Genomic DNA, 54925 nt, shown 5'->3' with positions numbered 1-54925 from the left:
TTCTGACCATTGTAGACGCCGAAGGTCAGGCCGACGAACTGCGGCAGGATGGTGGAGCGGCGGCTCCACATCTTGATCACTTCGTTGCGGCCGCTCTCGCGCACCTTATCCGCCTTCTTCAGCAAGTAGCCGTCGACGAAGGGGCCTTTCCAGATTGAACGGGTCATATCTATGCCCTTTCCTTAGCTCTTGCGCTGATGGCGCGAGCGCATGATGAACTTGTCGGTCGCCTTGTTGGACCGGGTGCGCTTGCCCTTGGTGGGCTTGCCCCACGGGGTCACCGGGTGACGGCCGCCGGAGGTGCGGCCTTCGCCGCCGCCGTGCGGGTGGTCGACCGGGTTCATGGCGACGCCGCGGTTGTGCGGGCGCTTGCCGCGCCAGCGCGTACGGCCGGCCTTGCCGTCGTTGATGTTGCCGTGCTCCGGGTTCGACACCGCGCCGACCGTCGCCATGCACGAGCCGTGAACGACGCGCTGCTCGCCCGAGTTGAGGCGCAGGATCGCATAGCCCTGGTCGCGGCCGACGAGCTGGACGTAGGCGCCGGCCGAACGGGCGATCTGGCCACCCTTGCCCGGCTTCAGCTCGACATTGTGGACGATCGTGCCGACCGGCATGGAGCCGAGCGGCATCGCGTTGCCCGGCTTCACGTCGGCGCTCTCGCCGGCGACGACCTTGTCGCCGACCGCGAGACGCTGCGGCGCCAGGATGTAGCTCAGCTCGCCGTCCTCGTACTTGATGAGCGCGATGAAGGCCGTGCGGTTCGGGTCGTACTCCAGGCGCTCCACCGTCGCCGACACGCCGAACTTGCGGCGCTTGAAGTCGATGATGCGGTAGGTGCGCTTGTGCCCGCCGCCGATGAAGCGGCTGGTGATGCGGCCGTAGTTGTTGCGGCCGCCGGACTTGGTCAGACCCTCGGTCAGGCCCTTGACGGGCTTGCCCTTGTAGAGACCGGAACGGTCCACGATCACGAGCTGGCGCGTGCCAGGCGTGATCGGATTGAATTTCTTGAGTGCCATCGTAGCCGTTCCTTAAAGTCCGGTGGCGACGTCGATCGAATGGCCTTCGGCCAGCGTCACGACAGCCTTCTTCACGTCGCTCTGGCGGCCAATGGTGCCGCGGAAACGCTTCACCTTGCCCTTGCGCAGCAGCGTGTTCACCGCCGTCACCTTCACGCCGAACAGCGCCTCGACGGCAGCCTTGATCTCCGGCTTCGTCGCCTTGCGGGCGACGTTGAAGACGATCTGGTTGTTCTCGGAAGCCATGGTCGACTTCTCGGTGATCGCCGGCGAGACGATCACGTCGTAGTGGCGAAGGTCAGTCATTTGAAGCGCTCCTCGAGAGCCTCGACCGCCGCCTTCGACAGGACAAGCGTGCCGCGACGCAGAATGTCGTACACGTTGATGCCCTGAACCGGCAGCACGTCGATGTTCGGAATGTTGGACGCCGCGCGGCGGAAGTTCTGGTCCACCTCGGCGCCGCCGATCAGCAGCGCGTTGGTCAGGCCGAGCTTGGCGAAATCCGCCACCAGGGCCTTGGTCTTGGCTTCCTTCATCGCCAGATCGTCGATGACGATCAGGCTGGCCGACTTCGCCTTGGCCGACAGCGCATGCTTCAGGCCGAGCGCGCGGACCTTCTTCGGCAGGTCGTGCTCATGGCTGCGCACGACCGGGCCGTGCGCCTTGCCGCCGCCGCGGAACTGCGGAGCGCGCGCCGAGGAGTGACGGGCGCGGCCCGTACCCTTCTGCTTGTACATCTTGGCGCCGGTGCGCGAGATCTCCGCGCGGCCTTTGGCCTTGTGCGTGCCCTGCTGCTTCTTGGCGAGCTGCCAGCGCACGACGCGCTGGAGGATATCCTCGCGCGGGTCGAGGCCGAAGATCTCGTCCGAGAGCTTGATCTCGCCGGCGGCCTTGCCGGCAATCGTGGTAATCTTGATCTCGACCATCACTCGGCCCCCTCGACAGCCGGAGCCTCAGCCTTCGCGGCGGCGCGGATGGCGGCCGGCTTCGGCGCATTTTCCGGAAGCGGCGCCTTGACGGCGTCACGCACATAAATCCACGAACCCTTCGAGCCGGGAACGGCGCCGCGAACCAGGATCAGCCCGCGGTCGGCATCCGTCGAGACCACTTCCAGGTTCTGGGTGGTGACGCGCACGTCGCCCATGTGGCCGGCCATCTTCTTGCCCTTGAACACCTTGCCCGGGTCCTGGCGCTGGCCGGTCGAACCGTGGATGCGGTGCGACAGCGAGTTACCGTGGGTCGCACGGCCGCCACGGAAGTTGTGGCGCTTCATGACACCCTGGAAGCCCTTGCCGATCGAGGTGCCCGTCACGTCGACCTTCTGGCCGGCGACGAAATGCTCGGCCGTGATCTCGGAGCCGACCTCGATGAGGTTGTCCGGCGACACGCGGAACTCCGCGACCTTGGCCTTCGGCTCGACGGAGGCGGCGGCGAAATGGCCGCGCAGCGCCTTCGACGTGTTCTTCACCTTGGCAGAGCCGACGCCGAGCTGGACGGCCGTGTAGCCGTTCTTGTCCTGGGTACGCTGGGCGACGACCTGGAGGTTCTCCACGAGGAGGACCGTCACCGGCACGTGCTCGCCTGCGTCGTTGTAGACGCGCGTCATCCCGACTTTCTGTGCGATAACACCTGAACGCATCAGTCTTGTTCCTTCAGAGGAGCCATTGGGAAATCCCGCCGGCTCATGGTTTCGCTCCCTAGAGCTTGATCTCGACGTCGACGCCGGCGGCCAGGTCGAGCTTCATCAGCGCATCGACGGTCTGCGGGGTCGGGTCGACGATGTCGAGAAGACGCTTGTGGGTGCGCATCTCGAACTGCTCGCGGCTCTTCTTGTCGATGTGCGGCGAGCGGTTGACGGTGAATTTCTCGATCCGCGTCGGCAGCGGGATGGGGCCGCGTACATTGGCCCCGGTGCGTTTCGCCGTCGACACGATCTCGCGCGTCGAAGCATCGAGCACCCGGTGGTCGAACGCCTTGAGGCGGATACGGATGTTCTGGCCGTTCATCTGGTCGGTTCCTTCAAGTCTTCGCGGGCGCGGGCTAGGCTCGCGCCCGCGACAGACCCTGTTGCTCTTTTTATTCCGTGATGGATGCGACGATGCCGGCGCCGACGGTACGTCCGCCTTCACGGATGGCGAAGCGGAGCTTCTCCTCCATGGCGATCGGCACGATCAGGGTGACGTCGACCGTCACGTTGTCGCCCGGCATCACCATCTCCGTGCCTTCCGGCAGCGTCACGATGCCCGTCACGTCCGTCGTGCGGAAGTAGAACTGCGGACGGTAGTTGGTGAAGAACGGCGTGTGACGGCCACCCTCCTCCTTCGTCAGGATGTAGGCCTCGGCCTTGAACTTGGTGTGCGGCTTGACCGAGCCGGGCTTGGCCAGAACCTGGCCGCGCTCCACGCCCTCGCGGTCGACGCCGCGCAGCAGCGCGCCGATGTTGTCGCCAGCCTGGCCCTGGTCGAGCAGCTTGCGGAACATCTCGACGCCCGTGCAGGTCGTCTTCGTCGTCGGGCGGATGCCGACGATCTCGACTTCCTCGCCGACCTTGACGATGCCGCGCTCGACGCGACCCGTCACCACCGTGCCGCGGCCCGAGATCGAGAACACGTCCTCGATCGGCATCAGGAACGGCTGGTCGATCGGACGCTCCGGCGTCGGGATGTAGCGGTCGACCTCGGCCATCAGCTTGCGAACCGCGTCCTCGCCGATCTCCTTGTTCGAATCCTCGAGCGCGGCCAGCGCCGAGCCCGCGACGATCGGAATGTCGTCGCCCGGGAACTCGTAGGCCGACAGAAGCTCGCGGACCTCGAGCTCGACCAGCTCCAGAAGCTCGGCGTCGTCGACCTGGTCCACCTTGTTCAGGAACACCACGATCGCCGGAACGCCGACCTGACGCGCCAGAAGAATGTGCTCGCGCGTCTGCGGCATCGGGCCGTCGGCCGCCGAAACCACAAGGATCGCGCCGTCCATCTGCGCCGCGCCCGTGATCATGTTCTTCACATAGTCCGCGTGGCCCGGGCAGTCGACATGCGCGTAGTGCCGCGCTTCCGTCTCGTACTCGACATGCGACGTCGAGATCGTGATGCCGCGCGCCTTCTCCTCAGGCGCGTTGTCGATCTGGTCATACGCACGGAAATCACCGAAATACTTCGTGATCGCCGCCGTCAGCGACGTCTTCCCATGGTCAACGTGACCAATCGTGCCAATGTTAACGTGCGGCTTGTTACGCTCAAACTTACCCTTGGCCATCTGAATTCTCCATTCCTTGCGCGCCCGTCCGGGCTGGTCTCGTCTACTCGCGGCCGGCGCGCGGCTACGCGTACTTCTTCTGGATTTCCTGAGCCACGGCGGTCGGCACCGGCTCGTAATGGTCGAACTGCATCGTGTACTGGGCGCGGCCCTGCGACATCGAGCGCAGCGTGTCGACATACTTGAACATGTTGGCCAGCGGCACCATCGCGTTGATCACGACGGCGATGCCGCGGGCTTCCTGGCCCTGGATCTGGCCGCGACGGCCGTTGAGATCGCCGATCACCGAGCCGACATAGTCTTCCGGCGTCACGACCTCGACCTTCATGATCGGCTCGAGCAGCTGGGCGCCGGCCTTCTGCGCACCCTCGCGGAACGCCGCGCGGGACGCGATCTCGAAGGCGAGCACCGAGGAGTCGACGTCGTGGTAGGCGCCGTCGATCAGGGTCGCCTTGACGCCGAGCATCGGGAAGCCGGCGAGCGGGCCGGACGACAGGACGCTCTGGATGCCCTTCTCGACGCCGGGGATGTATTCCTTCGGCACCGAGCCGCCGACGATCTTGGACTCGAACAGGAAGTCCTCGCCCTCCGGGTTCGGCTCGAACACGATCTTGACGCGCGCGAACTGGCCCGAACCGCCGGTCTGCTTCTTGTGGGTATAGTCGATCTCGGCGGCGCGGGTGATCGTCTCGCGATAGGCCACCTGCGGCGCGCCGACATTGGCCTCGACCTTGAACTCGCGACGCATGCGGTCGACGATGATGTCGAGGTGAAGCTCGCCCATGCCGGCGATGATCGTCTGGCCGCTTTCCTCGTCGGTCTTGACGCGGAAGGACGGGTCCTCAGCCGCGAGACGGTTGAGCGCCAGGCCCATCTTCTCCTGGTCGTTCTTGGTCTTCGGCTCGATGGCGATCTGGATCACCGGATCCGGGAACTCCATGCGCTCGAGGATCACCGGCTTCAGCGGGTCGCACAGCGTGTCGCCCGTGGTGGTGTCCTTGAGGCCGGCCAGCGCCACGATGTCGCCGGCATAGGCCTCCTCGATGTCCTCGCGGGAATTCGAGTGCATCTGCAGCATGCGGCCGATGCGCTCCTTCTTGCCCTTGACGGTGTTCTCGAGCGAGATGCCCTTCTTGAGAACGCCCGAATAGATGCGCGCGAAGGTCAGCGAGCCGACGAACGGGTCGTTCATGATCTTGAACGCCAGCATCGACAGCGGCTCTTCGTCCGACGACTTGCGGGTGATCTCAGCCTCGGTCTTCGGATCGATGCCCTTGATGGCCGGCACTTCGTTCGGCGCCGGCAGGAAGTCGACCACCGCATCAAGAAGCGGCTGCACGCCCTTGTTCTTGAACGCCGTACCGCAGAACATCGGGTGGAACTTCACGTCGATGGTGCCGATGCGGATCAGGCGGCGCAGCTCGTCGTTCGACGGGATGTTGCCTTCGAGATAGGCTTCCATCGCGGCTTCGTCGATCTCGACGACGGTCTCGATGAGCTTCTCGCGGTATTCCTCGGCCTTGGCCTTCATGTCTTCCGGGATCTCGACGACGTCCCACTGGGCGCCGAGCGATTCGTCGCGCCAGACGAGAGCGTTCATCTCGACGAGGTCGATGACGCCCTTGAAGTCGCTTTCAGCTCCGATCGGCAGCTGCATGACGACTGCGGTCGCACCGAGACGCGACTTGATCATGGACACCGAGCGGTAGAAGTCCGCGCCGGTCTTGTCCATCTTGTTGCAGAAGATCATGCGCGGAACGTTGTACTTCTCAGCCTGACGCCAGACGGTTTCCGTCTGCGGCTCTACGCCGGCGTTGGCATCGAGAAGGGCGATCGCACCGTCGAGTACGCGCAGCGAACGCTCGACTTCGATGGTGAAGTCGACGTGGCCGGGGGTGTCGATGATGTTGAAGCGGCGGGTCTTGCCGTCACGGCCCTTCCAGAAGGTCGTGGTGGCAGCCGACGTGATCGTGATGCCGCGTTCCTGTTCCTGCTCCATCCAGTCCATCGTGGCGGCGCCGTCATGGACTTCGCCGATCTTGTGGGACTTGCCGGTGTAGTAGAGGATGCGTTCGGTCGTCGTCGTCTTGCCGGCGTCGATATGCGCCATGATACCGAAATTACGGTAGTCTTCGATTTTGTATTCGCGAGCCATTTCGGACTCCTTTCGAGACGTTAGTTTCGGTTACCAGCGGTAGTGCGAGAATGCACGGTTGGCGTCAGCCATCTTGTGCGTGTCTTCGCGCTTCTTCACTGCACTGCCGCGATTGTTCGCTGCGTCCATGAGTTCGCCGGAAAGGCGCTCGACCATGGTCGTTTCGTTACGCTTGCGGGCAGCTGCGATCAGCCAACGGATTGCGAGAGCCTGACGGCGCTCCGGGCGAACGTCGACCGGAACCTGGTAGGTCGCACCACCGACGCGACGCGAACGCACTTCGACGTGCGGGGCGACGTTGTCGAGCGCCTGATGGAACAGAGCCACCGGCTCCTGCTTCGCCTTCGACTGCACCTGATCCAGCGCGCCATAGACGATCGACTCGGCCGTGGACTTCTTGCCGTGGAGCATCACGGCATTCATGAACTTGGTGATGATGAGATCGCCGAACTTGGGGTCCGGGTTGATCTCGCGCTTTTCTGCTCTGTGGCGTCGGGACATACTTTTTGTCTCTCACGATCGTCGGCAGCGGCACAGTTGAAAAAAGCGCCGAAGCCGGGAAAACCCTTACTTCGGACGCTTCGCGCCGTACTTGGAGCGGCGCTGCTTGCGGTTCTTCACGCCCTGCGTGTCGAGCACGCCGCGGATGATATGGTAGCGCACACCCGGAAGGTCCTTCACGCGGCCGCCGCGGATCATGACCACGGAGTGCTCCTGAAGGTTGTGGCCTTCGCCCGGAATGTAGCCGATCACCTCGAAGCCGTTGACGAGGCGGATCTTCGCAACCTTGCGCAGAGCCGAGTTGGGCTTCTTCGGCGTCGTCGTGTAGACGCGCGTGCAAACGCCCCGCTTCTGCGGGTTGGCCTGCATGGCCGGAACCTTGTTGCGCTTCACCGGCGCGGTGCGCGGCTTGCGGATCAGCTGGTTGACGGTAGGCATCAAACCTTCCTTCTATCTCAAAACCCGTGTCTCAAACCCTGTTCAGGGCCGTTTCGGCGATATTTCCATACGGCAATTCGGGCACCAAACCACCTCCGGCGGTCCTGCCCGAACAAAACGCAGAGGAAACGGATGCCCGTTTCATGCAAGCCGGCAATGTCTAGTCGCTCGTAAAACGAACCCTGTTTGAGGCGAACTCCGGGACGCGGCGTCCCGAACGAACAAGCCTCACATCGGCTCAGACGAGGCGGCTTCTACTCGCAACGCCCGCGACCGTCAAGCCCCGGCGCCTCAAGAAACGCGCGGCTTCGGCCATATTTCGCGCCGGCGCGGGCCTGTATAATATAATTGCGCGGCCGCCCTTCGCAAACGGCCTTCCGCTTCGGCTTCGCCTGTCGCGGCGGCGGGAATCGTGCGAAACAGGGGCGTCAGTGGAGAGAGAATCCCGTGAACGACAACGATCAGAAGCCTGTCACCATCATCATCGGGCGCGTCTGGCGCGACAAGGGCGCAGAATCGCAGGGCGTTCATGTGATGCTGACGGCCCCCGACGACGATTCCGCCGTGCGCAAGGCGCTGGAGGCGCTGGCGGCTGAAGGCTATGCCGAAGCCGAGCTCGACCAGATTGGCGACATGGAAGGCGCGCCCGACGAGGAGCCGCATCTTTCGGCCTGGCAGGGCGCCCTCGAGGGCGAAGTGTCGATCATCACCTTCGACGAGCCGCTCTGATTCCGTCCGCCAAGTGGCGGGGCTCCGCCGGATGATTCCGTCCGCCTGCGAAAGCCCTATTTCGCCTTCCCGCGCAGCCGCGCCCACATCCCTGCCCGCGGCCGCCATTCGCTGACGATCACCGCGGCGACGATCAGCGCGCCGCCGAGGAGCGCGAGCGGCGGCAGCCGGTCGCCGGCGATGCGGCCGAAGATGCCGCCCCACACCGGCTCGCCGGCATAGATCAGCGTCGCCCGCGTCGGCGGAACGACCTTCTGCGCCCAGTTCATCGTCAGCTGGATCAGCGCGCTCGCCAGCCCGAGGCCGACGGCGCAGGAAAACCACACCCAATGGAAGGCGGGAACCGCCTCGCCGACGAGCGGCATGGCCGCGAGCGACATCGTCCCGCCGGCGAGCAGCTGGACGGCGGTGACGCGCCGGCTGTCGACGCCGGACGCGAAGCCGCCGATCATGATGATCTCGGCGGCGATGGCGAGCGCGCCGACGAGCGTGACGACCTCGCCGGCCGAGAGCGTGAGATGGCCGGCATCCGGCCCGGCGAGCAAAGCGAGGCCGACAAAGGCGAGGCCGATGCCGATCCAGCTCATCAGCGACGGGCGGCGGCGCAGGACGAGCCATTGCAGCAGCGGCACCATCGGCACGTAGAGCGCGGTGATGAACGCCGACTGGCTGCTGGTGATGGTCTTCAGGCCGTGGCTCTGAAGCGCGTAGCCGAGGAACAGCGCGGTGCCGATCGCCGTCCCCGCCTTGACCTCGCGCCATGTCAGGCCGCGCATCGCCTTGCGGAAGACCAGCGCGGCCATCGCACCGGCGATCAGGAACCGCACGCCGACGAAGAACAGCGCGCCGCTGTGCTGCATCGCCCATTGCACGATGAGGAAGGTCGCCCCCCAGACCATCGTGATCGAGACCAGCGCGAGCTCGTGCCGGGATATGGAAATCGGGAAGGACGTCATCGGAAGCCGAGGGGCGGGACGGGGAAACGGAAGGGATGGGTATGCCAAGCTGCGGCCGGGCCGGCGGCCGGCCTAGTGCTCCGCCACCCGGGCGGCGACCCGCCTGTCGGCCTCGCTGTCGCTTGCCCCGAGCCCGGACGCCACGCCCTCGCGGTCGGCCTGCGGCCGGTTCTGGCTCATCTTGCGCTTGCCCTCGATGCGGGTGATCGGCATGCGCAGGCCGACGATGCCGCGAAGCTGGGCGTCGATATAGCTGCCCGGCGCGTCGCTCACGGCCCAGGGATCGGCGCGCGGCCGCTCGTAAAGCTCGGTCAGCCGGGTGACGGCGTCGCGCAGCCTTTCCCTGTCGTCGAAGAACTCCACCGGCCCGTAGGCGTGGACGGCCTCGTAGTTCCATGTCGGCACGACCTTGCCGTGCTCGCGCTTCGACGGATACCAGGTCGGCGTGACATAGGCGTCGGGGCCGGCGAAGATCGCCATCGCCTCGCAGGACGGCTCCAGCTTCCATTGCGGGTTGGCCCGCGCCAGATGCCCGTAGAGCGTGCCGGCCTCGCCTTCCGTCTCGACTAGGAACAGCGGCAGCGGCGTCGCGACGAGGCCCTCGGCCGTCGCCGTCACCAGCGTCGCCAGCCGCGCCCCGCGCATGATGGCACGCAGCGTGTAGGGGTCGTCCTCACGAAAGGCGGGCGGCGTGTACATGGCTCCAACCTATCATCGCGAATGCGCGCCGTCCGGGAAAACCGATGGGCCAGCAATGGCGCGCGCTCAATGTCCCTCGAAGGAAACCAGCGTCCGGACGGAAATGCCGAGCGCCTCGAGCTTGGCCCGGCCGCCGAGGTCGGGAAGGTCGATGACGAAGCAGGCCGAGACGATCTCGGCTCCCATCTGCCGGATCAGCTTGACCGCGCCCTCGGCCGTGCCACCGGTCGCGATCAGGTCGTCGACGAGGATCACCTTCTCGCCCGGCGCGACCGCGTCGCGGTGCATCTCCATCTCGTCCAGCCCGTATTCGAGGCTGTAGGCGACGCGCACCGTCTCGTGCGGCAGCTTGCCCTTCTTGCGGATCGGCACGAAGCCGGCGGAAAGCTGGTGGGCGACGGCGCCGCCGAGGATGAAGCCCCGCGCCTCCATGCCGGTGATCTTGTCGATCTTGGAGCCGGCCCACGGATGAACCAGCTCGTCGACGGCGCGGCGGAAGGCGCGCGCATTGCCGAGCAGCGTGGTGATGTCGCGGAACAGGATGCCGGGCCGCGGATAGTCGGGAATGGTGCGGATCGCGGCGCGCAGCGTGTCTTCAAGCGACGATGTCATGGACGATCCCGCGGTTCTGGGTCGATGTGGACCCGATTGCCCTGCCACAGTGATGGCCGGAACGCGGGCGAAAGAAAAGGGGCGGCTAGCCGCCGCCCCCGAACTTTCGCATCCGCATGCGGCTGCGATCAATGGTCGATCTGCGACCAGACCTTGCGCTTGGTGAGGTAGACCAGCGCGCCGAACAACGCCAGGAACACCATCACGTTGAAGCCGGTGCGCTTGCGCGCCTCGAGGTGCGGCTCGGCCGCCCACATCAGGAACGCGGTGATGTCGCGCGCATGCTGGTCGAGCGTCGCGGGCGTGCCGTCCGCGTAGGTGAACTGCTCGTCGAACAGCGGCGGCGCCATCGACAGCACCGCGCCCGAAAGGAAGTGCGGGTTGTAGTAGGTGCCGGGCTGGACGTCGACATGCTCGGGAACGTCCTCCTCGTAGCCGGTCAGCAGGTTGTAGATATAGTCCGGCCCGCTTTCGGCATACTGGGTGAAGATGTCGAAGACGAAAGTCGGGAAGCCGCGCTCCACCGCCCTCGCCTTGGCGATCAGCGAGAAGTCGGGCGGCACCGCGCCGTTGTTCGAGACCGCCGCCGTCTCCGGGTTCGGATAGGGCGAAGGGAAGCGGTCGGAGGGAATGCCGGGCCGCATGAACATCTCGCCGTCGGCGTTGGGGCCGTCCTCGACCTCGTACTCGGCGGCGAGCGCGCGCACCTGCTCGTCGCTGTAGCCGAGCGCCTCGAGATTGCGGAAGGCGACCAGCTCCATCGAATGGCAGGACGAGCAGGATTCGCGGTAGATCATCAGGCCCCGCTGGAGCTGGCCCTTGTCGTAGGTGCCGAACGGGCCGGAGAACGTCCACTCCTGCGGCACGGGCTTCTTCAGCGGGTACTCGGCCGCCTCGGCGGCGCTGATCGAGCCGAAGGCGATGCCGAATGCCGCCAGTCCCTTGAGAATTGTCTTCATGGTCAAGTCCTTGTCTCTTCCAGGGACGGCTCAGTTGGTGGACTGCGGCGCAGCCGCGGTCTTGTTCTTCTCCAGCACCGCCTCGGTGATCGAGTTCGGCAACCGGCGCGGTGTCTCGATCAGGCCGAGGACCGGCATGATGATGAGGAAGAACGCGAAGTAGTAGAACGTGCCGATCTGCGACATGATCACATACGCCCCTTCGGCCGGGCGCGAACCGAGCCAGCCCAGGAACACCGTGTCGATGACGAAGAGCCAGAAGAACAGCTTGTACCAGGGACGGTAGACCGCCGAGCGCACCTTCGAGGTGTCGAGCCACGGCACGAAGAACAGCACCGCGATCGCGCCGAACATGGCGAGCACGCCGCCGAGCTTGGAGTCGATCGGGCCGATGTTGAAGGTGATGGCGCGCAGGATCGCGTAGAACGGCAGGTAGTACCATTCGGGGACGATATGCGCCGGCGTCTTCAGCGGGTCGGCCGGGATGTAGTTGTCCGGATGGCCAAGATAGTTCGGCATGTAGAAGACGAAGTAGGCGAACACCGCCAGGAACACGACCATGGCGAACCCGTCCTTGATGGTCGCGTAGGGCGTGAACGGCACGGTGTCGGTCTTGTGCTTGATCTCGATGCCGGTCGGGTTGGTCTGGCCGGTGACATGGAACGCCCAGACGTGGAGCACCACGACGCCCGCGATCATGAAGGGCAGTAGGTAGTGCAGCGAGAAGAAGCGGTTCAGCGTCGGGTTGTCGACCGCGAAGCCGCCGAGCAGAAGCTGCTGGATCCACTCGCCGACCAGCGGAATGGCGGTGAAGAAGCCGGTGATGACGGTGGCGCCCCAGAAGCTCATCTGGCCCCACGGCAGCACGTAGCCCATGAAGCCGGTGGCCATCATCAGGAGGTAGAGGATCACGCCGAGGATCCACACCACCTCGCGCGGCGCCTTGTAGGAGCCGTAATAGAGGCCGCGGAAGATATGGATATAGACCGCGATGAAGAAGAACGACGCGCCGTTGGCATGGAGATAGCGCAGCAGCCAGCCGGAATTCACGTCGCGCATGATCTTCTCGACCGAGCCGAAGGCGAGCTCCGTCGACGCCGCATAGTGCATGGCCAGCACGATGCCGGTGACGATCTGCACCACCAGCATCATCGCGAGGATGCCACCGAAGGTGTAGGCGTAGTTCAGGTTGCGCGGCACCGGATAGGCGATGAAGGAATCGTAGACGAGACGCGGCACCGGCAGGCGCGAGTCCATCCAGCGGCCGAGGCCGGTCTTGGGCGTATAGGTCGAGTGTCCACCGCTCATGGTCTGATGCTCTCTCTGCCTCAACCGATCCGGATGACCGAGTCGGAAATGAATTGGAATGTCGGGACCGGGAGGTTGGTCGGCGCCGGGCCGGTGCGGATGCGCCCGGCGGTATCGTAGTGCGAGCCGTGGCAGGGGCAGAACCAGCCGCCGAAATCGCCCGCCTGGCCGAGCGGCACGCAGCCGAGATGGGTGCAGGAGCCGATCATGACGATCCAGTTCTCCTTGCCCTCGCCGGCGGAGCGCGAAAGGTCGTCGGCCGGGGCGTCGGCGGCGATGTTGTCGTTGCGCGCGACCGGGTCCTTGAGGTCGCCGAGCGGCACGGCCTTGGCGGCCTCGACCTCTTCGTCGGTGCGGTTGCGGATGAAGATCGGCTTGCCGCGCCACTTCGCGGTCACCGACATGCCGGGCTCGATCGAGGAAATGTCGACGTCGATGGTCGCCAGCGCCAGCGTCGAGGCGTCCGGCCGCATCTGGTCGATGAAGGGCCATACGGCCGCGCCTGCGCCGACGACGCCGGTCACGGCGGTAGCGATGTAGAGGAAATCGCGACGGTTATGTTCGGTGGCTTCGTTCGCGCTCACGGGGACCGGGTCCTTTCGCCTTATTTTCACCGGCAGGAACCCGCATAACCATAGCCCGACTCACAGTCACCTTTCCTTGCAGATGTGCTGGCGGCTGGCGACGGCTGGCGGATTCCCCCTGCATTTGGCGAAGGTTTCTATGCCCGAGCCGCGCGCTTGTCCAGTATCACAAGCCACTTACGGCACAATGTCGCGGATTAGCCTTGTGGATCACGCCGCGCCCAGCCTCACCAGCACCTCGGCGGGTATGGCGTAGTCGCGAATCGCGTCGTGATGGCGCCGCAAACCGCACAATTCGCGCTGGATGAAATAGGCGTAGACCGCCTGAACGGCGGCCTTCAGGCATTGCGGCCGCTCCGCCGACGAGGGGTCGCAATCGCGCAGGCGGGCGAGCGCTTTCTCGACCTTTTCGCCGGCCCGGCCGAGCGAGGAGGCCTTCTCTGCGGCGATCTCGTGGTCGAGCGGCGTGAACAGCCCCTCGCCCGTCCCGCCCGGGAGCGCGGACGCCGAATAGCGCAAGGGCGGGCGCAGGCTCAAGGCGCCCTACTCCGCAGCAAGGCTCGAGGCAAGGAAGCCGCCCGACTGGCGCTTCCACAACTGGGCGTAGAGGCCGTCGCGCGCGACGAGCTCGTCATGCGTGCCCTCCTCGACGATTCGGCCGTGATCGAGCACGACCAGCCGGTCGAGCGCGGCGATGGTCGAAAGCCGGTGCGCGACGGCGATGACGGTCTTGCCCTCCATCAGCCGGTAGAGATTGTCCTGGATCGCCGCCTCGATCTCCGAATCGAGCGCCGAGGTCGCCTCGTCGAGGATCAGGATCGGCGCGTCCTTGAGCATCATCCGCGCGATGGCGATGCGCTGGCGCTGGCCGCCGGAGAGCTTGACGCCGCGCTCGCCGACATGCGCGTCGTAGCCCTGCCTGCCCTTCGGGTCGGTGACGCCGAGGATGAAGTCGTGCGCCGCGGCGCGCTTCGCCGCCTCGACGATCTCCTCGTCGCTCGCGCCCGGCCGGCCATAGGCGATGTTGTCGCGGATCGAGCGATGCATCAGCAGCGGCTCCTGCGCGACGACGCCGTATTGGGCCCGGAGCGACGCCTGCGTCACGTCGCGGATGTCGGTGCCGTCGATCAGGATGCGCCCGCTCTCGACGTCGAACAGCCGGAGCGCCAGGTTGACCAGCGTGGTCTTGCCCGCGCCCGAGGGGCCGACCAGCGCCACCCGCTCGCCCGGCCTGACGTGAAGGTCGAGATGCTGGATGGTGCCCTCGCCCTTGCCGTAGGTGAAGGTGACGTCCTCGAATTTGAGGTCGCCCGTCACGCGCGGCAGCACGGCCGCGCCCGGCTTGTCGCGCAGCTCGGGCTGCACCGATATCGTGCCGGTCGCGTCCTGCACCGTGGCGAAGGAGCGGATCAGGCCGTTGATGTTGAACATCATGTAGCCGGACATCTGGTTGAGCCGGAAGACGAGGCCCATGGCGGCGGCGATCTCGCCGGTCGTTGCCGACCCCGCCATCCAGCCGCGGATGGCGAGCGCGAACACCGCCGCCATCATCAGGCCGTTGACGATGGCCACCGCCGAGCGCACGCGGGTGATCGCCCGCGACAGCGTCTTGACCGCGCCGAGGAACCGCTCCATCGCCTCGCGGACATAGTCGTTCTCGCGCATGCCGCTGTCGAACAGCTTCACCGCCATGATGTTGGTGAAGGCGTCGACCAGCCGCCCGTTCATGATCGAGCGTTCGTCGGCGCTCCGCCGCCCGGCGGCGCGCAGCGGCGGCAGGTAGCGCCACGCGACGAAGCCGTAGACGACGAGCCAGACCGCGAGCACGAGGCCCATGACCGGATCGAGCATGGTCAGGATCGTTCCTGCCAGGAGGAGGAAGGCGAAAAAGCTCCACATCGTCTGGAGCGAGGAGACGATGAAGTCGCCCGTCGCCTCGCCGCCCTGCAAGATCTTGGTGGCGATGCGGCCGGCGAAGTCGTTCTGGTAGAAGGTGTAGGGCTGCTCGATCACCCGGCGGAACGACTGCCAGCGCACGAGCTGGTAGAAGCTCGGCACGATCACCTGCTGCTCGACCACGGCGTTGGCGATCATGACGATGGCGCGGATGACCAGCACCAGCACGAGGAACGCGGCCAGCTCGGCCCAATGGTCAGTGAGAAGCCGCGTCGGCGAGGACTTCTCGAGCAGGTCGATCAGCCAGCCGAGCGACCAATAGAGCGCGGCGTCGACCGCGCCCGACAGGCCGCCGGCGATGAGCAGCAGCAGGAACGGCCCCTTCGCCTGACGGGCGAAATAGAGGATGAAGGCCCACGCGTCGCGCGGCAGCACCTCCCTTTCGGTGTCGGCGAAGGGCTCGATGACCTCTTCGGTCCTGCGCCAGATGCGCTCGGCGAAGCCGTCGTCCTTGCGGTCCTCGACCTCGCGTTCCTCGATCTTGCTCATTCGGCCGCGACTTCCTTTTCCCGTCCGCCCTCTTCCTCCTCGATGAGGAAGCCGCCGGACTGCCTCTGCCATAGCTGGGCATAAAGGCCGCCGCCGGCAATGAGCGCCTCGTGGGTTCCCTCCTCGATGACGCGCCCCTTGTCCATGACGACGAGGCGATCCATCGCGGCGATGGTCGAGAGGCGATGGGCGATGGCGATCACCGTCTTGCCCTCCATCAGCCGGTAGAGGTTCTCCTGGATCGCCGCCTCGACCTCCGAATCGAGCGCCGAGGTCGCCTCGTCGAGGATCAGGATCGGCGCATCCTTGAGCATCATGCGTGCGATCGCGATGCGCTGCCGCTGGCCGCCGGACAGCTTCACCCCGCGTTCGCCGACATGCGCCTGATAGCCTTTGCGGCCCTTCATGTCCTCGACTTCCATGATGAAGTCGTGCGCGGCCGCCTTCCTCGCCGCCTCGATCACCTCGGCCTCGGTCGCGCCGGGCCGGCCATAGGCGATGTTGTCGAAGATTGACCGATGCATCAGCATCGGCTCCTGGCTGACCACACCGAACTGTGCCCTGAGCGAGGCCTGCGTCACCGAACGGATGTCGCGGCCGTCCAGCAGGATGCGGCCGCCCTCGATGTCGAACAGCCGCAGTGCCAGGTTGACGATCGTCGTCTTGCCGGCGCCCGAGGGGCCGACCAGCGCCACCCGTTCCCCCGGACGGATGTGAAGGTCGAGCCCGTCGATGATGCCGCGGTCTCTGCCGTAGTGGAACGACACGTCGTCGAAACGCAGGTCGCCTTTGGCGCGCGGCATGATGTCTGCGTTGGCGGCATCTTTGATGGCAGGTTCGACCGAGATCGTACCCGTCGCGTCCTGGACTGTTGCAAAGGACCGGATGAGGCCGTTGATGTTGAACATCATGTAGCCGGACATCTGGTTGAGACGGAAAACCAGTCCCATTGCCGCTGCGATCTCGCCGGCCGTCGCCGCCCCGGTCATCCATTTCTGGATCGCCAGCAGGAAGACGGCGGCCATCATGAAGCCGTTGAGAATGGCCACGGCGGAGCGCACGCGGGTGATCGCCCGCGTCAGCGCGGTCACGGCGCCGAGAAAGCGTTCCATGCCGTCGCGCACGAAGGCATGCTCGCGCCGGCCGCTGTCGAACAGCTTCACCGCCATGATGTTGGTGAAGGCGTCGACCAGCCGCCCGTTGAGGATCGAGCGCTGGTCCGCGGTCCGCCGTCCCGCCGCCCGCAGCGGCGGCAGCAGGGTCCACGCGGCAAGCACGTAGCAGGCAAGCCACACCGCCAGGACCAGCCCCAGAACCGGATCGAGAACGATCAGGATCGTAGCGGCGAGCACCAGGAAGGTCAGGAAGCTCCACAGCGTCTGCAACGACGAGACGATAAAGTCGCCCGTCGCCTCGCCGCCCTGAAGGATCTTGGTGGCAATACGCCCGGCGAAGTCGTTCTGATAGAAGGTGTAAGGCTGTTCGATGACGCGCCGGAACGCCTGCCAGCGGACCATCTGGTAGAAATGCGGCACGATGACCTGCTGCTCGATCACGGCGTTGCCGATCATCACCGCCGCCCGCACCACCAGCACGAGCGCGAGAAACGCTGCAAGAGCCCACCAGTGCTCGGTGATCAGCGTTTCCGGCGATGCCGTGTCGAGAAGGTCGATCAGCCAGCCAAGGGACCAGTAGAGCGCGGCATCCACCGCGCCCGACAGTCCGCCGACGATCAGCAGCAGGATGAACGGACCCTTCGCCTGGCTCGCGAAGAACCAGATGAAGCGCCAGGCGTCACGCGGCAGCACGTCGCGGTCGACGTCGGCGAAGGGCTCGATCACACCCTCAGCCCGTCGCCAGAAGCGCTCCGCGATACCGGGGTCGTTGTCGCTCATTCCGCAGCCTGCTCCTCGGCAATGCCCATTGCGGGTTCCTGGCCGGCAATCTCGTCATGGATGAGGAAACCGCCGGACTGCCTCTGCCATAACTGGGCATACAGCCCACCCTTGGCAATGAGGGCGTCATGCGTCCCCTCCTCGATCACGCGGCCGCGATCCATCACGATCAGGCGATCCATCGCCGCGATCGTAGACAGCCGATGGGCGATCGCGATCACCGTCTTGCCCTCCATCAGCCTGTAGAGGTTCTCCTGAATCGCCGCCTCGACCTCGGAATCGAGCGCCGAGGTCGCCTCGTCGAGGATCAGGATCGGCGCGTCCTTGAGCATGACGCGGGCGATGGCGATGCGCTGGCGCTGGCCGCCCGACAGCTTGACGCCGCGCTCGCCGACATGCGCGTCGAGCCCCTTGCGGCCCTTGGCGTCGGAGAGGGTGGCGATGAAGTCGAGCGCCTCGGCCCGGCGCGCGGCCTCGACGATCATCTCCTCGGTGGCGTCGGGGCGGCCATAGGCGATGTTGTCGCGCACCGAGCGGTGAAGGAGCGAGGTGTCCTGCGTGACGACGCCGATCTGCGCGCGCAAGGAGTCCTGCGTGACGGTGGCGATGTCCTGCCCGTCGATCTCGACCCTGCCGCCCTCGACGTCGTAGAAGCGCAGCAGGATGTTGACCAGCGTCGACTTGCCCGCGCCCGAGCGGCCGACGACGCCGACTTTCTCGCCGGGGCGGATCGTCAGCGACAGGTCCTCGATCACGCTCTTCTTCTTGCCGTAGTGGAAGCGGACGCGGTCGAAGGCGATCTCACCGCGCTCCACCACGATCGCCTTCGCGTCGGGCCGGTCCTCGACCAACCGCGGCAGCGAGATCGAGCGGATGCCGTCCTGCACGGTGCCGATGTTCTCGAACAGGCCCGACACCTCCCACATGATCCATTGCGACATGCCCCACAGCCGCAGCACGAGGCCGAGCGCCACCGCGACCGCGCCGATCGACACCGTCTCGGTGAGCCACAGCCAGATCGAGATCGCTCCGACCGCCGCCAGGAGCAGCGAGTTCAGGAAATAGAGCGTGCCGTAAAGGCCCGTCACCAGCCGCATGGTGCGGTAGGCCGGGTCGAGGAAGCCCTCCATGCTCTCACGCGCAAAGGCGGCCTCGCGCTGGGCGTGGCTGAACAGCTTGACCGTCTGGATGTTGGTGTAGCTGTCGACGACGCGCCCGGTCATCACCGAGCGCGCGTCGGCCTGCTCCTCCGACACCTTGCCGAGGCGCGGGATGTAGGAGCGCAGGAGGACGAGATAGCAGACGAGCCAGACGCCGAGCGGCACGGCCAGCCGCCAGTCGGCCGAGCCGACGAGGATGAGCACGCCGAGGAAATAGACCACGACGTAGTTCAGCACGTCGATCAGCTTGATGACGCATTCGCGCACGGCCAGCGCCGTCTGCATCAGCTTGGTGGCGATGCGGCCGGCGAACTCGTCCTGATAGAACGTCATCGACTGCTTGAGCAGGTAGCGGTGCACCTGCCAGCGGATGCGCATCGGATAGTTGGCGAACAGCGTCTGGTGGTTGAGCAGCGAGTTGCCGAACACGATGCCCGGCAGGAAGACGAGCACGATGAACGCCATCCCCGCGAGCTTCCACCCTTCCGTCTGAAGGAAGGTCTCGCGAGACTGGGCCGAGAGCCAGTCGACGATGTTGCCGAGGAAGCCGAACATCCACACCTCGGTGATGGCGATCAGCGAGGTCGCGACGGCCGAGACGGCGATGAGCGGCCACGACCCGCGCGTATAGTGCATGCAGAACGCGACGAGGGTCTTCGGCGGCTCCACCGGCTCTTCCGGCGGGAACGGATTGAGGAAGGATTCGAACCAGCGATACATGACGGATGTCTTCTTTATGGCGGCGGCGCCCGGGTCAGGGGCGGATGGTCGGGTTTTCGCCCGTCACGGAGCGCGGAAAGGCGCGCATCCGGCGGGGCGGCATCAGTGAGGCTGCGACGGCGCGGGCAGCGGGGCAGCGCGCCTTGCGTGGCGAAATGGCGGCTTCGAAGCGGGCGGGAAGGCCCTTGATGGCGGCAGCGGTCACGGCGCGATTCCTCGAAAGGTCGGAAAGAAATCTCCGGCGGAATCGGAACCCGTGCTGTCGTGTCAGGAAAAAGGTCTAACCGAAACCGCCGTCAGGCGAAACGCCCGTCGCGCAGGCGCATGGTGGCAAAGCCGAGCCGGTGATCCATCGACGCCTCCTGAGATTCGGTTGACAAGGCGTCCTCCATAGACCGGCCGGCGACAAAACGCCATGCGTCCCGCGATCACGTTTTGTAGACGGACTTTTCCCGTTGCGTGGGCGCAACAGGATGAATATTGCGCGCTCAGTCGGCGCTCGAAAGCCGGCGCATGGTGAACTCGATCACGTCGTCGGGGCGCTCGCGCCAGCTCTCGATCTCGGTCCAGTAGGCCTGGCGCGGCCAGCGGTCGAACCATTCGCGCGCCTTGGCCCGCGCCGCCGGGCGCGGCAATGCGAAGGTCTCGCGCACGAAGCCGTCGCGATCCTTGCGGGCGCCCTCGGCGCGCGCCCTGTCGAGCGTGCGCTTCAGGCTGTCGAGCGGTGGCCTTGCGGGAACGCGCAACCGGACTCTCCGTCGTGCCTTCGGAAATCCCCCGAAACACCTTGACCCTTCCGGGCAACAGATTAGGGATCGCAGGCACGATTTGCGAGTCATTTTAGCCGCTTGCCGCCCGCCGGCGCGCGCGGCGATGGAGAAACATCGATGGAGCGTCCAGACATACCGGCCGGCCTGCCGGACGGGATCGAGGAGAAGAAGGCGACCGCGAAGGCGTGGTTCGAGGAGCTGCGCGACAGGATCTGCGACGCCTTCGAGAAGATCGAGGACGACCTGACCGGCCCGCAGTCGAGCTGGTCGCCCGGCCGCTTCGAGCGCACGCCCTGGCAGCGTGACGGGGGAGCGGGCGGCGGCGGCGTGATGTCGATGATGTATGGCCGCGTCTTCGAGAAGGTCGGCGTCCACGTCTCCACCGTCCACGGCGAGTTCTCGCCCGACTTCCGCAAGCAGATCCCCGGCGCCGAGGAGGACCCGCGCTTCTGGGCTTCCGGCATCTCGCTGATCGCCCATCCGGTGAACCCCAACGTCCCCGCCGTCCACATGAACACGCGCATGGTGGTGACGACGCGGCAGTGGTTCGGCGGCGGCGCCGACCTGACGCCGGTGCTTTCCCGCCGGCGCACGCAGGAGGACGGGGACACGCTCGCCTTCCACAAGTCGATGAAGTTCGTCTGCGACAAGCATGCGGCGATAGCCGACTACGACCGCTTCAAGGCCTGGTGCAACAACTATTTCTTCCTGCCGCACCGGGGCGAGCCGCGCGGCGTCGGCGGCATCTTCTACGACTGGCTGAAAAGCCCGCAGGAGCAGGGCGGCTGGGACGCCGATTTCCGCTTCACGCAGGATGTCGGCCGCACCTTCCTGATCGTCTACAATCACCTCGTGCGCAAGAATTTCAACGACAACTGGACCGAGGCCGACCGCGAGGAGCAGCTGATCCGGCGCGGCCGCTATGTCGAGTTCAACCTGCTCTACGACCGCGGCACGATCTTCGGGCTGAAGACCGGCGGCAACGTCGATTCGATCCTGTCCAGCATGCCGCCCGAGGTGAAATGGCCCTGATAGGGCCGGGAAACGGCAGGACTTTTCCCCCGCTTCGCCTTTTGTGACGGGCTTTTTGCAACCCGAGCGGCCGTTTCCGTGTTATGATTGACCCTCACAACAAGAAGACGCTGAAAGGAGGATCCCATGAAGGAATTCCATTGCGGTTCGCTGGTTCCCGGCTGCGCGTGGCATACGCGCCATCCCGAGGAAGCGGAAGTGATGCGCCGGGCGGTCGAGCACATGCGCGACACCCATGGCGAGACCATCATCCGCGAGACCATGGTCGAGGCCATCCGCTCGCGCATCGAGACGAAGCGCAACGCCGCCTGATCTCAGGCGTCCCCGCCAAGCGCCGCGGCGCGCGCCAGAAGCGCGTCGCGGCCGAGGCGGAAGCCACCCTCGGCCCATTCGGCTTCCAGCTTCGCCAGCAGGCTTCCCATCTTCGGGCCCTCCGGCAGGCCGAGCGCGGCGAGATCGCCACCCTTGACCGGAAACACCGGCCTTTCCCAGCCATCGAGAAAGCGCAGCAGCCGCAGATAGCCGCCGGCCTCGGCCAGCGCGCCGGAATCCTGCTCGGCCCGCTCGCGGGCTGAAGCGAGGCCGAGCCGCAGCCGGTCCTCCACCGCCTGCCGGTCGCCGGCATAGGCGATTTTCGCAAGCGCCGCCTCGCTGGTGGCGTGGGGAACCGGTGCGGTCATCGCCCAGGCCGAAAGGCGCGCGCCTTCCGCCTTCGACATTTTCAGCCGCGCGGCCATCGCCGCCATGCGCGCCGCGTCCGGCGGCACGATGGCCTCGAGCCTGAGCAGCGGATCGGGCGTCCAGCCGAGGTCACTGCCCGCCGCGACCAGCGCGTGAACCGCGTCGATGCCCCATTTTTCGCTTTCCGGCAGCACGGCGGTCAGCACGCCCGTCTGGCGCATCCATAGAAGCGCGCGCGACGGGTCGGGCGCGGCAAGCAGCTTCTTCAGCTCCGCCCACACCCGCTCGGCCGACAGGCGCGCCAGCCCCTCCTTCAGCCGCGCGCAGGCGCGCAGGCCGTCGGCGTCGGGCCGGCCCCTGCCGTACCAGGCGAAGAAGCGGAAGAAGCGCAGGATGCGCAGGTAGTCCTCGCGGATGCGCGCCTCCGGATCGCCGATGAAACGCAGCGTCGAGGTTTTCAGGTCGGCGAGGCCACCGACGAGATCGATCACCTCGCCCGCCGCCGTCGCGTAGAGCGCGTTGATGGTGAAGTCGCGCCTTGCCGAATCCGTCTCCCAGTCGCGGCCGAAGGCCACGCGGGCGCGGCGTCCGTCGGTCTCGACGTCAGTGCGCAGCGTCGTCACCTCATAGGCCGCGCCGCCGGCGATGACGGTGATCGTGCCGTGCTCCTTGCCGGTCGGCACCGTGCGGAAGCCGGCGGCCCGCGCCCGGCGCTCGGTCTCGTCGGGCAGCGTGGTGGTGGCGATGTCGATGTCGCTGACGTCAAGGCCCAGCAGCGCGTTGCGCACCGCGCCGCCGGCGATTCGTGCCTCCTCACCATTCTCGCCAAGAACATGAAGAAGATGCTGCAGATCGCTGTTATCCAGCCATTCCGCCCGCCCGACGAGGGAAACCGCGCTCACGCATAGAGCCTTTCGTAAAGCGTGCGGATGATGCCGGCCGTCACGCCCCATATGTGCCGCTCGCCGAACGGCATGGTGTAGAAATAGCGCTCCCGCTCCTGCCAGATGCGGCTGTCGCGCGTGTGGTTGCGCGGGTCCATCAGGAAGGCGAGCGGCACCTCGAAGGCGTCGTCCACCTCGTCCGGGTTGATCGACAGCCTGAAATCCGGCCGCACCACGGAAAGGATCGGCGCGATGCGGAAGCCGGAGCCGGAAACGTAGTCCGGCATGCGCCCGACCACCTCGATATAGCTCGGCGCGAGGCCGATCTCCTCCTCCGTCTCGCGCAGCGCGGCATATTCCGGCGTCGGGTCCGTGGGGTCGATCCGCCCGCCCGGAAAGGCGACCTGACCCGAATGCGAGCGCAGCTTCTCGGTGCGCTTGGTCAGGATGACGCTCGCGCCCTCGCGCCGGTCGACGACGGGGATCAGCACGGCTGCGTCGCGCAGCCCGTCGCGCACGATCAGGTCGCGCATGTCGGGGTTCAGCCGGTGGTCGCCATAGTCGGATTCGGCGAACGGTTCCCGCTCGGCTGCGGCGCGCCGGCGGAAATCCTCGGCGGTGAAGGATAGGGAGACGTCGTTCGGCATGTCAGGCACTCAATTCGCCCAGCCGGTCGGCGGGCATGATCGGGAACACGACCCCGTTGGAGCGCACCGCGAACATGCGCCGGCCTTCATGCTCGATCTCCTCGCCGAGTTCCACCAGCTCGTAGGTCACGGCGCGGTTGACCAGCGCCTCCAGCCGGCCCCGGACAAGGAGATAGGGCTTCAGCCCGCCGGTGTCGTCCTCGATGGCGAAGCGCAGCGGGTTCGACGGCCCGGCCTCGACCACGTCGCCGACATTGGTGCGGAAGGTCAGCACCCGCTCGCCGTCGCGCGCCGAGGCGTTGACCTCGACCGCGACGAAGGGCGCGTCCTCGACGCGGATGCCGACCTTCTCGACCGGGGTGACGAGATAGGTCCGGCCGTCCTCATCCTTGCGCAGCACGGTGGAGAACAGCTGCACCAGCGCCGGACGGCCGATCGGCGTGCCGAGATAGAACCAGGTGCCGTCCTGGCGGATCTCCATGTCGAGGTCGCCGCAGAACGGCGGATTCCACTTCTCGACCGGCGGCGCGCCCTTGCCGGCGCGGGCCGCGCGCGCCACCAGCGCCTCCAGCCCGGCCGCGTCCACCGCCTTCGTTGCCGCCTGTTTGCTTTTATCCGTGGTAATGTCCATCGTCACGAAATAGTCACTGTTGTTCGGCTTGTCAGCCATGCAGCGTGTTTTAAGCTCGACGCTCGCGCACCGCCAGATGCGATGCAGAGTCGCAACATGAATCCAAGGAGCGGGACGGTCATGAGCGCAATCATCCGGGAACCGGCAATCGACGAGCGGCAGATGATCGCCGAGGCGGAAAGCGCGCTCGCCGACATCGGCACCGTGCGCGAAGCGGTCGGCGAAGTCATCTTCGGCCAGGAAAGCGTAGTCGAGCGTACCCTCGTCGCCATCCTTTCCGGCGGCCACGCGCTGCTGGTCGGCGTTCCCGGCCTCGCCAAGACCAAGCTGGTCGAGACGCTGGGCGTGGTGCTCGGCCTCGACGGCCGGCGCATCCAGTTCACGCCCGACCTGATGCCCTCCGACATCATCGGCTCCGAGGTGATGGAGCAGGACGCCACCGGGCGGCGCTCCTTCCGCTTCATCCCCGGCCCGATCTTCGCCCAACTGCTGATGGCCGACGAGATCAACCGCGCCAGCCCGCGCACCCAGTCGGCGCTCCTGCAGTCGATGCAGGAATATCACGTCACCGTCGCCGGCCAGCGCCACGACCTGCCCGCGCCCTTCCACGTGCTGGCCACCCAGAACCCGCTGGAGCAGGAGGGCACCTACCCGCTGCCCGAGGCCCAGCTCGACCGCTTCTTGATGCAGATCGACGTGCTCTATCCCGAGATGGAGGCCGAGCGGCGCATCCTGCTCGAAACCACCGGCATCGGCGAGGCGAAGGCCCGCAACGTGCTCTCGGCCGAACGGCTGAAGCAGATCCAGCTTCTCGTGCGCCGCATGCCGGTGCCGGAGAGCGTGGTCGAGGCGATCCTCGCGCTGGTGCGCTCCGCCCGCCCCGGACAGGGCGGCAAGGAGGCCGAGCGCCACATCTCATGGGGGCCCGGCCCCCGCGCCGGCCAGTCGCTGATGCTGTGCGCCCGCGCCCGCGCGCTCTATGACGGGCGGCTCGCCCCTTCCGTCGACGACGTGCGCGCGCTGGCCGAGCCGGTGCTGCAGCACCGCATGGCGCTGACCTTCGCCGCCCGCGCCGAGGGCGTCAGCGTGCGCGACGTCATCGCCCAGCTCGTGAAAGCGGCCGGCTGATGGCGCGCTTCGGCGAGGCGACCGAAGCTGTCTCCCCGCGCAACGCCATTGCGCGGGCGCGGTTGCGCGCCTCGCTGATCCCCGACCTTCTGGTCGAGGCGCGGCGCATCACCAACACGGTCATCGCCGGCTGGCACGGCCGGCGCCGGCGCGGCGTCGGCGAGAATTTCTGGCAGTTCCGCCCCTATGTCGAGGGCGAGACCATGGCGCGGATCGACTGGCGGCGCTCGGCCCGCGACGACCAGACCTATGTCCGCGACCTCGAATGGGAGGCCGCCCACACCGTCTGGCTCTGGGCCGATCCCTCGCCGTCGATGCTCTACAAATCCGAGCTCGGCAACGTCTCCAAGGAATCGCGCGCGCTGGTGCTGGTGCTGGCGCTGGCCGAGCTCCTGTCGCGCAGCGGCGAGCGGATCGCCTGGCCGGGACTGACCGACCCGTTCAGCTCCCGCAACGGGGCCGAGCGGCTGGCGGCGCGGCTCGGCCACGAGGCGCGCTTCGACCCGCGCCCCGGCCTCGCCCCTGTCACGCGCTACAGCGACATCGTCATCGCCAGCGATTTCCTCGACCCGGTCGAGGAAACCATCGCCTGGCTCGACCCGCTGGCCGGGCGCGGCGTGCGCGCCCATCTGATCGAGGTGTCGGACCCGGCCGAGGAGACCTTTCCCTATTCCGGCCGCACAGAGTTCGAGGACCCCGAGACCGGCCAGAAGCTGACCGCCGGCCGCGCCGAGACGCTTTCCGAGGATTATCGCCGGCTCTACGGCGCGCGCCGCGATGAGCTCGCCGCGTGGTGCGGCCGCCTCGGCTGGAGCTATACGGTCAGCCGCACCGACCGCCTCGCCTCCGAAACGCTCATCAAGGTCCACATGACGATGACCGCCGATGTCGGAAGGGGGCGCGGACGATGATCCCCCTCTCCTTCGGCTTTCCGGCCATCCTGTTCGGGCTTCTGGCGCTGCCGGTCATCTGGTGGCTACTGCGCCTGACGCCGCCGCGGCCGCGCGAGGAGATCTTTCCGCCGCTGCGCATCCTCGCCCGCATCGTCCGGCAGGAAGAAACCCCGCGCAAGAGCCCGTGGTGGCTGACCCTGTTGCGGCTCGTGATGGCCGCGCTCGTCATCATGGCGCTGGCCGAGCCGGTGCTGAACCCGCGCGAGGCCACGCCGACCCAAGGCGCGGCGCTCGCGCTCGTCGTCGACAATGGCTGGGCAAGCGCGCCCGACTGGGACCGGCGCGTCGCCACCGCCGGCCGGCTGATCGCCGATGCCGCCGACAAGCCGATCCTCCTCGCCTTCACCGCCGAAATGCCTAATGCCGAGATCGGCCCGTTCGACGCCACCGAGGCGCAAAGGCGGCTCGCCGCCGCCGCGCCGCGCCCGGTGCCGCCCGACCGGCCGGCGATCTTCGCCCGCGTCAGCGAGGCGATGCGCTCGATGCCGGAAACCACGGTCGCCTTCCTGTCCGACGGGCTCGCCGCCGAGGGCGACGAGGACGCGTTCGCCGCGCTGCTTTCCGGCAATGCCGCCGGCCTCGTCTGGGCCGAGCCCGACAGGCTTTCCGCCATCGGCGTCCGCGACAGCCGCAACCTGACCGACGGCTTCTCCTTCACCGCGATCCGGCCGCAGACCGACACCGCCGTGCGACAGGTCGTCGCCGCCGCCTTCGACGATCGCGGCCGGCGCATCGCCGAGACCACGCTTGCCTTCGAGGCCGGCGAGAGCGAGACCGAAGGCGTCTTCGCCATACCGTTCGAGCTGCGCAACGATTTCGCCTGGCTCGACATCGCCGGCGAGGACCATGCCGCCGCCACGCGCCTGCTCGACGAGAACGCCCGCCGCCGCCGCGTCGGGCTGATCTCGCAGGCCGAGGCCGGCAGCGGCAGCGCCCAGCCGCTGCTGTCGCCGCTCTACTACATCCGCCGTGCGCTCGAGCCGTTCTCGGACCTGATCGAGCCGGCCAGCGCCGACCTTGCCGAGGCGATCCCGCAGATCCTCGAGCAGAAGCCGGCGATGCTCGTGCTGGCCGATGTCGGCACCTTGCCGCAGGGCGCGCGTGAAAAACTGATCGAATGGCTGGAGGACGGCGGCACGCTGGTGCGCTTCGCCGGCCCGCGCCTCGCCGCCGCCGGCAATGACGAGGAGCTGCTTCCCGTGCGCCTGCGCCTCGGCGAGCGGGCCATGGGCGGCGCGCTGTCGTGGACGGAGCCGCAGGCAGTCAGCGAGTTTCCGCCGGCCGGTCCCTTCGCCGACCTGCCGTCGCCGGCCGAGGTGACGGTGTCGCGGCAGGTGCTGGCCGAGCCGACCGCCGACATCGTCGAGCGCACCTGGGCGGCGCTCGCTGACGGCACGCCGCTGGTGACGGGCGCGCCGCGCGGCGACGGCACGCTGGTCCTGTTCCACATCGCGCCGGAAGCGACGTGGTCCAGCCTGCCGATCTCCGGCAGCTTCGTCGAGATGCTGCGCCGGCTGACCCAGCTTTCCAGCAACCAGGGCCGCATCGACGCGGCCAACGCCGGAAACGCCCCCGCCCTTCCGCCTTACCGCATGGTCGCCGCCGACGGCACGCTGACCGCCCCCGGCCCCGACGCGCGCCCGCTCGCCACCGGCACGCCCGCCCCGGTGACGCTGGAGAACCCGCCCGGCTTCTACGGCAGCGAGGAAGGCATGGTCGCCCACAACCTCCTTGCGCCCGACGCCGTGCTCGCGCCGCTTGCGCGGCCGCAGACCGGCCTTCCCGTCACCCGCGCGACCTACGCCTTCGACGAGGCCGTGGACATGAAGGGGCCGCTCCTCGCCGCCGCGCTTCTGCTGATGGCGCTCGACACGCTCGCCATGCTGTGGATGGGCGGCGCGTTCTCCCGCCGCCGGCGCCAGCCGGGCCAGCCCCGCGCGGCCGCTGGCGCGGCGGTCGTCCTCCTCGCCGGCGGTATCGCGCTCGCCGCCTTCGCCGCTCCGGCGCTGGCGCAGGACGATGCGGCGCAGGATACGGCAGTCGACGACGAGAAGGCCATCGCCGCGATCAGCACCACCCGCATCGCCTATGTGCTGACCGGCGACGCGGCCGTCGATTCGCTCAGCCGCTCCGGCCTGCAAGGCCTGTCGCGCTTCCTCGCCGACAAGACCGCGCTGGAGCCCGGCGCGCCGGCCGGCATCGACATCGAGCGCGACGAGCTCGCCTTCTACCCGCTGATCTACTGGCCGGTGGACGCCGAGGCGCCGATGCCGTCGGAAGCCGCCCTCGCCCGCGTCGACGCCTATATGCGCAACGGCGGCACGGTGCTGTTCGACACCCGCGACCGCTACGCACCCGGCCTCGACGGCGCGGCCAGCCCCTCGACCCAGCGCCTGCGCGACATGCTGGCCAACATCAACGTGCCGCCGCTGGAGCCGATCCCCGCCGACCACGTGCTGACCAAGACCTTCTTCATCATGCCGGAATTTCCCGGCCGCTATGCCGGCGGGCCGCTCTGGGTCGAGGCCTCGCTCGACGCCGAGAACGTCGAGAACCGCCCGGTGCGCACCGGAGACGGCGTGACGCCGATCATGATCACCGCCAACGACTTCGCCGGCGCCTGGGCGATCGATTCCTCGGGCAACCCGCTGCTGCCGACCGTCCCCGCCGACCCGATGCAGCGCGCCTACGCCTTCCGCGCCGGGGTCAACATCATGATGTACGTGCTGACCGGCAACTACAAATCCGATCAGGTGCATGTGCCGATCCTGCTCGAGCGGCTGGGGCAGTAGCATGAACTGGTCGCTCGCCTTCGAACCGCTGCTGTCCCCGCTGCTTCTCGCCGCCGTGCTGCTGCCCGTCGCCGCGCTCGCCGTCGCCGGCCTTGTCTTCCGCCGGCCGGGCGGGCTGATCCGGTTCGCCGCGCTCGTCGCGCTCGCGCTCGCGCTTTTCAACCCCGTCCTGATGGACGAGCAGCGCGAGGCGCTGAAAAGCGTCGTCGCCCTCGTGGTCGACCGCAGCCAGAGCCAGTCGATCGGCGAGCGGACGCAGCAGACCGACGCCGCGCTGGAGGAGGTCAAGGCGCGCCTCGCGCGGTTCCCGCAATTCGACGTGCGCGTGGTCGAGACCGGCCAGGCCGGCGCGGCCGACGAGCGGGTCGAGACCCGCCTGTTCGACGCCGCCGGACAGGCGTTGCGCGACGTGCCGCCCTCGCGCATCGCCGGCACGGTGATGATCACCGACGGGCAGGTGCATGACGCGCCGTCCGCGCCGGGCACGGCCGCCACCGGGCCGCTGCACGTCCTCGTCACCGGCGAGGAAGGCGAGTTCGACCGCCGCATCCGCTTCGAGCGCGCCCCGCGCTTCGGCATCGTCGGCCGCCCCATCGAGCTGACCTATCGCGTCCTCGACACCAGCATGGAGGATGCCGGCGGCCGGCGCGAGATGGTCACGGTGCGCATCCTCGTCAACGGCGAGCAGATCGGCACCGAGCAGGCGCTGGTCGGCGAGGAGACGACGCTGGAGCTGACCGTGCCCAATGCCGGCAAGAACATCGTCGAGCTGTCCATCGACACCGCCCCCGGCGAGCTGACCGACACCAACAACCGCACCATCGCGGTGCTCGACGGCATCCGCGAGAACCTGCGCGTCCTGCTCGTCTCGGGCGAGCCGCATGCCGGCGAGCGCACCTGGCGCAATCTCCTCAAGTCCGACACCTCGGTCGATCTCGTCCACTTCACCATCCTGCGCCCGCCGGAGAAGCAGGACGGCACGCCGATCAACGAATTGTCGCTGATCGCCTTTCCGACGCGCGAGCTGTTCGTGGAGAAGATCGACGATTTCGACCTGATCCTGTTCGACCGCTACCAGCACCGCGACGTGCTGCCGATCCTCTACTACGACTACATCGCCGAATATGTCGAAAAGGGCGGCGCGCTGCTCGTCGCCGCCGGTCCCGAATATGCCGGCGCGATGTCGATCGCCCGCACGCCGCTGATGCCCGCCCTGCCCGGCCTGCCGACGGGCGCGGTGGTCGAGCAGGCCTTCCATCCGCGCCTGACCGAGACGGGGAAACGCCATCCCGTCACCCGCGGGCTCGAAGGCTCCGACGCCGAGCCGCCGCACTGGAGCCGCTGGTTCCGGCTGATCGACGTCGGCGAGCCGTCCGGCGCCGTGGTGATGGAGGGGCCGGACGACAAGCCGCTCCTCATCCTCGACCGCAAGGGCGAGGGCCGCGTCGGCATGCTCTTGTCCGACCAGGGCTGGCTGTGGGCGCGCGGCTTCGAGGGCGGCGGACCGCATGCCGCGCTCTACCGGCGCATGGCCCACTGGCTGATGAAGGAGCCGGAGCTGGAGGAGGAGCGCCTGACCGCCTCCGGCCGCGGCATGACGCTCGACATCGCCCGCCAGACCATGAGCGACGACCCCGGCCGCGCCACCGTCATCACCCCGTCCGGCCGCTCCGTCGAGGTGACGCTGTCGCCCGCCTCGCCCGGTGTGTTCTCCGGCTCGCTGGAGACCGACGAGATCGGCCTCTATCAGGTCGGCAACGGCGATCTGGCAGCGCTCGCCCATGTCGGGCCGGTCAACGCGCCGGAGTTCCAGGATACGGTCTCGTCGACGTCGCTCTTGCAACCGGCCGCTGCCGCCAGCGGCGGCAGCGTGCGGCGGCTGAACGGCGGCTCGGGCGTCTCGGGCGTCTCGCTGCCCGGCATCGTCCCGGTGCGCGCCGCCGGCGACGCCTCGGGCCGCGACTGGATCGGCCTCAGGACCACCGGCGACAGCGTGCTGAAATCGGTCGACCGCACCCCGCTCTTCGCCGGCTTCCTCGGCCTCGCGGCGCTGCTGCTGGCGCTGGGGTCGATGTGGTATCGGGAAGGGAGATGAATGAGTAGTGAGTAGTGAGTAGTGAGTAGTGAGTAGTGAAAGATGGTTGCCATCGCAGGCATCTGTCACGCTCTATTTCTCTACTCACTACTCACTATTCCCTACTCGCTCTTTCCGCATGCACCACATCCCCCACGAACCCCTCCAACGCCCCCGGAACCAGCTCGCAGGCGAGCAGCCGCGCGGGGTCGACCGGGCGGGGCATGGCGAGCTGACCGTAGGGCACGACCTTCGAAAAGCCGAGCGGCGCGTAATAGGGCGCGTCGCCGACGAGGATGGAAAGGCTCCAGCCGTCCTTGCGCGCGGCATCCAACGCCAGCGCGACCAGCCGCCGGCCGATGCCGAGATTCTTGAACGCCGGCCGCACCGCCAGCGGCCCGAGGAGCAGCGCCCGCCCGCCGCCAGCCGCGATCGGCGTCATCCGCACCGAGGCGACCACCGCGCCGTCCACAAGCGCCACGAAGGAGAGGTCGCGCCGGTGCGGCCCGCCCTCGCGGATCGCATAGGCCGCGCGCGAGAACCGGCCGGGGCCGAAGGCCTCGGCGTTGATGTCTTCGATTTCAGGGTCGTGTTCGGCGGCTTCGAGGGCATAGGCCACGTCGGTGGCCATATCGGCAAGGCTCATTGTCGGTCATCCGGGTGCGAAAGCGTGGGAGGGGCCAGGCGGGCACGGGGCCGCGCCGCGCGCGCGAGGGCGCGCCTCAGACCATTCGTCGTCGCTCGAACCGGATTGCGATCAAGACCTGCCCTCCCGCCGGCCACCTTGCCGGCATGGGTTTGTCCGCTAGCATCAAATTCCTGCCGCTGCAATCGCCATTCGTGAACGCCGGTGACGAACTGTTCAGCGACAAGACTGTTTTCCCCTCGCCGCGTCCGACCTAGATCGACGCAAACGATGGAGCGAGAAGATGGGCCTTCTGGTTGACGGTGTCTGGAAGAACGAGTGGTACGACACGGAAAAGAGCGGCGGCCGCTTCGAGCGGTCCGTCTCGCAGTTCCGCGACTGGGTGACGAAGGACGGCGCGCCGGCCGAAGGACGTACGCGCGGCTTCAGGGCCGAGCCGGGCCGCTACCATCTCTACGTCTCGCTCGCCTGCCCGTGGGCGCACCGCACCCTGATCGTGCGCAAGCTGAAGAAGCTGGAGGAGATCATCTCCGTCGACGTCGTCCACCACTATATGGGCGACGACGGCTGGACGTTCCTGAAAGAGGACGGCGCGACCGGCGACAGCCTGTTCGGCAGCGATTTCTTCCACCAGATCTACACCCGCGCCGACCCGGCCTATTCGGGCCGCGTCACCGTGCCGGTCCTGTGGGACAAGCAGGAAGGCACCATCGTCTCCAACGAATCGTCGGAGATCATCCGCATGCTGAACACGGCCTTCGACGAAGGGGGCGACGCCTCCGTCGATCTCTATCCGGCCGGGTTCCACGAGGAGATCGACGCGATCAACGCGCGCATTTATCCCATGATCAACAACGGCGTCTACCGCGCCGGCTTCGCCACGCAGCAGGATGCCTACGAGGAAGCGTTCGACGCGCTGTTCGAGGCGCTGGACGAGGTCGAGGAGAAGCTGTCGAAGAGCCGCTATCTCGTCGGCAGCCGGCTGACGGAGGCGGATATCCGCCTGTTCACGACGCTGGTGCGCTTCGACGCCGTCTATTACGGCCATTTCAAGTGCAATCTGCGCGAGATACGCGACTATCCGAATTTGTGGGCCTATGTCCGCGACATCTACCAGATGCCGGGCGTCGCCGAGACAGTCGACATGCTGCACATCAAGGCGCACTACTATGGCAGCCACACGACGATAAACCCGACGCGGATCGTGCCGAAGGGTCCGGAGCTCGACTTCTCCGCGCCGCACGAGCGCGACAGGTTCGCCGGCTGAGCCCCTACCACTCGCCGGACGGCTCCAGGCCGTCGAATATCTCGGCAAGCCGCCGGCGCGTGCCCTCGGTCGTGCCCTCCGGCAGCGCGTCGAGCGGGAAGAACCCCGCCTCGGCGATCTCCCGGTCGGGCAGCTTGGGCGCGCTCTGCCGGAACCTCTCGACGAGATAGACCGCGACATGGTCGCGCCGGCTGGCGTGGCGGTTGAGATGAACGGATTTCGCGACCGGCGGCCCGGTTATCTCGATATTGCCCTCCTCGGCCAGCTCGCGGGCGAGCGCGACGAGCGCGGTCTCGCCGATCTCCACCCCGCCGCCGGGAAGCTGCCAGCCGGGCACGTAGGTGTGGCGGATGAGGAAGACCGTGCCTGCGGCGCGGTCGTGCACCACGCCGCGCACGCCGAAGGTGATCGGCCGCCGCGCCAGGAACCACAGGTGGAACAGCCGCACCCGCGCCCGCAGCAGCAGGGTCCCGGCGGCCGGCTTCGGGCGCACGCCGCTCATCGTCGCACCCCGCCGCTCTGACAAGGCGCCGCGCGCCGCATGCGGGCGGCCGACTCCCGAAAAAATCCGGGCTGCCCTATCTGCTTGTTTTTGCCGCACTTATGCGGCGCCGGACGATTTCGTCCGGCTGCAAAATGCTCTAAACAGGCTTTATGTTCAGGCTCGCCCATCTTTCCGACATCCATCTCGGCCCCCTGCCCGAGGTCGCCTATCGCGACCTCGTCTCCAAGCGCATCACAGGCTACATCAACTGGCGGCGCAACCGCAGCGCCGATCTCCACGAGGGCGTCATCGACCGCCTCGTCGCCGACCTGAAGGCGGCGCGGCCCGATCATATCGCCGTTACCGGCGACCTGATGAACCTCGCGCTCACCGGTGAGATCGAATTGTCGCGGCTGTGGCTGGAGGCGCTGGGCAGCGGAGAGGACGTCTCGGTCGTGCCGGGAAACCACGACGCCTATGTGCGCGGCGCGCTGGCCAAGGCCTGCAAGGCGTGGAGCGCCTGGATGACGGGCGACGGCGGCGAGCCGGCGCGGCCGGGCGCGTTCCCCTTTGTCAGGGTGCGCGGGCGGGTCGCGCTGATCGGCGTGTCCTCGGCGCGGGCGACCGCGCCGTTCATGGCCAGCGGCTTCTTCGGCGAGGAGCAGGCGCAGCGGCTTTCCCGGGTTCTCGACGAGACGCGCGCGAAGGGGCTTTGCCGCGTGGTGATGATCCATCACCCGCCGGTCCGCGGCGCGGCCGCCGCCCACAAGCGGCTGTTCGGCATCGGCCGGTTCCAGTCGGTGATGCGCCGCCACGGGGCCGAGCTCGTCCTTCACGGGCACACCCACCTGCCGACGACCTACCGCATCGACGGCCGCGACGGCGCGATCCCCGTCGTCGGCGTCGCCGCCGCCGGCCAGGCGCCGCGCGGCAAGCGGCCGGCCGGGCAATACAACCTGTTCGCGATTTCCGGCCAGCCCGGCGCATGGACTATCGAGCTTACCCGGCGCGGCATCTCCGACATCAACGCCGAGGTCCACGACATCGCCACGGAAACGCTCGCCGGCTGACATCGCGCGGCGGAAAAACATCAAAGCGACGTCAGAAGGTCAGGCCCAGCCGCTCCAGCCAGCCGCCGGTGAAGGCGAGCACCGCGGCGACGCCGACCAGCCCGCCGACCAAGATGACCAGCAGGCTGCGCAGGATGGCGGAGACGGAAGCGCCCGCCCCTGCCCGCTCCTCGGGCGCAGGCGGCGGCGCGGGCGCGCGTTCGAGCGCGATCGTGTCGCCCTCCATGGCGCGGCGCCGCTCGATCATGCGCTCGGCGATGTAGCGCGTCACCTGATCGGCCACCGGCTTCATGTCGCTCGATTCGGCCAGTACCACCCGGCCGAGCCGCGTGTCGCGCAGGAAGCGGTAGGTGCGCCGGTCGCGCGCCATGGTGACATGGGCGACCGCATCGATCCACAGGCGCGGCTGAGCACCGGAGGAGATGACGAGGTCGAACCAGTCGTCGTCGTGCGGCACCTCGGCAAAGACAGGCTTCAGCTCGTCGGCCAGCAGCTCGAGCCGCGTGAACTGCGCCTCGCGGATGTCGACCACGACGTCGTCACGGTCGGCTATCGCGTTCTTGACCTCGCGCAGGGTCGCGGCAAGGCGGCCCTCGCCCGTCTCGCTCCGGTTTTCGACAGGTTCGCTCATCGCATCGCCGCCTCTGGCTTCATGGTTAAGCCATTCTTAACATGGGCAGCGGGCAAAATCACGACCCCGGCCGCGCGTCACGCCTTTATCCAGCGATCAGCACTGTCCGGCCCGCCTGACAGTCTGGCGGATCGCCTGGGTCACGGTCCTGCGCGCCTCCTCGAGCAGCATGTGGCCCGCTCCCGGCACGCGCACCAGGGCGAATTGCGCGGGCAGGCCCCGCGACTGGCTGTAGGGCAGCACCGGGTCCTCGGTGCCCCAGAGCACCGTCACCGGCATTTCGAGCGCGGCCAGCGCGTCGCGCGGGATCTCGCCCTGGCGGTCGTCGGCCGATATCTTGGCGGCGATCTCGGCAAGCTTCGCCGCCTGGCCCGGCAGGGAGCGCATCGCCGCGGCGACCGCCACGTTCTTCGTCGGCATCTCGAAGCCGGGCGCGCCCATGTCGTTCAGGCCGGCGCGCAACGCGTCCGCGTCCGGCGCATCGGCGATCGCGCTCAGCCGCCGCCCGCTGATCTCCGGGCCGAAGCCGCCCGGCGCGATGAGCGTCAGCGACGCGACCCTGTCAGGGGCGCGCATCGCCATCAGCGCGGCGACCGCGCCACCCATGGAGAAGCCCGCGACATGCGCCTTGCCGAGGCCGCGGCCGTCGAGGTCGGCGAGGATCGCCTTGGCCGTGCCCGCCGCCGAGCCGGCGGCCGGATGGTGGAGCGACCTGCCGTGGCCCGGCAGGTCGTAGGCGAGCGCGAGCCCGTCACGCGCGAGGTCGGGCTGGATGTCGTTCCAGTCCATGTTGGAACCGCCGAACCCGTGCAGCAGCACGATCGTGCGCGGCCCCGCCCCCTTCGAGCGGGCGTAGAGCCCGTCCGTCATGTCCCGGCGTCGAGCACGCGGTTCGCCGCCGAGACCACGGCTTCGAGCGAGGCGGCGACGATGTTGGTGTTGACGCCGACGCCGAACAGCCGCCCGCCCGGATGCTCGATCTCCATGTAGGAGACGGCGGCCGCGTTCGACCCGCGCTGCAGCGAGTGCTCGGAATAGTCGAGCACCGACATCGGGATGCCGAGATGCCGCGACAGCGCGTCGACGAAGCCGTCGACCGGGCCGGTGCCGGTGCCGGTGATGGTGATCTCCTTGCCGTTGTCGACGATGACCGCCTCGAGGATGCGTCGTCCCTTCTGCTCGGTGTCCGGGAAGGTGTGGTGATCGACGAATTTCAGCCGCGCGCCGGGCTGCTCGACATAGACCTCCTGGAACCGCTCATGGATGCGCCTGGCCGGCACTTCCTTGCCCTCGGCGTCGGTGATGTGCTGGATGTCCTGGCTGAACTCGACCTGCAGGTTGCGCGGCAGGTTCAGCCCGTAATCGGCCTGGAGCACATAGGCGATGCCGCCCTTGCCCGACTGCGAGTTGATGCGGATGATCGCCTCGTAGCTGCGGCCGACGTCCTGCGGGTCGATCGGCAGGTAAGGCACCTCCCACAGCGGCTTGTTGGCGGTCTTGATCGCCTTCATGCCCTTGTTGATCGCATCCTGGTGCGAGCCGGAGAAGGCGGTGTAGACCAACTCGCCGACATAGGGGTGCCGCTCGCCGATCTTCATCTGGTTGGAATATTCGTACACGTCCTTCATGCGGTTGATGTCGGTGCAGTCGAGCATCGGGTCGATGCCCTGCGTGTACATGTTGAGCGCCAGCGTCACCACGTCGACATTGCCGGTGCGCTCGCCATTGCCGAACAGCGTGCCCTCGACGCGGTCGGCGCCGGCCATCAGGGCGAGCTCGGTCGCGGCGATGCCGGTGCCGCGGTCGTTATGCGGATGCAGCGAGATGATCAGGTTGTCGCGGTTATCGAGCTGGCGGCACATCCATTCGATCTGGTCGGCATAGATGTTGGGCGTCGCCATCTCCACCGTCGACGGCAGGTTGACGATCAGCTTGTTGTCAGGCGTCGGCTTGACGATCTCGGCGACGGCATTGCAGATCTCCAGCGCCACCTCGAGCTCGGTGCCGGTGAAGCTCTCCGGCGAATACTGGAAACGATAGCCGCCGCCTGCCTTGGCCGCCATGTCCATGATCATCTTGGCCGCGTCGGTGGCGATCCCCTTGATGCCGGCGACATCCTTGGCGAAGACGACGCGCCGCTGCAATTCGCTGGTCGAGTTGTAGAAATGGATGATCGGCGTCTTGGCGCCCTCCAACGCCTCGAAGGTGCGGGTGATCAGCTCCGGCCGGCACTGGACCAGCACCTGCAGGTCGACGTCGTCCGGCACGTTGCCTTCCTCGACGCACCAGCGCGCGAAGTCGAAATCGGTCTGCGAGGCGGACGGGAAACCGATCTCGATTTCCTTGAAGCCCATGTCGATGAGCAGCTGGAACATCCGCGCCTTGCGGTCGTGGCCCATCGGGTCGATCAGCGCCTGGTTGCCGTCGCGCAGGTCGACCGAGCACCAGATCGGCGCCTTCTCGATGCGCTTGGAAGGCCAGGTGCGGTCCTTGAGGTCGATCAGCGGATAGGGCTGGTACTTGACCGGCGCGTCGGGCATGCCCTTCACGCGCGTTGCGGACTGGATACGGCTCTGTTCGTTCATCGTCTTTTCTCCGGCGCCTGCCCTGGCTCAATGCCACGGAGCACGGCGCGCTTCCATCGTTTTTCCGGGATTTTCGGGCAAGGGGCGTAAAGCCGGCGTCGGCACCATCGACCGCCGGACGCCCCTTCAGCGAGCCCGGCGATCGCCGCTAAGGCCGAGAAGAAGAAGCGTGGAGAAGAGCGCGCGCACGGTCTCGCCCGCGAAAGCGGGGCGGGAGACGAAAGATCTGTCGCGGCGGATGACCATGGGCGCTTGATAAACGATGGCAGGCCGGCTGGCAAGCATCGGCGCGCAACTTCGCCCGGCACCGGCGGCCCTCCCCGCCGTCTGGCAGCCGCTAGACCGGGCGCTTCAGGGGCGCACGGCGTGTTCGCCAGCCCGACAGCTTCTCCATCTGCGCGGCGAGCGAAAGCAGCGTCTCCTCGTCGCCCGGCCGGCCCGCCGCCTGCACGCCGAGCGGCAGGCCGGCGGCGGTGACGTGGACCGGCAGCGCGATGGCCGGCTGGCCGGAGACATTCTGGATCGCCGGCCAGTGGGTGAACCACAGGCTCTTGTCGAGCAGTTCGTCGAAGAAGCGGTCGACGCGCAGCAGCCGGGTCAGGCGCAGCCTGTCCAGCGCCTCCTCGAGGAAGACGTCGATGCCCTTCGGGTCCATCGCCCCGCAGGGAAGCGGCGGATGGGCGATCAGCGGCATCAGCACCGCGTCGAACCGGGCCGTGGCGGCGAGCATGACGCGGCATGCGGCGCGAAGGCGCTCCAGCGTCGCATAGATCTCGCCCGCCGTGACGACGTCGCCGAGGCGGGCGATCAGCCGCGTCGCGCGTTCGAGGTCGCCGCGCATGCCGCGCCCGAGCCGTGTCGCCTCCTGCCGCGTCGAGCCGGCGACGGCGGAGGCGACGCAGCGGGCGAAACCGGCCATGAAGGCGCGGTCGATCATCGGTAGGTCGATCTCCTCGACCTGATGCCCGCCCTCCTTTGCCAGCGAAACGGCCGTGTCGAGCGCGGTGAGCGTCTCGGCCGAGATGTCCATGCCGAGCGGCGAGCCGCGATAGACGCCGATCCTGAGCTTTCCCGGATCGCGGGCCGCCGCCGCCGCGAAGCCTGCGCGGGGCGCCGGCGCGGCGTAGGGCGCGAACGGGTCGGGCCCGTGGGTCAGGTCGAGCAGCAGCGCCGAATCGCGCACGCTGCGGCTGACCGCGTGATCGACCACGAAGCCGTACCAGGATTCGCTTGTCAGCGGCGAAAGCGGCACCCGGCCGCGCGCGGTCTTCAGCCCGACGAGGCCGGTGCAGGCCGACGGCACCCGGATCGAGCCGCCGCCGTCCGAGGCATGCGCGAGCGGCACCACGCCGGCGGCGACCAGCGCCGAAGCGCCGCCCGACGATCCGCCCGAGGTGTGGCCGGTGTTCCACGGGTTGCGCGTGACGCCGAACCGGGCCGATTCCGTCATCAGCCGCAGTCCGTATTCGGGCGTGGTCGAGGTGGCGACCGCGATCAGCCCGGCGGCGCGATGGCGCTCCGTCAGCACGGAATCGAAATCCGGCGTGAAGGGCGGCACGCGGCTGCCGCCATGGGTCGGCACGCCGCTTGCCGCGATGCCGAGGTCCTTGATCGCGAACGGCACGCCGGCGAGCGGCGCGGCGCGGTCGACCGTCCCGGCCTGTCGCCGCGCTTCTTCGTAAAGCTTCTCGGCGACGGCGTTGATGTCGGGATTGACCGCCTCGAGCCGCGCGATCGCCGCCTCGACCAGCTCGCCCGGCGTCACGTCGCCGGCGCGCACCCGCGCGGCGAGCCCCGTCGCGTCCTCCTCCCACAGCAGCGTCTCGACCGACATGCTTCTCCCTCCCCCTCTGGTTCCCCGAGCGAGGCTATCTGCGCGACCCCGCGCCGGCAAGGCGCAGGCCGCCCCGCGACAAGATGCGGCTTGCCGCGGCGCCGAACCAATGCTTCGCTGGCTAAGACGCCAATGGAGGAAACGAGGTGTACGAGCATATTCTCCTGCCGACCGACGGATCGGACGTTGCCGAGAGCGGCATCGTCCATGGCCTTAACCTCGCCTGCAAGCACGGCAGCAAGGTCACGGTGGTGACGGTGACGGAACCGCTCGGCGGGCAGTTCGCCTTCGCCTCCGACCTGTGGTCGCCGAGCGAGGACGAGACCGCCGCGTTCGACGAGGCGCAGGCGCGGATCGCCGCGCGCATCCTTTCCCCGGTCAGGGAGAAGGCCGAGGCGCTCGGCCTTGCGGTGGAGACGCTGCATGTGCCGTGGCGGCGGGTGGCGGGCGCGCTGATCGACGCCGCCTGCGACAGGGGCTGCAGCCTGATCGTCATGTCCTCGCACGGCCGCAGCGGCATGAACCGCATCATGCTCGGCAGCCAGACGGCCGAGGTGCTGGCGACGTCGAGCGTGCCGGTCCTCGTCGTGAAATAGGGCGGAGCCGGCCTCCAGAGCATTTTGCAGTCAAGTGGAATCACTTGACGTCGCATAAATGCGGCTGAAACAAACAGATAGTGTGGCAGCCCGGATTTATCCGGGCGTCCGACGCGCTAGAGGAGGCTCCAGAAGAACCGCGCCGAGACCGACACGCAGAACAGGCCGAAGGCGATCTCGAGCTGGCGCTTGCCGAGCGCGTGCGCCATCCTGACGCCCCACGGCGTCACGACGAGCGCGATGGGGATGATGAGCGCGACCGCCATCCAGTTGACGTAGCCGGTCGAGCCGGCCGGCAGGCCCGGCGCGCCCCAGCCTGCCCAGATGTAGCCCAGCGTGCCGGGGATGGCGATCAGCACGCCGACGCCCGACGAGGTGGCCACCGCCTCGTGCATCGGCCGGCCGTAGAGCGTCATGAAGGTGTTGTTCATGACACCGCCGCCGATGCCCATCAGCGTCGAGAAATAGCCGATCGCCGCGCCGATGACCCCGCGCGCCGGGTTGCCGGGTATCGTGATGCCGATGCGCCAGCTCTCGCGGTTAAACAGGAGCCGCAGGGCGACGACCAGCGTGATGACGGCGAAGATGGTGCGCAGCCCCTCGCTGGTGAGATAGGCCGCGGTCAGCGAGGCGAGCACGACGCCGGCGGGAACCGGGATCAGGAAGCTGCGCAGCAGCTCCATGTCCACCACCCCTCGCGCCCTGTGGCTGGTGAAGGAGCGCAGCGAGGTCGGAATGATGATGGCGAGCGAGGTGCCGACGGCGAGATGCATCCGCACCGCCTCCTCGACCCCGAGCATACCGAGCGCCTGATAGAACACCGGCACCAGCACCGCGCCGCCGCCGATGCCGAACACGCCGGCCATCAGGCCGGACACCACGCCCGAGGCGGCGATGGCGAGCGCGAAGACGGCGATCTCGCCGAGCGGCGCATCCAGTCCGGTCATGAAGGGGAATCTCCGATCGACTCCGACGCTGGCTAAACCTCGGGTCGCCCGATGTAAACGGGGGTCAGGCCGCGTCGCGCCGCTGGTCGAGGCGCACATGGGCGAAGGCGTCGCGCAGCACCTGCGGCCCCGCCCCCGGCCGCGCCGCCTCGGTCGACAGCACCTGCCGCCAGCGTCGCGCGCCGGCGAGGCCGTGGAACAGCCCGGTCATGTGCCGCGTGACATGGGCGAGCCGCCCGCCGGCGGCGATGTGGCGCGCGCTATACTCGGCCATCCGCTCGATGATGTCCGCCCAGTCGGGCGCGCGCGCCGGCTCGCCGTAGAAGCGCGCGTCGACCTCGGCGAGCAGGCCCGGCTCGTGATAGGCGGCGCGGCCGAGCATGACGCCGTCGACGCCCTGCGCCAGATGCGCTGCCGCCTCGTCCAGCGTGCGGATGCCGCCATTGATGCCGACGAAGCGGCCGGAAAGCCGCGTCTTCAGGCGATAGACCCTGCCGTAGTCGAGCGGCGGGATGTCGCGATTCTCCTTCGGCGACAGGCCCTCGAGCCACGCCTTGCGCGCATGCACCCACAGCGCGTCCGCGCCGGCCGCGAACACCGCGTCCGCCAGCCGGTCGAGCGCCGCCTCGACATCCTGCTCGTCGACCCCGATCCGGCACTTGACCGTCACCGGCACCGACACCCTCCCCTTCATCGCCGCGACGCATTCGGCGACGAGGTCGGGCGTCCGCATCAGACACGCCCCGAACGTGCCGGACTGGACGCGGTCCGACGGGCAGCCGACATTCAGGTTTATCTCGCCATAGCCGAAGCCCTCGCCGATGGCCGCCGCCTCGGCAAGCTTGGCCGGCTCCGAGCCGCCGAGTTGCAGCGCCACCGGATGCTCGACCGCGTCGAAGCCCAAAAGCCGCGCCCGCGCGCCGTGGATGGCGGCATCGGCCACCACCATCTCGGTATAGAGCAGCGCCCGCCGCGTCAGCAGGCGATGGAAGAACCGGCAATGCCGATCCGTCCAGTCCATCATCGGCGCGACGGCAAGTCGGTGGGGCGGATAGGTCATGGTCCTCGCATCGTGGCGCGCGGGTCGGCGCGTTCGCCCTCTCTTTGCACAGTTCCAGCCAGAAGGCGACCGCCGGCGTCCATATGCCCCGGCCGTCCATATACGTTGAGCAAACCGCCCCGCTCTGCTAGGAGGCATCGCATTCCTTCCATCAGTCAGGACGAGCCCCATGATCCCGCGTTACTCGCGCCCCGAAATGGTTTCCATCTGGTCGGCCGAGACCCGGTTCCGCATCTGGTTCGAGATCGAGGCGCATGCCTGCGACGCGCTGGCCGAGATCGGCGTCATCCCCGCCGAAGCCGCCCGCACCATCTGGGAAAAGGGCGGCAAGGCCGAGTTTGACGTCGCCCGGATCGACGAGATCGAGCGCGAGACCAAGCACGACGTCATCGCCTTCCTGACGCATCTGGCCGAGTTCGTCGGACCGGACGCGCGCTTCATCCATCAGGGGATGACCTCGTCTGACCTGCTCGACACCTGCCTCGCGGTCCAGCTTTCGCGGGCGAGCGACATCCTGCTGGCCGACATCGACGCCCTGCTCGCGGCGCTGAAGAAACGCGCCCACGAGCACAAGGACACCGTCACCATCGGCCGCAGCCACGGCATCCATGCCGAGCCGACCACCTTCGGCGTCAAGCTGGCGCTGGCCTATGCCGAGTTCTCGCGCTGCCGCGAGCGGCTGGTCAACGCCCGCGCCGAGATCGCCACCTGCGCCATCTCCGGCGCGGTCGGCACCTTCGCCAACATCGACCCGCGCGTCGAGGACTATGTCGCGAAAAAGCTCGGCCTGACGCCAGAGCCGGTCTCGACGCAGGTGATACCGCGCGACCGCCACGCCATGTTCTTCGCCACGCTCGGCGTCATCGCCTCGTCGATCGAGCGGCTGGCCATCGAGATCCGCCACCTCCAGCGCACGGAAGTGCTTGAAGCGGAGGAATATTTCTCGCCCGGCCAGAAGGGCTCGTCGGCCATGCCGCACAAGCGCAACCCGGTGCTGACCGAGAACCTGACCGGCCTTGCCCGCATGGTGCGCAGCTACGCACAGCCGGCGATGGAGAACGTCGCGCTCTGGCACGAGCGCGACATCTCGCACTCGTCCGTCGAGCGCATGATTGGCCCGGACGCCACGATCACGCTCGATTTCGCGCTGGCGCGGCTGACCGGCGTGATCGAGAAGCTGGTGGTCTATCCGCACAACATGGAAGCCAACTTGAACAAGTTCCGCGGCCTCGTCCATTCGCAGCGCGTGCTGCTGGCGTTGACGCAGGCCGGCGTCTCGCGCGAGGACGCCTATCGCCTCGTCCAGCGCAACGCGATGAAGACGTGGGAACGCGGCGCCGATTTCCTCGAGGAGCTGCTCGCCGACGAGGAGGTGCGCGCCGCGCTTTCGGAAGACGATATCCGGGAAAAGTTCGACCTCGGCTACCACACCAAGCATGTGGACACGATCTTCAGCCGCGTCTTCGGCTGATCACGAGAGCGATCACGCCGTAGGCTGCTCCAGCGAATCGACCAGCGCCTGCACCGCGGCGCGCGCCGCCTCCAGCGCCTCCGGCGAGCGCGCCCGCACCACGAGCTCGGTCCAGAACGAGCCGTCGAGATATTTCGGGTAGGACCCGATGATCGTCTCGGGATGCGCCTTCTGGATCTCGCCGAGCGGGCCGCCGATGATGCCCTCGCCGAACGGGCAGTGGATCGTGGCCGAGACGAGCTTCTGCCCCGTCTCCAGCGTCGGCACCACATTGTCGAGCATCGCCTGGAAGATCGCCGGCACCCCGGCCATGACATGGACGTTGCCGATACGGAAGCCCGGCGCCACCGAGACGGGATTGTCGATCGCGACCGCCCCGCGCGGCATGCGCGCCATGCGCTTGCGCGCCGCGTTGAACTCCAGCCCCCTGCCCGCGTAGTGCGCGGCCAGAAGCGCGTAGGAGGCCGGATCGTACTCGCACGGCACGCCGAACGCCTTGGCTACGGAATCGGCGGTGATGTCGTCATGCGTCGGACCGATGCCGCCGGTGGTGAAAACGTAGGCATAGCGCGCCCGCAGCGCGTTGACTGCGGCGACGATCTCGTCCTCCTCGTCGGGAACGATGCGCACCTCCTTGAGGTCGATGCCGATCGCCGTCATCACGTCGGCCAGATGGCCGATGTTGCGGTCCTTGGTGCGGCCGGAAAGGATCTCGTCGCCGATGACGATCATCGCGGCGGTCATGATGTCGGCCATGGCGCAATCCTTCTGGCGGGCGGTCGAGAGCGCCCTGCTCTAGCGCCGTGCGCTGCGCGCGGCAATCGCCAAAGCGCAGATTGCCATCCCGCCGCCACCGGGTAAGGTGCTCCCGCCGCTTTCGGGGAAATCACGCAGATGCTCGCCACGCTCACCGCCATCGCCGCCGCGCTGCTCGCCGCCGTCCTCCTGGTCGCGACCTACTACTTCCAGGCGACGCGCCGGATCAGCCGCGACGCCGAGCATGCCGTGCCGCCGCGCGGCCGCTTCGTCGCCGTCGAGGGCTGCGACATCCACTATGTCGAGCGCGGCGAGGGCCGGCCGATCCTGTTCATCCACGGCCTCGGCGGCACGCTGCATCATATGCGCCGGCCGCTGATGGAGGAGTTCGGCGACGGCTACCGGCTGATCGCCCTCGACCGGCCGGGCTCGGGCTATTCGACCCGGCCTTCCCGCTTCGACGGGCGACTCAGCGAGCAGGCGCGGCTGATCGCCGGCTTCATCGACGCGCTCGCTCTGGAGCGGCCGCTGCTGGTCGGCCATTCGCTCGGCGGGGCGGTGGCGCTGGCGACGACGCTGCTTTATCCCGAAAGGATAGCGGGCCTCGCCCTCATCGCGCCGCTGACGCAGCACGAGGACAAGGTCGCGCCCGAGTTCCGCGGGCTCGACATCCCCTCGCCGCTGCTGCGCCGCATCGTCTCCGAAACGCTCGCGGTGCCGACCTCGGTCAAGATGGCCGCGCAGACGCTGGATTTCGTCTTCGGCCCGCAGAAGCCGCCGCACGACTACGCCGTGGCCGGCGGGGCGATGGCGGGCTTGCGGCCGAGCCATTTCTTCGCCACCTCGACCGATCTGGTCGCCCTGCGCCACGACATGCCCGGCATCGGCACCCGCTATGGCGAAATCGGCGTTCCCGCCGGCATCCTGTTCGGCAGCGCCGACCGGGTGCTCGACCACAAGCGCCACGGCACCGGCATGGAAGGCCGCATAGCCGGCCTCGACATCGAGATCATGGAAGGCGTCGGCCATATGCCGCAATATGCCGACACGAGCCGTGTCGTCGCCTTCATCCGCCGCATCGCCGAGCGCGCCTTCGCCGCTTGATCCCAGTGCTTGATCCCAGTGCTTGATCGCGGGCGCGCCGTCCTCTAACAACGCTCCAGAAGCCTTTGGTTTTCGTGACAAGGGCAAGCGATTTTGCGCCGGGTGCGGAGTGCCCAGCATCGGCGACAAAAGGCGGACGTGGCGAAATTGGTAGACGCAGCAGACTTTAGATCTGGAGTGCCCGCGGGGAAATCCGCGGAGTAGAACCGCTCAAAGTCGGGGAACGCTAAGGGGCAACAACCCCAGGCCAATCCCGAGCCAAGCCCCTTTTCGGGGAAGGTGTAGAGACTGGACGGGCGGCGCCTAAAGCCTTCGGGCCATGGCGAAGGGACAGTCCAGACCACGAACGCCATAGGGCGGCGGCGAAAGCCGAAGTGGTACGAAAATCTGCTTCTCTGTGAGAGTACGGGTTCGAGTCCCGTCGTCCGCACCATTCGCCAGAATCGACAGGCCGACCTCCGCCAAGCCCCCGCTTCGCGCTTCAGCCCGGCTTCAATCCCATGCGCGCGGCATGCCACGACGCCTCGGCACGCGAGGAAATGCCGAGCTTGCGGTAGATGGATTTGAGGTGGGTCGCCACCGTGGTCTCGGCCATGCCGAGCTGCATGGCCACATCGGCGTTGCGCAGGCCGCGGCTGATGAAGGCGAGCACTTCCTTTTCGCGGGCGGTCAGTTCGCCATCTTCGTTGGCGGCCGGTCCGGTATGGCGAAAATGCTCCATGAGGCGTTGGGCGATCGACGGGGAAAGCGCGGGTATGCCCTCGGCGAGCTGGGAGAGCTGCCGGGATATGCGTTCGGCCGGCTGCTCCTTGAGCAGATAGCCGTTCGCGCCGACCGACAAGGCGGCGACGATGTTGGCGTCATCGCCCATCACCGTGGTTATGACGCAGAGCGCCTGCGGCCGGGTGGTCCGAAGTTCGCGCAGGACGTCGATGCCGGACCCGTCGGGGAGGCCGAGATCGATCAGGGCGACATCCGGACCGGCGCGCCGGATTTCGGCCAGGGCGGCCCGCACGCTGTCGGCATGGACGATCGCGCAGCCCGGAAACGCTTCGCCGGCGATCACCGCCAGCCAGCGGCTGGTCTCCATGACGTCCTCGACGATCAGAACATTGGGCATGCCGGTCAACCTCGTCTGGACGAAAACACGACGCTGAGCCGCGTTCCGGGATCGGCCTTGCCGATCTCGAAGCTGCCGCCGAGCGCGTCGATCCGGGTACGGATGCTGGCAAGGCCGTTGCCCCGGCCGTCATCGCCATCCTCGATTCCGCGGCCGTCGTCGCAGACGGCAACCGACACCTGCCCGCCGCGGCAGGTGACGGCGATCGACACGGCGGTCGCGTCGGCGTGGCGGATGACGTTGCTCACCGCCTCGCGGATGATGGAGCACAAGGTCTGGGCGATGGCGGGCGGCATCGTCGTATCGTTGTCGTCGGCGGTCTCCCATTTCAGGTCGACCCCCTCGGCCTCGAGCCGCTCCGTGGTTTCGATGCGAAGCTCCGCCAGCGTCTCGTCGAGCGGCCGCGCCGTTCCGAAGGCGTTGTTGATGATGATGCGGAAGTCGGTCAGGGCGTCGCGGATCATCGCGTTCTTGCGGCCCTCGCCGGTGCTGTGGAGCGCGCTGAGCAGCTTGGCCCCGATATTGTCGTGCATGTCGCGGGAAATGCGGGCGCGCTCCTCGGCAACGCCTTCATCACGCGCCTGCCGGCTGCGGATGGCATGGTCGAGCATCACGCACAACTCGCGCGCCAGCTTCTGGTCGTCGCGGGAGAACAGCTTGCGCCCGGCATGGGCGTAGGCGAGCGTGACCGGCCTGACATCGCCGAAGCCGGGCAACGCCAGCGACAGGCCGTCATCGCGGATCGCGGCTCCGGCCGGCATGTTCTCCGCGGCGGCAACCTCGATGCGCAGAGGATTGAAGGCCCGCGCGAGCAGGGCCGCCCAACGTGCGTTCTGGTCGGCGCCGGGGGGTGACAGAGCCACGTCGACGGTTTGCTGGAACAGGGCGCCGTGGTCGATGGCGCGCCCGACGATGCGCCGGTGCAGGGCGTCGCGCAGCGGGAGATAGAGCAGCGCCACCACCATCAGCGACACGCCGAGGGCGGGAACACGATCGAGCGACAGGACGAAGATGAGGAAGGCATCGAGCAGGACGAGCAGCAGCGCGCCGGCGACATAGAACAGGACGCCGAAGGCCCAGCGCTCCAGCTCGAACAGCCGGTAGCGGGCGACGCCGATGGCGACGCCTCCATACACGATGATGAACAACAGGAAAGCAGGAGCCTGGGCGAGCGCGGGCTCATAGCCGAGCACGTTTGGCAGCACGATCAGCGAGATGAAGCTCCCCGCGCCGAGACAGACGGAGAGCGCGAACCAGCGCAATGCCGCTCGCGTCACCGGGTCGTCCCGCGTCAGGCGATATTGCATCACGGCGGCCGGAAAGAACAGGAGCATCAGGATCAGCGCCGGCAGATGGAAGCCGAACGGCGGGCCGTCGAAGACGATCCAGGCGGTGTCGGCGACCCACGAGGCACCGACCACGGCGGCCAGCGCGACGAGCGCGGCCGGCGGGACGAGCCGGTGCGGATAGACGTAGAACAGCGCCACCATGGCGACGCCGAATGTCAGCGCGCCGAAATGGTCCGTTGCCGCAAGCCAGCGGAACAGCGCCGGATCGAGCGCCAGTTCGCGCGTGCTGTAGATCGCGGCGGGGAAGATCATGATGAGGAGCCCGGCGCCGCCGATCGCCATGAGCCAGCAGCTCAGTTCGCGAAGGCGCAGGCTCCAGACCCAGGCGCCGATGAGAAAGCCCGACACGCCGGCGAACATCTGCGCCCAGAACGCCAGCGGCAGCGAAGTGAGCGGGCGGCGCGGCGCGGGCGCGATCGTCTCGATCGTCGCGCCGTCCGGCCGCAGCCCCAGCGAGACGGTCGGCTCGAGAAGCCGTTCGCGCAACTGCCCTTGCCGCATCAGCAGGCGTTCGTAGGCGGCATAGTGCTGAGCGTGTCGGGTTCCTCGACCAGATCGTTCGGCTCCAGCGGCATGCCGCCCACCGAGTGGAGGATCTGGCCGGGCCGGATGGCAGCCGCCGGGCTGCCCGCGGCGACATGGGCGATGCGGATCGCGGTGCCGGAGGGGTGTCGCTCCAGGCGAAGGCCGAGCCAGGGCTGGCTCACCGCGACATAGACGACGGCAAGCGCCAGCATGGCGGCGCAAGCGGCCGCGATGCTCATGACGATGGTGGGCGTCGTCGCCTTGGAAAATGCCGCCGTCGCCGATCCTCCCCTTTGCCCTCCGGGCAATCTAGCCGCAATTTCCGCCGGTTTCAGCTCCCCTGAACGGGGGATGGCGCGAAGGCGGGAACTGCCGCCTTATCGTCGAGGGAACCTGGCGCGGGACCGCTGCCGGGCTGTTTTCGACGAGGGGCCCCTATGCGTTATCGAATCCGAACCACCCGCCTGCTTGCCTGCACCGCGCTCGGCGTATCGTCGGTCGCGCTGGCGGCTGCCGCGGCGGAGCTGCTGCCGGTCACGCCACCGGACGAGAAGGGCGTGATCGTCGGCGGCGTCTCCGCCGACGGTTCGGTGGTCGTCGGCACCCTCAACCCCTGGTCGGCCACGTCTCGCAGCGGCTTCGTGTGGACCCAGCCCGACGGCATGAGCCTGATCGGCAATGCCACGCTCGGCGGTACATATACCCAGAGGTTCACGGCGACGGGCGTCTCGAACGATGGCGGCGTGATTGTCGGCCAGGCGTCCGTCGACATGTTCGGCGAAACCGGCGCGTGGTCCCGCGGCTATATGTGGACGGAGGCCGGCGGTTTTGTCGATCTCGGCACTCTCGATGGCCACGCCACGTCGAACGCGTTGGGTGTTTCGGGCGACGGGCAGGCCGTAGTCGGCCTGTCATACGATCTTTACGGGGTAGCCCGCGGCTTTCGCTGGACGCAGACTGACGGCATGGGCGATATCGGCGAATTCTCCGCCGGGTATCCCTTCATGGCCGCCAGCTATGACGGTTCGGTCGTGGCCGGCAACACGGCGAGCGGATATTTGTCGCGCGCCTCGGTCTGGACGGAAGCGAGCGGCCAGGTCGAGAATCTGCCCTTGCTCAACGGCGGCAACCAATCCGTTGCGCGGGACATCTCCGACGACGGGCGGGTCATCGTCGGTCAGGCCCACAACGGCGCGAGCGGCAAGATGCACGCCGTGCGGTGGGTTGACACCGTTCCTCAAGACCTGACGACACCGGGCTCCGGCCTCGGCGACAACTACTCCTTCGCCTTCGGCGTTTCCGGCAATGGCGACGTGGTCGTGGGCGAGACCCAGATCGACGGCACGACGACGATGCGCGGCTTCCGCTGGACGGAGGGCGATGGCATGCAGACCGTCGAGGACTGGCTGCGCGACAGCGGCGCGACGATTATTAAGGACATCACATATGCCGCCCGCGCGACCAATTGCGACGGCAGCGTCGTGGTCGGCGAAACCGGCCCGGCGACCGGCGAGAACCAGATGTTCATCGCGCGCGGCAACGGCACCGGGTCCGCCGGCTGCGGCGGCACGACAGGCGGCGGCGACACCGGCACGCCACCAGCGAACCCGACCCTGCTGGCGCCGACCGGCGAGCATGCGTCCATCATGGCGGGCGCCGTTTCCGCAGACGGCTCGAAAGTGGTGGGAACCCTCTCCCCGTCGTCCTCCACGGCCGCGCGTGGTTTCGTCTGGACCGAGAGCGGGGGCATGGCCAACATCGGTGGGGTGCCGGATGGAGGGGCGGGGTCGAGCAACTGGTTCACGGCGACCGGGATATCCAATACGGGCGACGTGATCGTCGGCTCTGCCGGCAACGATCTGCTAGGCTCGCCCTTGACGGGAAAGCGCGCCTATCTGTGGTCTGCGGCGGGCGGCTTCCGCGATCTCGGGTCGCTCGGCACAAACAATTCGGACGCCTGGGGCGTGTCGGGTGACGGAACCGTGGTCGTCGGAAGCGCAGCCGATGCCGGCGGGCAAACGCACGCATTCCGCTGGGATGAAGACGACGGCATGCAAAGTCTCGGCGAGCTGAGTGGCGAGACATCGGCCGCAGCGCGTGCCGCCTCTTACGACGGCGCGGTTATCGTCGGCACGTCGCAGCTGGGCGTCCTTCCCCAAGCCTTCCGGTGGACTGCCGATACGGGCATGACTCCGCTTGAGAATCCGGAAAAGCCCGACTGGGCGACGGTAGAAGCGCGTTCCTGGGCCGTGGACGTGTCGGACGATGGCCGCGTCATCGCCGGCAATGCCGGTGTCTATAGCTACAACGCGGTGCGCTGGGTCGACGGCGCCTTGCAGGAGCTTGGCCACCTTCCGGGCGCCTATCCCGGCTATGTCGGCGCCTCCACGGCGTACGGGATTTCCGGCAACGGGCTCGTCGTCGTGGGCGAGGCCGACGACGGCGACATTGCGGGCAAGCACGGCTTTCGCTGGGCCGAGGACACGGGGATGATGACCGTGGAAGACTGGCTGAGAGACAGCGGGGCCACGGTTGTCGGCAATGTCACTCGAATCGCCCGCGCGGCCAGTTGCGACGGAAGCATCGTAGTGGGCGAAACGCGCGACGACCGGCTTTTCGTCGCCCGCGGCAACGGCACCGGGGCCGCGAGTTGCGATGGCACCACAGGTGGCGGAGACACTGGCGGTGGTGATACGGGCGGTGGCGATACGGGCGGCGGAGACACCGGTGGCGGGGATACCGGTGGCGGGGATACCGGCGGAGGGGACACCGGCGGCGGGGATACCGGTGGCGGGGATACCGGCGGCGGCGGCGGCACTGGCGGCGTGGGCGTTATCATCGTCGATGAGTTCAACGCCAGCCTGGCGGATGCCGGCGTGGCCAACGTCGCCACGCTCGGCAATGTCAATCTTCTTCTCAACGGCGCGGGGAGCCGTCCGCTCGACCGCCGCGCCGCCCCCGGCAAGACGATCGCCTGGATCGGCGGCGATTGGGGCCGCATCGACGGCAGCGGCGATGATGGCCGTATCGGCATCGGCGAGATCGGCGTCGGCTACAATTTCGGCGCTGTGCAGATCAACGCGGCGGCGGGCTTCACGCGCTTCGATCAGGCTCTAGGCCTCGGTGGGCGGGCCGATCTTTCCGCCGGCTACGTGAAGGTGGAAGCCCTCTCCCGGCTCTACGCCACCGACAATGGCGGGTTGTGGGGCGCCCTTACCGCCTCGGGCATGTGGGGCAGCGCCGACTTTACCCGCAACTACATGAATGGGGGCGTCATCGATTCCTCGTTCGGCTCCACGGACGCCTCCGGCTATGGGATACGCGGGCGTCTGCAATGGGAAAACGCCATCCAATATTTCTCGCCCTATGCCGACCTCTCCTATTCGAGGGGATGCTTCGACGCCTATAGCGAGACTGGCGGCGGTTTCCCGGCCGCGTTCAACAAGCTCTGCGACACATCGACCGAACTGCGCTACGGCTTCGACGCCACATATCCCCTCACCGGTGCGTTCCGGCTGATCGGCACGCTGGAAGGCGTGCATCGTTTCGAGGACAAGAGCGCCAATGTGACCGGCCAGGTGACCGGCCTCTATGCGTTCGATCTCGGCGGCGCCACCTACCAGCAGGACTGGCTTCGACGCTTTCGGTCATGGGAAATGCCACAACGCAGTCGGACGGGCCAGATGCGTGGATCGCCGCCAACTGGCGCGTGACCTTCTAGTCGGGCCTGAGGCGGATCTGCTGCATCCGTTGCAGGCAGGTCCGCTTTCGGTCGGGCGCTTGCGCCCTCACCCGCCAAGGGCTCGACTCCTGTGGTGAGTTCCACGTCGCCATGCCGGAGCCCTTCGCCCGCTGGCACCATCTACTCGCTCACGCCGAGCGCGCTTCGCGCGCCGGCTTCGCGGTCGCGGCCCTTGTTTCCGTTCGTGGTCGCCGCGGGCCATTTGTTCGCCGGGCGCGAATAGGCTACCGATAGGCGGGAAACCGCCACGTCGTTCAATGAGCCTTCTTCGTATCCGCGCATGACAGCCAAGCCCGCCCTGCCCTGGGACAATCCCCGCTTCCGCAACTGGATCGCGCTGGTGCGCGCGGAGCGCGCGGTGGTGCGCGAGTTGACGAGGGCGCTCGCGCCGCTCGACCTGAAGATCGGCCAGCTCGACGTCCTGATGAACATCTACCGCCATCCCGGCTCGTCGCAGCACGAGGTTGCCCGCAAGCTGCTCGTCGGCCGCTCCTCGATCACCATGCTGGTGCCGCAGCTCGTCGCGCAGGAGCTGATCCACCGCGAAAGCGATGCGGCCGACAAGCGGATCATGCGCCTTCACCTCACGGCGGAAGGCGAGAAGCGGCTGATGGCGGCGCTGAAGCTCTATTGCGGCATTCTCGACCGGGTGATGGCGCAATCGACCGTCGCGGAGTGCGACGCCATGGGCGAGCAGATGCGCCGCATCGAGGCGATCCTCGGCCCCGACGAGTAGCTTTCCGCCCCTCAGCGGCGCTCGCGCGACAGGCCCTTGGCGGCCAGTTCGTCGAGATAGGACTGCCAGCGTTCGTCCTTCTCGCGGCCGAGCGTCATGAAATACGACCAGGTGAAGATGCCGCTTTCGTGGAAATCGTCGAAGACGATGCGCACCGCGTAGTTGCCGACCGGCTCGATGCGGGCAATCGCGACGTCCTTCTTGCCCGGCACGGTCACGCGCTGCTCGGGCGAGTGGCCCTGCACCTCGGCCGAGGGCGACAGGACGCGCAGCAGCTCGGCCGTGAACTCGAACGGGGGCTCGCCCGGAAAGGTCACGGCAAGCAGCCGTCGGTCCTTCGACACGCGCAATTCGGACGGTGCGGTCATGGGAGTTCCCCCGGAAACGCGGATCGGGGTGGGCATCGCGCCGCCCGGCGCTCAGGCGGCGTCGGCGGCGGCGCGCGCCTCGGCCAGCGCCTTCAGGTCCGCCGGCTTCAGCTCCACCGATTCGCCGCAGCCGCAGGCCGACGACTGGTTCGGGTTGCGGAAGGTGAAGCCGGTCCTGAGCTTCGTCGTCTCGAAGTCCATCTCGGTACCGAGCAGGAACAGCACGGCCGCCGGCGCGATCCAGACCTCCGCGCCCTCGCGCTCGATGTGGTCCTCGCCCGCGACCGGCTCGGTCACGAGGTCGACCGTGTATTCCATGCCGGCGCAGCCGCCCTTCTTGACGCCGACGCGGAGGCCGAGCGCGCCCGCGCGGCTGGCCACGATCTCGCGCACGCGCGCCGCCGCGGCGTCGGTCATCGTCATCACCTGGAACCTGCTCATCGCCTTCTCCAAAAGCCGCCGGTTCAAGGCCGGCGCAATGGTCGTTCCCCCATCAAGATGGGAGAGATTGCGCCGGAGCGCAAGACGGTCGTCACAAGACGGGTCAGTACCAGCCGACCGCGACGCGGGCCTCCTCGGACATGCGGTCCGGGCTCCATGGCGGGTCGAACGTCATCTTCACCGCGACGCCCGACACGCCCTCTACCGCGCCGACCGCGTTCTCGACCCAGCCCGGCATCTCGCCGGCGACCGGGCAGCCCGGCGCGGTCAGCGTCATGTCGATCTTGACCGAGCGGTCGTCCTCGATGTCGATGCGGTAGATCAGGCCGAGCTCGTAGATGTCGGCCGGGATCTCCGGGTCGTAGACCGTCTTCAGCGCGCCGATGATGTCGTCGGTCAGCCGTACCAGCTCGTCCTCGGGGATCGCCGAGGCGGAGAAGACCGAATCGGCCGGCGCGCCGGCGTCCTCTGTGTCGTTGCGGGTCTCGTCCATCGTCGTCATCCGAAAAATCCTCGCGCTTTTTCCAGCGCCTCGGCCAGAACATCGATCTCGGCCCTGGTATTATACATCGCAAACGAGGCGCGGCAGGTCGAGGTCACGCCGAAACGCTTCAGCAGCGGCTGGGCGCAATGAGTGCCGGCGCGCACGGCGACGCCCGAGCGATCGATCAGCATCGACACGTCATGGGCGTGGATGCCCTCGAGCTCGAAGGAGACGATGGCCCCCTTGCCCGGCGCGTTGCCGAAGATGCGCAGCGAATTGATCGCGCGCAGCCGCTCATGCGCGTAGGCCGTCAGCTCCGCCTCGTGCGCGGCGATGCGCTCGCGGCCGATCCGCTCCATGTATTCCAGCGCCGCGCCCAGCCCGATCGCCTGCACGATCGGCGGCGTGCCGGCCTCGAAGCGGTGCGGCGGCTCGTTATAGGTCACCGTCTCCTCGGTGACGGTCTCGATCATCTCGCCGCCGCCCTCGAAGGGCCGCATCTCGGCCAGCCGGTCCTTGCGGCCGTATAGGACGCCGATGCCGGACGGGCCGTAGACCTTGTGGCCGGTGAAGACGTACCAGTCGCAGCCGAGGTCCTGAACATCCACCGGCATGTGGACGGCCGCCTGGCTGCCATCGACCAGCACCGGGATGCCGCGCGCATGGGCGATGCGGACGATCTCCTTCA

At 67.8% G+C, this 54925-nt stretch carries 55 protein-coding genes (2 of these 55 cut by a window edge); 14 read left to right on the top strand and 41 right to left on the bottom strand.

What is annotated here, in order from left to right; genetic code table 11:
* The 10 genes from rpsS to rpsL form a co-directional block, all read right to left on the bottom strand.
* Positions 1 to 167, bottom strand: the 5' portion of a protein-coding gene (gene rpsS, locus M9945_RS17255; protein WP_367945563.1) for a 30S ribosomal protein S19. The gene continues 112 nt to the left of window position 1, outside the view; only the first 167 of its 279 coding nucleotides appear in the window; it begins with the start codon at positions 165 to 167; its stop codon lies off the left edge, out of view.
* 15 nt (positions 168 to 182) lie between these two features.
* Positions 183 to 1016 (bottom strand): 50S ribosomal protein L2, encoded by an 834-nt coding sequence (rplB, locus tag M9945_RS17250; RefSeq protein WP_367945562.1) that lies wholly within the window; start codon positions 1014 to 1016, stop codon positions 183 to 185.
* Positions 1017 to 1028: 12 nt separating this feature from the next.
* Entirely contained in the window at positions 1029 to 1322 is a 294-nt protein-coding gene (locus M9945_RS17245) for a 50S ribosomal protein L23 (protein WP_367945561.1), read from the bottom strand.
* Positions 1319 to 1942: a 50S ribosomal protein L4 gene (gene rplD, locus M9945_RS17240; protein WP_367931234.1), complete on the bottom strand. Its 624-nt coding sequence runs from the start codon at positions 1940 to 1942 to the stop codon at positions 1319 to 1321. The genes M9945_RS17245 and rplD overlap by 4 nt, the downstream gene beginning before the upstream one ends.
* A complete protein-coding gene (gene rplC / locus M9945_RS17235) occupies positions 1942 to 2655 on the bottom strand; it encodes a 50S ribosomal protein L3 (RefSeq protein ID WP_367945560.1) in 714 nt (237 codons plus the stop codon). Before rplC ends, rplD begins: the two co-directional genes overlap by 1 nt.
* A 58-nt stretch (positions 2656 to 2713) precedes the next feature.
* On the bottom strand, positions 2714 to 3022 hold the full coding sequence (gene rpsJ, locus M9945_RS17230) for a 30S ribosomal protein S10 (protein WP_007066362.1): 309 nt from the start codon (positions 3020 to 3022) through the stop codon (positions 2714 to 2716).
* A 70-nt stretch (positions 3023 to 3092) separates the two neighbouring features.
* Entirely contained in the window at positions 3093 to 4268 is a 1176-nt protein-coding gene (gene tuf / locus M9945_RS17225; protein WP_367945559.1) for an elongation factor Tu, read from the bottom strand.
* A 64-nt stretch (positions 4269 to 4332) separates the two neighbouring features.
* The gene (gene fusA, locus M9945_RS17220; RefSeq protein WP_367945558.1) at positions 4333 to 6423 is read right to left on the bottom strand and encodes an elongation factor G; all 2091 of its coding nucleotides are present in this window, start codon (positions 6421 to 6423) and stop codon (positions 4333 to 4335) included.
* A gap of 30 nt (positions 6424 to 6453) precedes the next feature.
* Positions 6454 to 6924: a 30S ribosomal protein S7 gene (gene rpsG / locus M9945_RS17215; RefSeq protein ID WP_367945557.1), complete on the bottom strand. Its 471-nt coding sequence runs from the start codon at positions 6922 to 6924 to the stop codon at positions 6454 to 6456.
* A 66-nt stretch (positions 6925 to 6990) separates the two neighbouring features.
* The gene (gene rpsL, locus M9945_RS17210; protein ID WP_126702529.1) at positions 6991 to 7362 is read right to left on the bottom strand and encodes a 30S ribosomal protein S12; all 372 of its coding nucleotides are present in this window, start codon (positions 7360 to 7362) and stop codon (positions 6991 to 6993) included.
* 447 nt (positions 7363 to 7809) lie between these two features.
* Between rpsL and M9945_RS17205 the strand changes: the two genes are divergently transcribed.
* Positions 7810 to 8091, top strand: a complete 282-nt coding sequence (locus tag M9945_RS17205; RefSeq protein WP_367929548.1) for a transcriptional regulator — start codon at positions 7810 to 7812, stop codon at positions 8089 to 8091.
* Between the two features lie 56 nt (positions 8092 to 8147).
* Here M9945_RS17205 and M9945_RS17200 read toward each other — a convergent pair whose 3' ends face one another.
* The 12 genes from M9945_RS17200 to M9945_RS17145 form a co-directional block, all read right to left on the bottom strand.
* Positions 8148 to 9047, bottom strand: coding sequence for a DMT family transporter (locus M9945_RS17200; protein ID WP_367929547.1), 900 nt, complete (start codon positions 9045 to 9047; stop codon positions 8148 to 8150).
* Positions 9048 to 9119: 72 nt separating this feature from the next.
* Positions 9120 to 9746 carry an FMN-binding negative transcriptional regulator gene (locus M9945_RS17195; RefSeq protein WP_367945556.1) on the bottom strand — a complete coding sequence of 209 codons (627 nt, stop codon included), beginning with the start codon at positions 9744 to 9746 and terminating at the stop codon, positions 9120 to 9122.
* A 66-nt stretch (positions 9747 to 9812) separates the two neighbouring features.
* Positions 9813 to 10358 carry an adenine phosphoribosyltransferase gene (locus M9945_RS17190; protein WP_367945555.1) on the bottom strand — a complete coding sequence of 182 codons (546 nt, stop codon included), beginning with the start codon at positions 10356 to 10358 and terminating at the stop codon, positions 9813 to 9815.
* Positions 10359 to 10486: 128 nt separating this feature from the next.
* Positions 10487 to 11317, bottom strand: coding sequence for a cytochrome c1 (locus M9945_RS17185; protein ID WP_367945554.1), 831 nt, complete (start codon positions 11315 to 11317; stop codon positions 10487 to 10489).
* 30 nt (positions 11318 to 11347) lie between these two features.
* The gene (locus M9945_RS17180; RefSeq protein WP_367945553.1) at positions 11348 to 12625 is read right to left on the bottom strand and encodes a cytochrome bc complex cytochrome b subunit; all 1278 of its coding nucleotides are present in this window, start codon (positions 12623 to 12625) and stop codon (positions 11348 to 11350) included.
* Between the two features lie 20 nt (positions 12626 to 12645).
* Positions 12646 to 13209 carry a ubiquinol-cytochrome c reductase iron-sulfur subunit gene (gene petA, locus M9945_RS17175; RefSeq protein WP_367929538.1) on the bottom strand — a complete coding sequence of 188 codons (564 nt, stop codon included), beginning with the start codon at positions 13207 to 13209 and terminating at the stop codon, positions 12646 to 12648.
* A 210-nt stretch (positions 13210 to 13419) separates the two neighbouring features.
* Positions 13420 to 13728: a DUF6665 family protein gene (locus M9945_RS17170; RefSeq protein WP_367945608.1), complete on the bottom strand. Its 309-nt coding sequence runs from the start codon at positions 13726 to 13728 to the stop codon at positions 13420 to 13422.
* Between the two features lie 24 nt (positions 13729 to 13752).
* Positions 13753 to 15654, bottom strand: a complete 1902-nt coding sequence (locus M9945_RS17165) for an ABC transporter ATP-binding protein (protein WP_367945552.1) — start codon at positions 15652 to 15654, stop codon at positions 13753 to 13755.
* Positions 15651 to 17549, bottom strand: a complete 1899-nt coding sequence (locus M9945_RS17160) for an ABC transporter ATP-binding protein (protein ID WP_367945551.1) — start codon at positions 17547 to 17549, stop codon at positions 15651 to 15653. Before M9945_RS17160 ends, M9945_RS17165 begins: the two co-directional genes overlap by 4 nt.
* Positions 17546 to 19429, bottom strand: a complete 1884-nt coding sequence (locus M9945_RS17155; protein ID WP_367945550.1) for an ABC transporter ATP-binding protein — start codon at positions 19427 to 19429, stop codon at positions 17546 to 17548. The genes M9945_RS17160 and M9945_RS17155 overlap by 4 nt, the downstream gene beginning before the upstream one ends.
* A gap of 34 nt (positions 19430 to 19463) precedes the next feature.
* Complete coding sequence (locus M9945_RS17150; RefSeq protein WP_367945549.1) at positions 19464 to 19634, bottom strand: hypothetical protein; 171 nt, start codon at positions 19632 to 19634, stop codon at positions 19464 to 19466.
* A 283-nt stretch (positions 19635 to 19917) separates the two neighbouring features.
* The gene (locus M9945_RS17145; protein ID WP_367945548.1) at positions 19918 to 20175 is read right to left on the bottom strand and encodes a hypothetical protein; all 258 of its coding nucleotides are present in this window, start codon (positions 20173 to 20175) and stop codon (positions 19918 to 19920) included.
* A 141-nt stretch (positions 20176 to 20316) separates the two neighbouring features.
* Between M9945_RS17145 and hemF the strand changes: the two genes are divergently transcribed.
* Positions 20317 to 21231, top strand: a complete 915-nt coding sequence (gene hemF, locus M9945_RS17140) for an oxygen-dependent coproporphyrinogen oxidase (protein ID WP_367945547.1) — start codon at positions 20317 to 20319, stop codon at positions 21229 to 21231.
* A 126-nt stretch (positions 21232 to 21357) separates the two neighbouring features.
* On the top strand, positions 21358 to 21543 hold the full coding sequence (locus tag M9945_RS17135) for a DUF1059 domain-containing protein (RefSeq protein WP_367945546.1): 186 nt from the start codon (positions 21358 to 21360) through the stop codon (positions 21541 to 21543).
* A gap of 2 nt (positions 21544 to 21545) precedes the next feature.
* Here the strand turns inward: M9945_RS17135 and M9945_RS17130 are convergent, their stop codons facing one another.
* From M9945_RS17130 to M9945_RS17120, 3 genes are read right to left on the bottom strand one after another with little or no spacing between them, the layout of a single operon-like run.
* Entirely contained in the window at positions 21546 to 22814 is a 1269-nt protein-coding gene (locus tag M9945_RS17130; protein WP_367945545.1) for a CCA tRNA nucleotidyltransferase, read from the bottom strand.
* Positions 22811 to 23443: a CoA pyrophosphatase gene (locus M9945_RS17125; protein ID WP_367945607.1), complete on the bottom strand. Its 633-nt coding sequence runs from the start codon at positions 23441 to 23443 to the stop codon at positions 22811 to 22813. The genes M9945_RS17130 and M9945_RS17125 overlap by 4 nt, the downstream gene beginning before the upstream one ends.
* A 1-nt stretch (position 23444) precedes the next feature.
* Entirely contained in the window at positions 23445 to 24074 is a 630-nt protein-coding gene (locus M9945_RS17120) for a DUF1285 domain-containing protein (protein ID WP_367945606.1), read from the bottom strand.
* Positions 24075 to 24194: 120 nt separating this feature from the next.
* Here M9945_RS17120 and M9945_RS17115 point away from each other — a divergent pair, with 120 nt between their 5' ends.
* The 4 genes from M9945_RS17115 to M9945_RS17100 are packed head-to-tail and all read left to right on the top strand — an operon-like array spanning position 24195 to position 31042.
* Positions 24195 to 25202: an AAA family ATPase gene (locus M9945_RS17115; protein WP_367945544.1), complete on the top strand. Its 1008-nt coding sequence runs from the start codon at positions 24195 to 24197 to the stop codon at positions 25200 to 25202.
* Positions 25202 to 26113 (top strand): DUF58 domain-containing protein, encoded by a 912-nt coding sequence (locus tag M9945_RS17110; protein ID WP_367945543.1) that lies wholly within the window; start codon positions 25202 to 25204, stop codon positions 26111 to 26113. The genes M9945_RS17115 and M9945_RS17110 overlap by 1 nt, the downstream gene beginning before the upstream one ends.
* Positions 26110 to 28947, top strand: coding sequence for a DUF4159 domain-containing protein (locus M9945_RS17105; protein ID WP_367945542.1), 2838 nt, complete (start codon positions 26110 to 26112; stop codon positions 28945 to 28947). Before M9945_RS17110 ends, M9945_RS17105 begins: the two co-directional genes overlap by 4 nt.
* Before the next feature lies 1 nt (position 28948).
* Positions 28949 to 31042 (top strand): hypothetical protein, encoded by a 2094-nt coding sequence (locus M9945_RS17100; protein ID WP_367945541.1) that lies wholly within the window; start codon positions 28949 to 28951, stop codon positions 31040 to 31042.
* Positions 31043 to 31136: 94 nt separating this feature from the next.
* On the opposite strand, the gene M9945_RS17095 is transcribed toward M9945_RS17100, so the two are convergent.
* Positions 31137 to 31667: a GNAT family N-acetyltransferase gene (locus tag M9945_RS17095; protein WP_367929524.1), complete on the bottom strand. Its 531-nt coding sequence runs from the start codon at positions 31665 to 31667 to the stop codon at positions 31137 to 31139.
* A gap of 283 nt (positions 31668 to 31950) precedes the next feature.
* Here M9945_RS17095 and M9945_RS17090 point away from each other — a divergent pair, with 283 nt between their 5' ends.
* On the top strand, positions 31951 to 32934 hold the full coding sequence (locus M9945_RS17090; RefSeq protein ID WP_367945540.1) for a glutathione S-transferase family protein: 984 nt from the start codon (positions 31951 to 31953) through the stop codon (positions 32932 to 32934).
* 4 nt (positions 32935 to 32938) lie between these two features.
* On the opposite strand, the gene M9945_RS17085 is transcribed toward M9945_RS17090, so the two are convergent.
* Positions 32939 to 33436 (bottom strand): NUDIX domain-containing protein, encoded by a 498-nt coding sequence (locus M9945_RS17085; RefSeq protein WP_367945539.1) that lies wholly within the window; start codon positions 33434 to 33436, stop codon positions 32939 to 32941.
* Positions 33437 to 33588: 152 nt separating this feature from the next.
* Here M9945_RS17085 and M9945_RS17080 point away from each other — a divergent pair, with 152 nt between their 5' ends.
* Entirely contained in the window at positions 33589 to 34488 is a 900-nt protein-coding gene (locus tag M9945_RS17080; protein WP_367945538.1) for a metallophosphoesterase, read from the top strand.
* Positions 34489 to 34519: 31 nt separating this feature from the next.
* On the opposite strand, the gene M9945_RS17075 is transcribed toward M9945_RS17080, so the two are convergent.
* The 4 genes from M9945_RS17075 to M9945_RS17060 all read right to left on the bottom strand — a co-directional run bounded on the left by M9945_RS17075 (position 34520) and on the right by M9945_RS17060 (position 39538).
* A complete protein-coding gene (locus M9945_RS17075) occupies positions 34520 to 35119 on the bottom strand; it encodes a hypothetical protein (protein WP_367945537.1) in 600 nt (199 codons plus the stop codon).
* A 96-nt stretch (positions 35120 to 35215) separates the two neighbouring features.
* Positions 35216 to 35989, bottom strand: coding sequence for an alpha/beta fold hydrolase (locus tag M9945_RS17070; protein ID WP_367929519.1), 774 nt, complete (start codon positions 35987 to 35989; stop codon positions 35216 to 35218).
* Complete coding sequence (gene leuA, locus M9945_RS17065) at positions 35986 to 37659, bottom strand: 2-isopropylmalate synthase (protein WP_367945605.1); 1674 nt, start codon at positions 37657 to 37659, stop codon at positions 35986 to 35988. The genes M9945_RS17070 and leuA overlap by 4 nt, the downstream gene beginning before the upstream one ends.
* 382 nt (positions 37660 to 38041) lie before the next feature.
* Positions 38042 to 39538, bottom strand: coding sequence for an amidase (locus M9945_RS17060; RefSeq protein ID WP_367945536.1), 1497 nt, complete (start codon positions 39536 to 39538; stop codon positions 38042 to 38044).
* A 146-nt stretch (positions 39539 to 39684) separates the two neighbouring features.
* Here M9945_RS17060 and M9945_RS17055 point away from each other — a divergent pair, with 146 nt between their 5' ends.
* Positions 39685 to 40134, top strand: a complete 450-nt coding sequence (locus M9945_RS17055; RefSeq protein ID WP_367929517.1) for a universal stress protein — start codon at positions 39685 to 39687, stop codon at positions 40132 to 40134.
* 116 nt (positions 40135 to 40250) lie between these two features.
* Here M9945_RS17055 and M9945_RS17050 read toward each other — a convergent pair whose 3' ends face one another.
* Together M9945_RS17050 and dusA are read right to left on the bottom strand one after the other, a co-directional pair.
* On the bottom strand, positions 40251 to 41081 hold the full coding sequence (locus M9945_RS17050; RefSeq protein ID WP_367945535.1) for a sulfite exporter TauE/SafE family protein: 831 nt from the start codon (positions 41079 to 41081) through the stop codon (positions 40251 to 40253).
* Positions 41082 to 41145: 64 nt separating this feature from the next.
* The gene (dusA, locus tag M9945_RS17045; protein ID WP_367945534.1) at positions 41146 to 42141 is read right to left on the bottom strand and encodes a tRNA dihydrouridine(20/20a) synthase DusA; all 996 of its coding nucleotides are present in this window, start codon (positions 42139 to 42141) and stop codon (positions 41146 to 41148) included.
* Positions 42142 to 42310: 169 nt separating this feature from the next.
* On the opposite strand from dusA, the gene purB reads away from it, so the two are divergent.
* Entirely contained in the window at positions 42311 to 43612 is a 1302-nt protein-coding gene (gene purB, locus M9945_RS17040) for an adenylosuccinate lyase (RefSeq protein ID WP_367945533.1), read from the top strand.
* A 12-nt stretch (positions 43613 to 43624) separates the two neighbouring features.
* Here purB and M9945_RS17035 read toward each other — a convergent pair whose 3' ends face one another.
* Positions 43625 to 44368: a competence/damage-inducible protein A gene (locus M9945_RS17035; protein WP_367945532.1), complete on the bottom strand. Its 744-nt coding sequence runs from the start codon at positions 44366 to 44368 to the stop codon at positions 43625 to 43627.
* 138 nt (positions 44369 to 44506) lie between these two features.
* On the opposite strand from M9945_RS17035, the gene M9945_RS17030 reads away from it, so the two are divergent.
* On the top strand, positions 44507 to 45472 hold the full coding sequence (locus M9945_RS17030) for an alpha/beta fold hydrolase (RefSeq protein WP_367945531.1): 966 nt from the start codon (positions 44507 to 44509) through the stop codon (positions 45470 to 45472).
* A 481-nt stretch (positions 45473 to 45953) separates the two neighbouring features.
* Here the strand turns inward: M9945_RS17030 and M9945_RS17025 are convergent, their stop codons facing one another.
* From M9945_RS17025 to M9945_RS17015, 3 genes are read right to left on the bottom strand one after another with little or no spacing between them, the layout of a single operon-like run.
* Positions 45954 to 46592, bottom strand: a complete 639-nt coding sequence (locus tag M9945_RS17025; RefSeq protein ID WP_367929511.1) for a response regulator — start codon at positions 46590 to 46592, stop codon at positions 45954 to 45956.
* Between the two features lie 5 nt (positions 46593 to 46597).
* Positions 46598 to 48427 (bottom strand): sensor histidine kinase, encoded by a 1830-nt coding sequence (locus M9945_RS17020; protein ID WP_367945530.1) that lies wholly within the window; start codon positions 48425 to 48427, stop codon positions 46598 to 46600.
* Between the two features lie 14 nt (positions 48428 to 48441).
* Positions 48442 to 48774, bottom strand: coding sequence for a hypothetical protein (locus M9945_RS17015; protein ID WP_367945529.1), 333 nt, complete (start codon positions 48772 to 48774; stop codon positions 48442 to 48444).
* 129 nt (positions 48775 to 48903) lie between these two features.
* On the opposite strand from M9945_RS17015, the gene M9945_RS17010 reads away from it, so the two are divergent.
* Together M9945_RS17010 and M9945_RS17005 are read left to right on the top strand one after the other, a co-directional pair.
* The gene (locus M9945_RS17010; RefSeq protein ID WP_367945528.1) at positions 48904 to 52179 is read left to right on the top strand and encodes a hypothetical protein; all 3276 of its coding nucleotides are present in this window, start codon (positions 48904 to 48906) and stop codon (positions 52177 to 52179) included.
* Positions 52180 to 52488: 309 nt separating this feature from the next.
* Positions 52489 to 52944 carry a MarR family winged helix-turn-helix transcriptional regulator gene (locus M9945_RS17005; protein WP_367945527.1) on the top strand — a complete coding sequence of 152 codons (456 nt, stop codon included), beginning with the start codon at positions 52489 to 52491 and terminating at the stop codon, positions 52942 to 52944.
* A gap of 11 nt (positions 52945 to 52955) precedes the next feature.
* Here M9945_RS17005 and M9945_RS17000 read toward each other — a convergent pair whose 3' ends face one another.
* The 4 genes from M9945_RS17000 to M9945_RS16985 form a co-directional block, all read right to left on the bottom strand.
* The gene (locus M9945_RS17000) at positions 52956 to 53312 is read right to left on the bottom strand and encodes a gamma-butyrobetaine hydroxylase-like domain-containing protein (protein ID WP_367945526.1); all 357 of its coding nucleotides are present in this window, start codon (positions 53310 to 53312) and stop codon (positions 52956 to 52958) included.
* A 51-nt stretch (positions 53313 to 53363) separates the two neighbouring features.
* Positions 53364 to 53753, bottom strand: coding sequence for a Fe-S cluster assembly scaffold SufA (sufA, locus tag M9945_RS16995; protein WP_367945525.1), 390 nt, complete (start codon positions 53751 to 53753; stop codon positions 53364 to 53366).
* Positions 53754 to 53856: 103 nt separating this feature from the next.
* Positions 53857 to 54255 (bottom strand): SUF system Fe-S cluster assembly protein, encoded by a 399-nt coding sequence (locus M9945_RS16990; RefSeq protein WP_367945524.1) that lies wholly within the window; start codon positions 54253 to 54255, stop codon positions 53857 to 53859.
* Positions 54252 to 54925, bottom strand: partial view of a cysteine desulfurase gene (locus tag M9945_RS16985; protein ID WP_367945523.1) — the 3' portion only. The gene runs 577 nt beyond the window's last position; 674 of the gene's 1251 nt are visible here — the last part of the coding sequence; its start codon lies beyond the right edge, outside the window; its stop codon occupies positions 54252 to 54254. The genes M9945_RS16990 and M9945_RS16985 overlap by 4 nt, the downstream gene beginning before the upstream one ends.

Origin of the sequence: Aquamicrobium sp. (assembly GCF_023954335.1) — a bacterium.
GTDB lineage: Bacteria > Pseudomonadota > Alphaproteobacteria > Rhizobiales > Rhizobiaceae > Aerobium.
The sequence above is the reverse complement of the archived record's forward strand: the minus strand, read 5'-3'. Positions and strand labels throughout refer to the sequence as shown.

Excerpts from the sequence above, each read along its gene's own strand:
- M9945_RS17165 (WP_367945552.1), bottom strand. The coding sequence starts at position 15,654 with ATGAGCAAGATCGAGGAACGCGAGGTCGAGGACCGCAAGGACGACGGC.
- hemF (WP_367945547.1), top strand. The coding sequence starts at position 20,317 with ATGGAGCGTCCAGACATACCGGCCGGCCTGCCGGACGGGATCGAGGAG.
- M9945_RS17010 (WP_367945528.1), top strand. The coding sequence starts at position 48,904 with ATGCGTTATCGAATCCGAACCACCCGCCTGCTTGCCTGCACCGCGCTC.
- rpsL (WP_126702529.1), bottom strand. The coding sequence starts at position 7,362 with ATGCCTACCGTCAACCAGCTGATCCGCAAGCCGCGCACCGCGCCGGTG.
- rpsG (WP_367945557.1), bottom strand. The coding sequence starts at position 6,924 with ATGTCCCGACGCCACAGAGCAGAAAAGCGCGAGATCAACCCGGACCCC.
- rplD (WP_367931234.1), bottom strand. The coding sequence starts at position 1,942 with ATGGTCGAGATCAAGATTACCACGATTGCCGGCAAGGCCGCCGGCGAG.
- M9945_RS17180 (WP_367945553.1), bottom strand. The coding sequence starts at position 12,625 with ATGAGCGGTGGACACTCGACCTATACGCCCAAGACCGGCCTCGGCCGC.
- rplC (WP_367945560.1), bottom strand. The coding sequence starts at position 2,655 with ATGCGTTCAGGTGTTATCGCACAGAAAGTCGGGATGACGCGCGTCTAC.
- M9945_RS17085 (WP_367945539.1), bottom strand. The coding sequence starts at position 33,436 with ATGAGCGGCGTGCGCCCGAAGCCGGCCGCCGGGACCCTGCTGCTGCGG.
- rpsJ (WP_007066362.1), bottom strand. The coding sequence starts at position 3,022 with ATGAACGGCCAGAACATCCGTATCCGCCTCAAGGCGTTCGACCACCGG.
- M9945_RS17005 (WP_367945527.1), top strand. The coding sequence starts at position 52,489 with ATGACAGCCAAGCCCGCCCTGCCCTGGGACAATCCCCGCTTCCGCAAC.
- M9945_RS17200 (WP_367929547.1), bottom strand. The coding sequence starts at position 9,047 with ATGACGTCCTTCCCGATTTCCATATCCCGGCACGAGCTCGCGCTGGTC.
- M9945_RS17160 (WP_367945551.1), bottom strand. The coding sequence starts at position 17,549 with ATGAGCGACAACGACCCCGGTATCGCGGAGCGCTTCTGGCGACGGGCT.
- sufA (WP_367945525.1), bottom strand. The coding sequence starts at position 53,753 with ATGAGCAGGTTCCAGGTGATGACGATGACCGACGCCGCGGCGGCGCGC.
- M9945_RS17110 (WP_367945543.1), top strand. The coding sequence starts at position 25,202 with ATGGCGCGCTTCGGCGAGGCGACCGAAGCTGTCTCCCCGCGCAACGCC.
- M9945_RS16990 (WP_367945524.1), bottom strand. The coding sequence starts at position 54,255 with ATGACGACGATGGACGAGACCCGCAACGACACAGAGGACGCCGGCGCG.
- M9945_RS17185 (WP_367945554.1), bottom strand. The coding sequence starts at position 11,317 with ATGAAGACAATTCTCAAGGGACTGGCGGCATTCGGCATCGCCTTCGGC.
- M9945_RS17125 (WP_367945607.1), bottom strand. The coding sequence starts at position 23,443 with ATGCCGAACGACGTCTCCCTATCCTTCACCGCCGAGGATTTCCGCCGG.
- tuf (WP_367945559.1), bottom strand. The coding sequence starts at position 4,268 with ATGGCCAAGGGTAAGTTTGAGCGTAACAAGCCGCACGTTAACATTGGC.
- fusA (WP_367945558.1), bottom strand. The coding sequence starts at position 6,423 with ATGGCTCGCGAATACAAAATCGAAGACTACCGTAATTTCGGTATCATG.
- M9945_RS17190 (WP_367945555.1), bottom strand. The coding sequence starts at position 10,358 with ATGACATCGTCGCTTGAAGACACGCTGCGCGCCGCGATCCGCACCATT.
- M9945_RS17095 (WP_367929524.1), bottom strand. The coding sequence starts at position 31,667 with ATGAGCCTTGCCGATATGGCCACCGACGTGGCCTATGCCCTCGAAGCC.
- leuA (WP_367945605.1), bottom strand. The coding sequence starts at position 37,659 with ATGCCCGACGCGCCGGTCAAGTACCAGCCCTATCCGCTGATCGACCTC.
- M9945_RS17025 (WP_367929511.1), bottom strand. The coding sequence starts at position 46,592 with ATGCCCAATGTTCTGATCGTCGAGGACGTCATGGAGACCAGCCGCTGG.
- M9945_RS17115 (WP_367945544.1), top strand. The coding sequence starts at position 24,195 with ATGAGCGCAATCATCCGGGAACCGGCAATCGACGAGCGGCAGATGATC.
- purB (WP_367945533.1), top strand. The coding sequence starts at position 42,311 with ATGATCCCGCGTTACTCGCGCCCCGAAATGGTTTCCATCTGGTCGGCC.
- rplB (WP_367945562.1), bottom strand. The coding sequence starts at position 1,016 with ATGGCACTCAAGAAATTCAATCCGATCACGCCTGGCACGCGCCAGCTC.
- M9945_RS17080 (WP_367945538.1), top strand. The coding sequence starts at position 33,589 with ATGTTCAGGCTCGCCCATCTTTCCGACATCCATCTCGGCCCCCTGCCC.
- M9945_RS17050 (WP_367945535.1), bottom strand. The coding sequence starts at position 41,081 with ATGACCGGACTGGATGCGCCGCTCGGCGAGATCGCCGTCTTCGCGCTC.
- dusA (WP_367945534.1), bottom strand. The coding sequence starts at position 42,141 with ATGACCTATCCGCCCCACCGACTTGCCGTCGCGCCGATGATGGACTGG.
- M9945_RS17245 (WP_367945561.1), bottom strand. The coding sequence starts at position 1,322 with ATGACTGACCTTCGCCACTACGACGTGATCGTCTCGCCGGCGATCACC.
- M9945_RS17090 (WP_367945540.1), top strand. The coding sequence starts at position 31,951 with ATGGGCCTTCTGGTTGACGGTGTCTGGAAGAACGAGTGGTACGACACG.
- M9945_RS17070 (WP_367929519.1), bottom strand. The coding sequence starts at position 35,989 with ATGACGGACGGGCTCTACGCCCGCTCGAAGGGGGCGGGGCCGCGCACG.
- M9945_RS17135 (WP_367945546.1), top strand. The coding sequence starts at position 21,358 with ATGAAGGAATTCCATTGCGGTTCGCTGGTTCCCGGCTGCGCGTGGCAT.
- M9945_RS17120 (WP_367945606.1), bottom strand. The coding sequence starts at position 24,074 with ATGGACATTACCACGGATAAAAGCAAACAGGCGGCAACGAAGGCGGTG.
- M9945_RS17060 (WP_367945536.1), bottom strand. The coding sequence starts at position 39,538 with ATGTCGGTCGAGACGCTGCTGTGGGAGGAGGACGCGACGGGGCTCGCC.
- M9945_RS17075 (WP_367945537.1), bottom strand. The coding sequence starts at position 35,119 with ATGAGCGAACCTGTCGAAAACCGGAGCGAGACGGGCGAGGGCCGCCTT.
- M9945_RS17030 (WP_367945531.1), top strand. The coding sequence starts at position 44,507 with ATGCTCGCCACGCTCACCGCCATCGCCGCCGCGCTGCTCGCCGCCGTC.
- M9945_RS17100 (WP_367945541.1), top strand. The coding sequence starts at position 28,949 with ATGAACTGGTCGCTCGCCTTCGAACCGCTGCTGTCCCCGCTGCTTCTC.
- M9945_RS17105 (WP_367945542.1), top strand. The coding sequence starts at position 26,110 with ATGATCCCCCTCTCCTTCGGCTTTCCGGCCATCCTGTTCGGGCTTCTG.
- M9945_RS17000 (WP_367945526.1), bottom strand. The coding sequence starts at position 53,312 with ATGACCGCACCGTCCGAATTGCGCGTGTCGAAGGACCGACGGCTGCTT.
- M9945_RS17155 (WP_367945550.1), bottom strand. The coding sequence starts at position 19,429 with ATGTATCGCTGGTTCGAATCCTTCCTCAATCCGTTCCCGCCGGAAGAG.
- M9945_RS17195 (WP_367945556.1), bottom strand. The coding sequence starts at position 9,746 with ATGTACACGCCGCCCGCCTTTCGTGAGGACGACCCCTACACGCTGCGT.
- M9945_RS17035 (WP_367945532.1), bottom strand. The coding sequence starts at position 44,368 with ATGGCCGACATCATGACCGCCGCGATGATCGTCATCGGCGACGAGATC.